This window comes from Bhargavaea beijingensis, assembly GCF_900101985.1.
Lineage (GTDB): Bacteria > Bacillota > Bacilli > Bacillales_A > Planococcaceae > Bhargavaea > Bhargavaea beijingensis.
Genome location: NZ_FNAR01000013.1, coordinates 1 through 57,671 on the forward strand (window position 1 = coordinate 1; position 57,671 = coordinate 57,671).

General features: G+C 53.2%; 54 protein-coding genes and 1 other RNA gene (1 of these 55 running past the window's edge). 10 read left to right on the plus strand and 45 right to left on the minus strand.

Features of this window, described 5'->3' with window-relative positions:
* Window positions 1-417 precede the first annotated feature (417 nt).
* Window positions 418-1,665, minus strand: a complete 1,248-nt coding sequence (locus BLT01_RS10210; RefSeq protein WP_176765119.1) for a cytochrome P450 — start codon at window positions 1,663-1,665, stop codon at window positions 418-420.
* Between the two features lie 159 nt (window positions 1,666-1,824).
* On the opposite strand from BLT01_RS10210, the gene pepF reads away from it, so the two are divergent.
* Window positions 1,825-3,639 carry an oligoendopeptidase F gene (pepF, locus tag BLT01_RS10215; RefSeq protein WP_092097590.1) on the plus strand — a complete coding sequence of 605 codons (1,815 nt, stop codon included), beginning with the start codon at window positions 1,825-1,827 and terminating at the stop codon, window positions 3,637-3,639.
* A gap of 139 nt (window positions 3,640-3,778) precedes the next feature.
* Window positions 3,779-5,062: an NCS2 family permease gene (locus BLT01_RS10220; RefSeq protein ID WP_092097591.1), complete on the plus strand. Its 1,284-nt coding sequence runs from the start codon at window positions 3,779-3,781 to the stop codon at window positions 5,060-5,062.
* A 45-nt stretch (window positions 5,063-5,107) separates the two neighbouring features.
* Here the strand turns inward: BLT01_RS10220 and BLT01_RS10225 are convergent, their stop codons facing one another.
* The 3 genes from BLT01_RS10225 to BLT01_RS10235 all read right to left on the minus strand — a co-directional run bounded on the left by BLT01_RS10225 (window position 5,108) and on the right by BLT01_RS10235 (window position 10,364).
* The gene (locus tag BLT01_RS10225; RefSeq protein ID WP_092097592.1) at window positions 5,108-6,628 is read right to left on the minus strand and encodes an APC family permease; all 1,521 of its coding nucleotides are present in this window, start codon (window positions 6,626-6,628) and stop codon (window positions 5,108-5,110) included.
* A 272-nt stretch (window positions 6,629-6,900) separates the two neighbouring features.
* Entirely contained in the window at window positions 6,901-7,650 is a 750-nt protein-coding gene (locus tag BLT01_RS10230) for a MerR family transcriptional regulator (protein ID WP_092097593.1), read from the minus strand.
* A 128-nt stretch (window positions 7,651-7,778) separates the two neighbouring features.
* Window positions 7,779-10,364, minus strand: coding sequence for a cation-translocating P-type ATPase (locus BLT01_RS10235; protein WP_092097594.1), 2,586 nt, complete (start codon window positions 10,362-10,364; stop codon window positions 7,779-7,781).
* A 170-nt stretch (window positions 10,365-10,534) separates the two neighbouring features.
* On the opposite strand from BLT01_RS10235, the gene BLT01_RS10240 reads away from it, so the two are divergent.
* Both BLT01_RS10240 and BLT01_RS10245 read left to right on the plus strand, forming a co-directional pair.
* Window positions 10,535-12,592, plus strand: a complete 2,058-nt coding sequence (locus BLT01_RS10240; protein WP_092097595.1) for a thioredoxin domain-containing protein — start codon at window positions 10,535-10,537, stop codon at window positions 12,590-12,592.
* Window positions 12,589-13,089, plus strand: a complete 501-nt coding sequence (locus BLT01_RS10245; protein WP_092097596.1) for a metallophosphoesterase family protein — start codon at window positions 12,589-12,591, stop codon at window positions 13,087-13,089. Before BLT01_RS10240 ends, BLT01_RS10245 begins: the two co-directional genes overlap by 4 nt.
* Window positions 13,090-13,127: 38 nt before the next feature.
* Here BLT01_RS10245 and BLT01_RS10250 read toward each other — a convergent pair whose 3' ends face one another.
* Entirely contained in the window at window positions 13,128-13,709 is a 582-nt protein-coding gene (locus BLT01_RS10250; RefSeq protein WP_092097597.1) for a histidine phosphatase family protein, read from the minus strand.
* 118 nt (window positions 13,710-13,827) lie between these two features.
* Entirely contained in the window at window positions 13,828-14,694 is an 867-nt protein-coding gene (locus tag BLT01_RS10255) for an endonuclease/exonuclease/phosphatase family protein (protein WP_092097598.1), read from the minus strand.
* 205 nt (window positions 14,695-14,899) lie between these two features.
* Here BLT01_RS10255 and BLT01_RS10260 point away from each other — a divergent pair, with 205 nt between their 5' ends.
* Window positions 14,900-15,202, plus strand: coding sequence for a DUF5658 family protein (locus BLT01_RS10260; RefSeq protein ID WP_092097599.1), 303 nt, complete (start codon window positions 14,900-14,902; stop codon window positions 15,200-15,202).
* Here the strand turns inward: BLT01_RS10260 and helD are convergent.
* From helD to BLT01_RS10295, 8 genes are all read right to left on the minus strand, one after another.
* The gene (helD, locus tag BLT01_RS10265; RefSeq protein WP_092097600.1) at window positions 15,170-17,431 is read right to left on the minus strand and encodes an RNA polymerase recycling motor HelD; all 2,262 of its coding nucleotides are present in this window, start codon (window positions 17,429-17,431) and stop codon (window positions 15,170-15,172) included. The two genes, BLT01_RS10260 and helD, sit on opposite strands and share 33 nt — an antisense overlap.
* A gap of 107 nt (window positions 17,432-17,538) precedes the next feature.
* Window positions 17,539-17,832 (minus strand): DUF2087 domain-containing protein, encoded by a 294-nt coding sequence (locus tag BLT01_RS10270; RefSeq protein WP_092097601.1) that lies wholly within the window; start codon window positions 17,830-17,832, stop codon window positions 17,539-17,541.
* Window positions 17,829-18,353, minus strand: coding sequence for a GNAT family N-acetyltransferase (locus BLT01_RS10275; RefSeq protein WP_092097602.1), 525 nt, complete (start codon window positions 18,351-18,353; stop codon window positions 17,829-17,831). The genes BLT01_RS10270 and BLT01_RS10275 overlap by 4 nt, the downstream gene beginning before the upstream one ends.
* A gap of 213 nt (window positions 18,354-18,566) precedes the next feature.
* Window positions 18,567-20,282, minus strand: coding sequence for a b(o/a)3-type cytochrome-c oxidase subunit 1 (locus BLT01_RS10280; protein WP_245696916.1), 1,716 nt, complete (start codon window positions 20,280-20,282; stop codon window positions 18,567-18,569).
* On the minus strand, window positions 20,279-20,752 hold the full coding sequence (locus tag BLT01_RS10285) for a cytochrome c oxidase subunit II (protein ID WP_092097603.1): 474 nt from the start codon (window positions 20,750-20,752) through the stop codon (window positions 20,279-20,281). The genes BLT01_RS10280 and BLT01_RS10285 overlap by 4 nt, the downstream gene beginning before the upstream one ends.
* Before the next feature lie 18 nt (window positions 20,753-20,770).
* Window positions 20,771-20,893 (minus strand): cytochrome C oxidase subunit II, encoded by a 123-nt coding sequence (locus tag BLT01_RS15325; RefSeq protein WP_218123198.1) that lies wholly within the window; start codon window positions 20,891-20,893, stop codon window positions 20,771-20,773.
* A gap of 230 nt (window positions 20,894-21,123) precedes the next feature.
* Entirely contained in the window at window positions 21,124-21,816 is a 693-nt protein-coding gene (locus BLT01_RS10290) for a Crp/Fnr family transcriptional regulator (protein ID WP_376739646.1), read from the minus strand.
* A gap of 212 nt (window positions 21,817-22,028) precedes the next feature.
* Complete coding sequence (locus BLT01_RS10295; RefSeq protein ID WP_092097604.1) at window positions 22,029-22,730, minus strand: hypothetical protein; 702 nt, start codon at window positions 22,728-22,730, stop codon at window positions 22,029-22,031.
* A gap of 100 nt (window positions 22,731-22,830) precedes the next feature.
* On the opposite strand from BLT01_RS10295, the gene ssrS reads away from it, so the two are divergent.
* Window positions 22,831-23,020: non-coding RNA, 6S RNA (gene ssrS, locus BLT01_RS10300), on the plus strand.
* A 71-nt stretch (window positions 23,021-23,091) separates the two neighbouring features.
* Window positions 23,092-23,655, plus strand: a complete 564-nt coding sequence (locus BLT01_RS10305; RefSeq protein ID WP_092097605.1) for an SLOG family protein — start codon at window positions 23,092-23,094, stop codon at window positions 23,653-23,655.
* Between the two features lie 108 nt (window positions 23,656-23,763).
* On the opposite strand, the gene BLT01_RS10310 is transcribed toward BLT01_RS10305, so the two are convergent.
* Entirely contained in the window at window positions 23,764-24,438 is a 675-nt protein-coding gene (locus BLT01_RS10310) for a hypothetical protein (protein WP_092097606.1), read from the minus strand.
* A 113-nt stretch (window positions 24,439-24,551) separates the two neighbouring features.
* On the minus strand, window positions 24,552-24,980 hold the full coding sequence (locus tag BLT01_RS10315) for a helix-turn-helix domain-containing protein (protein WP_092097607.1): 429 nt from the start codon (window positions 24,978-24,980) through the stop codon (window positions 24,552-24,554).
* Window positions 24,981-25,184: 204 nt separating this feature from the next.
* Here BLT01_RS10315 and thpR point away from each other — a divergent pair, with 204 nt between their 5' ends.
* Window positions 25,185-25,727 (plus strand): RNA 2',3'-cyclic phosphodiesterase, encoded by a 543-nt coding sequence (gene thpR / locus BLT01_RS10320; RefSeq protein ID WP_176765120.1) that lies wholly within the window; start codon window positions 25,185-25,187, stop codon window positions 25,725-25,727.
* Between the two features lie 83 nt (window positions 25,728-25,810).
* Here thpR and BLT01_RS10325 read toward each other — a convergent pair whose 3' ends face one another.
* Window positions 25,811-26,305, minus strand: coding sequence for a dUTP diphosphatase (locus BLT01_RS10325; RefSeq protein ID WP_092097609.1), 495 nt, complete (start codon window positions 26,303-26,305; stop codon window positions 25,811-25,813).
* Window positions 26,306-26,399: 94 nt separating this feature from the next.
* Between BLT01_RS10325 and BLT01_RS10330 the strand changes: the two genes are divergently transcribed.
* Window positions 26,400-26,792, plus strand: coding sequence for a sigma-w pathway protein ysdB (locus tag BLT01_RS10330; RefSeq protein ID WP_092097610.1), 393 nt, complete (start codon window positions 26,400-26,402; stop codon window positions 26,790-26,792).
* Between the two features lie 20 nt (window positions 26,793-26,812).
* On the opposite strand, the gene BLT01_RS10335 is transcribed toward BLT01_RS10330, so the two are convergent.
* From BLT01_RS10335 to citZ, 21 genes are all read right to left on the minus strand, one after another.
* Window positions 26,813-27,091 carry a DUF1294 domain-containing protein gene (locus BLT01_RS10335; RefSeq protein WP_092097611.1) on the minus strand — a complete coding sequence of 93 codons (279 nt, stop codon included), beginning with the start codon at window positions 27,089-27,091 and terminating at the stop codon, window positions 26,813-26,815.
* A 60-nt stretch (window positions 27,092-27,151) separates the two neighbouring features.
* Complete coding sequence (rplT, locus tag BLT01_RS10340) at window positions 27,152-27,511, minus strand: 50S ribosomal protein L20 (protein ID WP_092097612.1); 360 nt, start codon at window positions 27,509-27,511, stop codon at window positions 27,152-27,154.
* Window positions 27,512-27,552: 41 nt separating this feature from the next.
* Window positions 27,553-27,753, minus strand: a complete 201-nt coding sequence (gene rpmI / locus BLT01_RS10345; protein ID WP_092097613.1) for a 50S ribosomal protein L35 — start codon at window positions 27,751-27,753, stop codon at window positions 27,553-27,555.
* A 30-nt stretch (window positions 27,754-27,783) separates the two neighbouring features.
* Window positions 27,784-28,347 carry a translation initiation factor IF-3 gene (infC, locus tag BLT01_RS10350; RefSeq protein WP_092097614.1) on the minus strand — a complete coding sequence of 188 codons (564 nt, stop codon included), beginning with the start codon at window positions 28,345-28,347 and terminating at the stop codon, window positions 27,784-27,786.
* A 502-nt stretch (window positions 28,348-28,849) separates the two neighbouring features.
* Complete coding sequence (gene thrS / locus BLT01_RS10355; protein ID WP_092097615.1) at window positions 28,850-30,787, minus strand: threonine--tRNA ligase; 1,938 nt, start codon at window positions 30,785-30,787, stop codon at window positions 28,850-28,852.
* A gap of 368 nt (window positions 30,788-31,155) precedes the next feature.
* Window positions 31,156-32,103 (minus strand): primosomal protein DnaI, encoded by a 948-nt coding sequence (gene dnaI / locus BLT01_RS10360; RefSeq protein ID WP_092097616.1) that lies wholly within the window; start codon window positions 32,101-32,103, stop codon window positions 31,156-31,158.
* A gap of 1 nt (window position 32,104) precedes the next feature.
* Window positions 32,105-33,475 carry a replication initiation and membrane attachment family protein gene (locus BLT01_RS10365; protein WP_092097617.1) on the minus strand — a complete coding sequence of 457 codons (1,371 nt, stop codon included), beginning with the start codon at window positions 33,473-33,475 and terminating at the stop codon, window positions 32,105-32,107.
* A 28-nt stretch (window positions 33,476-33,503) separates the two neighbouring features.
* Window positions 33,504-33,965: a transcriptional regulator NrdR gene (gene nrdR / locus BLT01_RS10370; protein WP_092097658.1), complete on the minus strand. Its 462-nt coding sequence runs from the start codon at window positions 33,963-33,965 to the stop codon at window positions 33,504-33,506.
* 188 nt (window positions 33,966-34,153) lie between these two features.
* The gene (gene speD / locus BLT01_RS10375; protein ID WP_092097618.1) at window positions 34,154-34,537 is read right to left on the minus strand and encodes an adenosylmethionine decarboxylase; all 384 of its coding nucleotides are present in this window, start codon (window positions 34,535-34,537) and stop codon (window positions 34,154-34,156) included.
* Window positions 34,538-34,761: 224 nt separating this feature from the next.
* Window positions 34,762-35,784, minus strand: a complete 1,023-nt coding sequence (locus BLT01_RS10380; protein ID WP_092097619.1) for a glyceraldehyde-3-phosphate dehydrogenase — start codon at window positions 35,782-35,784, stop codon at window positions 34,762-34,764.
* A gap of 128 nt (window positions 35,785-35,912) precedes the next feature.
* Window positions 35,913-36,509, minus strand: a complete 597-nt coding sequence (gene coaE / locus BLT01_RS10385) for a dephospho-CoA kinase (RefSeq protein ID WP_092097620.1) — start codon at window positions 36,507-36,509, stop codon at window positions 35,913-35,915.
* A gap of 13 nt (window positions 36,510-36,522) precedes the next feature.
* A complete protein-coding gene (gene mutM / locus BLT01_RS10390; protein WP_092097621.1) occupies window positions 36,523-37,395 on the minus strand; it encodes a bifunctional DNA-formamidopyrimidine glycosylase/DNA-(apurinic or apyrimidinic site) lyase in 873 nt (290 codons plus the stop codon).
* A gap of 42 nt (window positions 37,396-37,437) precedes the next feature.
* On the minus strand, window positions 37,438-40,071 hold the full coding sequence (gene polA, locus BLT01_RS10395; protein WP_092097622.1) for a DNA polymerase I: 2,634 nt from the start codon (window positions 40,069-40,071) through the stop codon (window positions 37,438-37,440).
* Window positions 40,072-40,160: 89 nt separating this feature from the next.
* A complete protein-coding gene (gene hflC, locus BLT01_RS10400; protein ID WP_092097623.1) occupies window positions 40,161-41,207 on the minus strand; it encodes a protease modulator HflC in 1,047 nt (348 codons plus the stop codon).
* Window positions 41,197-42,180, minus strand: a complete 984-nt coding sequence (hflK, locus tag BLT01_RS10405; RefSeq protein ID WP_092097624.1) for an FtsH protease activity modulator HflK — start codon at window positions 42,178-42,180, stop codon at window positions 41,197-41,199. The genes hflC and hflK overlap by 11 nt, the downstream gene beginning before the upstream one ends.
* A gap of 146 nt (window positions 42,181-42,326) precedes the next feature.
* A complete protein-coding gene (gene pnpS / locus BLT01_RS10410) occupies window positions 42,327-43,844 on the minus strand; it encodes a two-component system histidine kinase PnpS (protein WP_092097625.1) in 1,518 nt (505 codons plus the stop codon).
* The gene (locus tag BLT01_RS10415) at window positions 43,841-44,560 is read right to left on the minus strand and encodes a response regulator transcription factor (protein WP_092097659.1); all 720 of its coding nucleotides are present in this window, start codon (window positions 44,558-44,560) and stop codon (window positions 43,841-43,843) included. Before BLT01_RS10415 ends, pnpS begins: the two co-directional genes overlap by 4 nt.
* On the minus strand, window positions 44,532-45,053 hold the full coding sequence (locus tag BLT01_RS10420; protein ID WP_176765121.1) for a MaoC/PaaZ C-terminal domain-containing protein: 522 nt from the start codon (window positions 45,051-45,053) through the stop codon (window positions 44,532-44,534). Before BLT01_RS10420 ends, BLT01_RS10415 begins: the two co-directional genes overlap by 29 nt.
* Before the next feature lie 210 nt (window positions 45,054-45,263).
* Complete coding sequence (gene mdh, locus BLT01_RS10425; RefSeq protein ID WP_092097627.1) at window positions 45,264-46,202, minus strand: malate dehydrogenase; 939 nt, start codon at window positions 46,200-46,202, stop codon at window positions 45,264-45,266.
* A gap of 122 nt (window positions 46,203-46,324) precedes the next feature.
* A complete protein-coding gene (icd, locus tag BLT01_RS10430) occupies window positions 46,325-47,593 on the minus strand; it encodes an NADP-dependent isocitrate dehydrogenase (protein ID WP_092097628.1) in 1,269 nt (422 codons plus the stop codon).
* 87 nt (window positions 47,594-47,680) lie between these two features.
* Window positions 47,681-48,796, minus strand: coding sequence for a citrate synthase (gene citZ, locus BLT01_RS10435; RefSeq protein ID WP_092097629.1), 1,116 nt, complete (start codon window positions 48,794-48,796; stop codon window positions 47,681-47,683).
* Window positions 48,797-49,020: 224 nt separating this feature from the next.
* Between citZ and BLT01_RS10440 the strand changes: the two genes are divergently transcribed.
* Window positions 49,021-49,983, plus strand: a complete 963-nt coding sequence (locus tag BLT01_RS10440) for an AI-2E family transporter (protein ID WP_092097630.1) — start codon at window positions 49,021-49,023, stop codon at window positions 49,981-49,983.
* On the opposite strand, the gene BLT01_RS10445 is transcribed toward BLT01_RS10440, so the two are convergent.
* The 7 genes from BLT01_RS10445 to BLT01_RS10475 all read right to left on the minus strand — a co-directional run.
* Window positions 49,973-50,359 (minus strand): FxsA family protein, encoded by a 387-nt coding sequence (locus tag BLT01_RS10445; protein ID WP_092097631.1) that lies wholly within the window; start codon window positions 50,357-50,359, stop codon window positions 49,973-49,975. The genes BLT01_RS10440 and BLT01_RS10445 overlap by 11 nt on opposite strands.
* A 65-nt stretch (window positions 50,360-50,424) precedes the next feature.
* Entirely contained in the window at window positions 50,425-52,185 is a 1,761-nt protein-coding gene (gene pyk / locus BLT01_RS10450) for a pyruvate kinase (protein ID WP_092097632.1), read from the minus strand.
* Window positions 52,186-52,203: 18 nt separating this feature from the next.
* On the minus strand, window positions 52,204-53,163 hold the full coding sequence (pfkA, locus tag BLT01_RS10455) for a 6-phosphofructokinase (protein ID WP_092097633.1): 960 nt from the start codon (window positions 53,161-53,163) through the stop codon (window positions 52,204-52,206).
* 23 nt (window positions 53,164-53,186) lie between these two features.
* A complete protein-coding gene (locus BLT01_RS10460) occupies window positions 53,187-54,149 on the minus strand; it encodes an acetyl-CoA carboxylase carboxyltransferase subunit alpha (RefSeq protein WP_092097634.1) in 963 nt (320 codons plus the stop codon).
* Between the two features lies 1 nt (window position 54,150).
* Window positions 54,151-55,011, minus strand: coding sequence for an acetyl-CoA carboxylase, carboxyltransferase subunit beta (gene accD / locus BLT01_RS10465; RefSeq protein ID WP_092097635.1), 861 nt, complete (start codon window positions 55,009-55,011; stop codon window positions 54,151-54,153).
* Window positions 54,977-55,663 carry a FadR/GntR family transcriptional regulator gene (locus tag BLT01_RS10470; RefSeq protein ID WP_092097636.1) on the minus strand — a complete coding sequence of 229 codons (687 nt, stop codon included), beginning with the start codon at window positions 55,661-55,663 and terminating at the stop codon, window positions 54,977-54,979. The genes accD and BLT01_RS10470 overlap by 35 nt, the downstream gene beginning before the upstream one ends.
* Before the next feature lie 370 nt (window positions 55,664-56,033).
* On the minus strand, window positions 56,034-57,671 hold the 3' portion of the coding sequence (locus BLT01_RS10475) for a DNA polymerase III subunit alpha (RefSeq protein WP_092097637.1). Its footprint extends 1,416 nt past the window's final position; 1,638 of the gene's 3,054 nt are visible here — the last part of the coding sequence; its start codon lies beyond the right edge, outside the window; its stop codon occupies window positions 56,034-56,036.

Sequence of the window (57,671 nt, forward strand, 5' to 3'; positions counted from 1 at the left end):
CAGATGGTCCTCCGGGACCATTTCATCAAGTGAGATCATTTCCAGTTGATCGCGATTGGTTCCATTCGATTTCGACAGCATATTCATCACCCGTTTTGTAGTCTGTTCATTCGATTATATAAACAGGTACGGTTTGCCTCAATAAGCCATATGGCGGATTGAAGCGGAGGGCCCGAGACACCTGCGGGAAAAGCGTTAGCCGAAGACCCCGCAGAGCGAAGCTCGAGGAGGCTAAGGCAACGCCCGCGGTAAGCGAGGGCCCGCAGCGGAAATCCGGAGGATTTTATGGAAAAGAAAAAAACTGCAGACAACGGAGTAATATACTCACTTTGTCTACAGTCTGAAACGGATCCGGAAAGAGTTTTCCGGATCCGTTTTTCACTTTCTGATGACGATGAAATTGCGGCTTGGGACGGCTTACCTTTCCGTCACTTTGATGTTGTCCAGGATAAAGCGGTCTTTCGGGAGGGTCGGCATGCGGACCATGTTGATGGTGAGGTCCTGCTCCGGCACATCATAGGATAAGTTTTCTGCAAGGTACCGCACGCTTTCTTCAATGATCATAACCGCGATCGGCTCACCCGGACACCGGTGTCCGGTTTCCGGATCTCCGCCGCCCTGCGGGATGAAGTTAAAGCGGTCATCGACGAAATCATGGAACCGGTCCGGGTTGAAGAGCTCAGGCTTCTCCCAGATGCGCGGATCCCGGTTGATGCCGTGTACATCCAGAATCACATGACGGCCCTCTTTAAACCGATAACCTTTCCATTCAAAATCTTCTTTGACAACAGCCGGAAGAAAAGGCGTGAATGGATAAAACCGCCGCACTTCATTGGCAAAGTTATTCAGTTCTTTCGTGGTGGATAGCTTGTTTTTCCATTCCGGGAAGTCATGCAGGGCAAGTGCTGCAAATGCGACAAACCGGGCCACAGCTACCGCAGGCCGGATAACGTTCAGAAGTTCGATGGCCGCCATATGGGCATCCAGCAGCTCCCCTTCTTCCTCATGGAAAGCGACCGTATGGACAGGCGTGCCTTCCTCGGCTTTCATCCTGCCGTCCCGTACCGCTTCGATCACTTCCTGAATCCAGCCTTCCGTTTTGATCCTTACCTTTTCTCCTTCACGGTATCTTTTCCCGATACCGCCTGCCGCATCGATCATGACGCCGACTTCATAGGCACGCCGCCACGATTCTGCGTCTGTAAGCGGAACACCCGTCCACCGGCACAAGGCTCTGAGAATCAGTTCCTCCGCCTCATCAAACAGCACAGCCCGTTTTTTCTGTTGCATTTCCAGTCCTTTGCGCTTCCACTCTTCCTGGAGAATGGTGCGGAGATGGGCCAGCCTCTCCTCTGTCATCATCGACATGAACATCGCTTTCCGGATTTTATGCTTCTGTCCATCTTTCGTATGGATGCCGTTTACGCCGAACAAGGTTTTCTGGATCCGCGCCGGCATTGCGCCTTCCCTTTTGATCTTGGATTCGTCGTAAAACAGTTCTGCTGCATCACGCCCGGTCATCACGATCATTTTCTTCCCCAGGATCCTCGCTTCAAAAACGTCGGTATCCATTTGGGACATGCGCTTTCCGACAAAGTTGTAACCTTCGGTGACTACGTTCACCGTGTTGTCGATCATCTTGATCTCCGGTATCTGTTTGGTCATCAGTACACCTCTTCTATCACATAGTTCTTTTTCTATTCCCTCATTAACTAACCGCATAACCTTTCTCCATTATGTCAGAAAGCTCAGAATCCACTTTCAATGGAAGCCCGGATGTTATACAATTAATTCGACTACCGTAAGACTAAGGGGGAACGACCATTGTCCGCAATTCCGCGTTCAGACGTGAAGCTTGAAGAAACATGGAACCTGAAAGATCTTTTTGCTTCGGAATCCGATTACGAAGCAAGGCTTGATGAGATTCGTAAAGCAGTTAGCGAGTTTTCCGAACAATTCCAGGGTAAAATCACAGATTCAGCTTCTGCTCTCGAAGCACTCAAAGAGTATGCCTCAATCTATGAATTGATCATTCCTGCCGGTACTTATGTGAGCCTTTTGCAGAGCGAAGACCAGGCAAACAGCGATCACCAGATGAGAGGAGCGGCTTTTAGCTCGCTCATGGCGAAAAGTTCGGCCGAGATGAGCTTTTTTGAGAGCGAGCTATCTCAGCTACCAGTTGAGGAACTGAAAAAAGCAATGGAACAGTCCGAGGACTTCCGCATCTACCTGAGAGATATTCTCCGGTTCAAGCCTCATAAACTTCATCCGGAAGTGGAAAAAGTGCTTGCCGCGTTTTCTTCCGTTTTTGATGCGCCTTATGAACTTTATAATGTGACAAAACTCGTCGATATGAACTTCCCTGCTTTTGAAGCAGGCGGAGAGCAGTTCCCGAACAGCTACAATCTGTTTGAAGGAACTTGGGAGACCGATCCGGACACGGAAAAACGCCGTGCTGCCTACAAGGCGTTTTATGACAAGCTGGCCGAATACCAGCACACGACCGCGAAGACCTATGACATCCATCTCCAGACAGAGAAGACAACCGCCGACCTTCGCGGGTTTGACACGGTCTTCGATTACCTGCTGTTCAACCAGGAAGTGGACCGGGAGCTGTACGATCGCCAGATCGACCTCATCATGAATGAATTGGCGCCGCACATGCGCAAGTATGCCAAGCTTCTGCAGGATGTTCACGGGATTGACAGGATGACATTCGCGGACTTGAAAGTGCCGCTTGACCCGTCGTACGAACCGAAAATTACGATCGAAGAATCCAAAAAGTATATCTTTGACGCCCTGTCGGTGATGGGCGATGACTATTCGGAAATGCTGAAGCGATCCTATGACGAACGGTGGACCGACTTCGCCCAGAACAAAGGAAAATCAACGGGCGCATTTTGTTCCAGCCCGTACGGCGTACACCCATATATCCTGATTTCCTGGTCTGGCAGCATGGAGGATGTATTTGTCCTCGCACATGAACTCGGCCATGCAGGCCATTTCTACAACGCCCACAAACATCAGGGAGTCTTTAATGCACGGCCGTCCCTTTACTTTATCGAGGCACCTTCGACGATGAATGAGATGCTGATGGCCAACCACCTGCTCAAGACCTCGGATGATCCGAGGTTCAAGCGCTGGGTCATTGCATCCATCGTGGCGCGGACGTATTACCACAATTTTGTCACCCACTTGCTGGAAGCCGCCTATCAGCGCAAAGTCTACGAGCGGATTGATGCCGGCCAGAGCGTCAATGCAGGCGTGCTGAATGAACTGAAGCGCGGCGTGCTCGAAAAGTTCTGGGGCAACGAGGTAACAATCGAAGAAGGCGCCGAACTCACTTGGATGCGCCAGCCGCATTACTACATGGGATTATACCCGTACACCTACAGTGCGGGGCTGACGATCTCCACGCAAGTATCCAAGCGGATTCTTGACGAAGGCGAGCCAGCTGTGAACGACTGGCTGGAAGTCCTGCGTGCTGGTGGCACAAAATCACCTGTTGAACTCGCAAAAATGGCGGGTGTCGATATCACGACGGATGCTCCGCTCCGTGACACCATCGCCTACATCGGAAGCCTGATCGACGAGCTGGAGCAACTGACCAAAGAAGTCGCTTCCAGCACCAAAGCTTGATCGGCCACTCCCTTCCCCTCCGCAATCGCGGAGGGCTTCTTTGATTTTTCTGGAATCCGCTGTATAATAAAGAATTGTGGCTTGCTCCTATGGAGTGAAGCGGGTAGGGAGAGGGATAATTGAATAGCAGGGTTTCACAATGAGAAAAGATTTTTTTGATTTGAAGGGACACGGGACAACGGTCCGGACGGAAGTGATGGCCGGGCTGGTCGGCTTCTTTACGATCGCCTATATCATAGCGGTCAACTCGTTCATCCTCGCCGAGTCCGGGATGCCGCTGGAGGGCGCCATGATCGCCACGATCCTGATTTCATTCGCCGGCTGCCTCCTCATGGGCTTCTGGGCCAACGCGCCGATTCTCCTTGTTCCCGGGATGGGCATCAACGTCATGTTCACTTATACGTTTGTCCATTCGATGGGACTGGATTACCGGACGGCATTGACCCTTGTGTTCATTTCCGGTGTCTTGTTCGTGGCGGTCGCCTTCTCGAAACTGGGGGCCATCCTGAATCGGGTGATTCCGCAGTCTCTCAAGGTGGCCATTACGGTCGGGATCGGGCTGTTCCTGATTTTCATCGGCCTGGAGAAAGGCGGCATCATCGACCGTGGCACCAGCTCCATGATTGCGCTGGGCGATCTCTCGGATCCGAAGCTGATCGCTACGGTCCTGACGCTTCTTATCGCGCTCGTCCTGTTCCTGAGGAATATCATGGGGCACTTTCTCTGGGCCATGATTGCAGGAACCGGCATAGCGGCACTGTTCGGCATTTTGCCTGACTCATCGGGGAACGAGAAAATTTCAATTGCTTCATACGGTGATGTGTTTGCTGCATGGTCGTTTGACAGTGTGCTGTCCATGGCGTTTATCGTCGGGACATTTTCCCTGACGATGGTGACCGTCTTTGAGAATATCGGCCTCGTACAGGCACATACCGCAGCCGCGGGCCGTCCGGAAAAGGCGGAGCGGGCTCTACAGGCGACTTCGCTGTCCGCGATGCTGTCGGGACTGCTCGGCTCGAGTACGCCGGTCGCAACCGCGGAAACGGGTGCTGTCATTGCAGCGGGCGGACGCACCGGGCTCAGCACGGTGACGGCAGGAATCTTGTTCCTGTTGTCGATTTTCTTTATTCCGGTCATCCAGTTTATTCCTGACAATGCCATTGCTCCGATTTTATTAATCATCGGAGGATTGATGGTCCAGAATATCACTGACCTGGAGACATCGGATCTGACTGAGGCGTTTCCCGCGATATTCCTGATCGCCATGATTCCGTTTACCCAGAGCATTGCCGATGGGGTAGCCGTAGGGTTCATCCTCTATCCGCTATTGAAGATGGCAAGCGGACGGGCCCGGGAAGTCGCCAAGCCGCTATACGTGATTGCAGTCCTCTTCATCTTGAATTTCGCAGTGTATCTGATTTGATAAAAAGGCTTTTCGGAGCGGTAAAACTCCGAAAAGCCTTTTTCTTTATACGGTTTTCCCGACAGGCCTTTTGACTCTGATCCTTTTCCTTACGGTTTCCTCTGCTGCGGCAGGCTCGCGGCCAAGCATGTAGTAATCCGTTTCTTCTTTTGATAACGATAAATATGTTTTTTTCATCAGGCTGTAGAAGATCAGGCCTGTCACCGCCCATCCGCCAAACAGCAGATAGGATGGCAAAGTCAGCGACCCGGGGGCGCCCGGGATCAGGAGGAGGGCAAGAAAGCCGAGGCTTGCCGCCATTCCCATCACTGACAGTGCCTGCTTAACCGGCTCCGCTCCGCGTCCTTCCCGTTTCTTTTTCGCCAGTACCTTGTACGCTGCGAGACATGCAAAGAAGTAACCGATCGAGACCCCTGTCGAAGACATGTCCACAATCCAGGACAACGCCGGCCGTCCAAACCACATCATCGGCAGCGTCAGCAAGGTGACAAACCAGATACCGGCAACCGGGATGCCGCTCTGTTTGGAGGTTTTCCGGAAAATCGCCGGCAGCGCCCGGGCCCGGGCCATTGAGAAGATCAGGCGGCTCGATGACATATAAAATCCGTTGAGTCCTGTGAAGATTCCCATGACGATGGCTACGGCCATCACGAATAGACCTGCCTTACCGAGGGCATTGGATACAATGCTGCCGGTCGCCCAGAGTTCTCCTCCGGTCCCCCCATTACCCGGGAAGGTCCAGGAAGTCACCCCGATCATGACCGCATAAATGGAGAATGAAGCCAGTAATGAAGCCACAATCAGGAACGTCGCCTTTTTCGGTGAAAAGTCAAATTCCTCCGCAGCCTGAGGAACATTGTCAAATCCGACATAAGCCCAGGGAGCAATCGCCAAAATGGTCAGTACCGCTGCAATCGGCGAAATCTCTCCGCTGAACATCCGTCCCATGTTGGCCAAAGGCTCGTCTGCGATTCCAAATGTCAGTGTCCCGAGAATAAACACCCCTGCGACGAGGAATAGGCTGAACCAGAACTGCAGACGACCCGATACATTTGTACCGGTCGAATTTACAAATGCAAACAGGATGAGCAAGATTGAAGAAATTGCAATTTCAGGTGCATAAATATCCCAGCCTGCTATTGAATAAAGATAACCCTGTTTCATGAATCCCGGCATCAGATACTTTAATAGCAAGGTAAACGCGGATGCGTTCAAAGCGACAATCGACAGGTAGCCAAGTGTCAGGAACCATCCGCATAAAAACGCCCATCTTTTCCCGGCTGCCAAGTATGCATATGTAAAGCCACCTCCGGATACCGGGTGTTCTTTGATCATGACCCCATAGCTCGAGGCTATCACCATCATGACCAGCGCTCCGATAAATAAGCCAATCATTGCCCCGGCCGGCCCTGCTTCCCTGATCCAGTCCCCGGGGAGGATAAACGCGCCCCATCCGACCGATGATCCGAGTGCGATGGCAAAAACCCATGACGGTTTTAGGGACTTTTCCAGCTTGCGCCTTCGGGGACGTTCCTTCTTGGAAGCTGTATTCTCTGTTTGTTGCATAGGATTCTCTCCCTTCAGATTTACCCCCCTTATTCCCTATCTCAAAATAGTAAAAACCAATAAGATCGTAAAACGGCGGAGCGGGGTACGCCCAAACGTATGGTGTACTTCCAGAGAAAGCCGAGAGTGATTGATAAGTTCATGATGCCGCCGGAACAAAAGTCTCAATGGCTTGATTTTAAAAGGCTTTCCGGAAAAAGTGTTCCGGAAAGCCTCATGGGCAGGTGTGCTGTTGAACTATGGATGAGCGGTTTTGCATACGGACCGAAGCCTCATGCCTGCAGCCGGTCGGCGCGGATTCCCATGGCAGCAGCCATGAACCGGGCAAATCCGTCGCCGAATTGGTCCATGTTCCGGGTAAACCGCTCATCTTGGACATACAATTGTCCAAGCCCCTTGAAGGCTTCCGGCGAATACGCATAACCCATACCGTTCAAGAATGCATGCCATTCACCGATGGCCCGCTGGACCTCTTCCGTTGCCGGGTCTTGATGCCTCATGGCAGCGAGTTTCCGGAACAGCGCCTCCATCTGTTCGCCAAGCCGCTTCTGCCCTTCCGGCAGCATGTTGGCCAATGCCTGATTGGAGCGGTCGACCGCCTCATTTCCCCAACGCTTGCGGGCTTCGTCCTCGTACGGATTGTTCGAGAAGTCAAACCCTTCGAACTTCTCCTTATCTGTCAATTCGATTTCTCCTTTCACATCTTGGATGGTGTTTTCAAGAGTCCGGATCATCCGGTCCAGTCTTGCCCGTTTCTCCAGCAGGGCTTCCCGTTGCAACTCCAGGGCTTCCAGCCTGTCGAAGTCCGGGCTTTCCAAAATTTCGCCGATGTGCTTTAGCCGGAAACCCAGTTCCCTGAAAAACAGGATCTGCTGAAGCCTTTCCAATTCCTGTTCGGAGTACTGCCGGTACCCTGCTTCCGTGACATGTTCCGGCGATAAAAGCCCGATCCGGTCATAATGATGCAGCGTCCGGACACTGACACCGGTCAGCTCTGCGACTTCACTTACTTTTCGAAGCATCCCGACCTCCTCCTTCAACTTATGAATCCAGTATAAAGTCTGACGCAGCGTCAGGGTCAACATTTTATTCCAACTAAAAATCTGAACTCGCATCCGTTGGGAGCGGAGCAAGTTCGGGGTGGTGGCTGTTACGATTTCACGAAAATCAATTTACCGGTCTGGATGATGACGAAAGGCACAAATGCCAGCCCATAGATTATAGACAACTGTTCCTTGTCCAGCGCAGCCGCATTAAACAGGCCGAACGTCAGCACAAGATTCAGCAAGATCACGCCGATCAGAAAAGCAATCCAGCAGGCAATATTGGAAAATAGGCCGATCCTGAATATAGACTCTTTTGAGCGGCAGTTGAAACCATGAAGCAGTCTTGCCAGGCACAGCGTTGCAAATGCCATCGTGGTGGCTACAGCGGGATTTTCCGCAGACAGCCCATACCGGAAAGCGATGATGGTGACAGAGGCAATCAGCAGGCCTTCCAAGGTGATTTGCCCGATATCCCGCTTGCTGAACAAGCCTTCATCCTTGTCTCTAGGTTTTTCTTTCATCACTTTTTTGCTGTGCGGTTCCAGTCCGATGGCAATGGCCGGCAAGCTGTCCGTCAAAAGGTTGATGAACAGCAGGTGAGCCGGCAGAAAAGGGACCGGAAGGGCGAGAAGGGAAGCATATATCACAACGAAAATCGCTCCCGCGTTACCGGATAATAAAAACTGAATGGCGTTTTTGATGTTGTGATACATGCTCCGCCCATTGGACACGGCTTTCACAATGGTTGAAAAATGATCATCAGTCAGAACCATGGATGAAGCATCCTTGGCCACTTCTGTGCCCGCCATCCCCATGGCAACCCCGATATCCGCCTGTTTCAGGGCCGGGGCGTCATTGACACCGTCGCCGGTCATGGCGACGACGTTTCCTTTTTCCTGCCAAGCCCGGACAATCCTGATTTTATGTTCGGGAGAGACCCGTGCATAAACGGAAAACTGTTCGATCCGATTCCTTAATTCTTCATCGGCCAGTTTCTCAATGTCTTTTCCTTCAACCGCCTCGGAAGGATCGGTCAAAATCCCGATTTGCCCGGCAATGGCAATGGCTGTGATTTTATGGTCGCCCGTAATCATGACAGGTCTGATGCCGGCACGGACACAATCGGCCACCGCCTGCTCCGTTTCTTCCCTCGGGGGATCCATCATGGCGATCAGCCCCAGGAATGTCAGTCCCTCTTCTTGCGCCATGCCCGGTATGGTTGGAACAATTTCTTTATAGGCAAGTGCAAGGACACGCAGGCCACCGTCCGCAAATGCATGGCCGGCCTGTCTGATGGATTCGATCTGCTGAAGGGTGAGGGTCCGGATGCCGCTTGCCGTCTCTATGCTGCTGATTCTTGGAATCAGCACGTCCATTGCGCCTTTGGTGATCATCACCTGCTTATGGCCGATGCGGTGGATCGTCGACATGAATTTCCTGCGCGAATCAAATGGAATCTCTCCAATACGCTGATTCCGCTCCCTCTCCGCAAGTTCGTCAAGCCCATATTGTTTTCCGATGTTGACGAGAGCAATTTCTGTCGGGTCTCCGATTTCCTGTCCGCCTGCCGTCATGGCATCGTTGCACAGAAGGCCCATGCGCAGCAGCTTTTCATGGTGTTGGTTGCCCGGCTGCAATTGATCATGGCCAAAAACCTTTCCATCTGCGTAGAACTTCTGAACCGTCATTTTATTCTGGGTGAGCGTTCCGGTTTTATCTGAACAAATGACAGAAATATTACCCAAGGTTTCTACCGCATGCAATTTCCGGATGATGGCATTTTCCTTTGCCATCTTCTGTGTCCCGAAAGCAAGGACGATTGTCACAATTGAGCCCAGTGCCTCAGGAATGGCGGCAACAGCGAGGGAAACGGCAAACATGAATGAATCTGTCAATTCGCGTCCGCGGACCACATCCAACCCGAAAACAATCAGGCAGATGACGGTGATTCCGATGGCCAGCACTTTCCCGAATTGATCCAGCCTTTCCTGAAGAGGCGTGCTTTTCTCCTTTGCGTGTTCAAGCAAATCTGCAATTTTTCCGATTTCGGTGTCCATGCCGATTGCCGTCACAACTGCTTTTCCCCTGCCTCCTGTGACAAAACTGCCCGAGAAGACCATGTCTTTCCTGTCACCCAGTGCGATATCGTCTGCTGATATGAACTTCTCGTTTTTTTCTGCCGGCAGTGATTCGCCGGTTAATGAGCTTTCATTCACTTGGAGGCTATGGCTCTCCAAAATGCGGGCGTCCGCACAGATATAGTCCCCGGCATTGATGACCAGGATATCCCCTGTAACGACTTCCCGTGATGGAATCTGGACGACTTGGCCATTCCTCCAAACAGTTGCAGTGGGAGCCGCCAGTGCCTTCAGACTGCTTAATGATTTTTCCGCTTTGACATGCTGGACCGTACCGAGCGCCGCGTTCAGCAACACCACGGTCAGAATGACAATCGAGCTTTCGACTTCCCCCAGAAACGCGGAGATGACCGCCGCAATATTCAGGATGATGACCAGGAAATCCTTGAACTGATCAATGAATACAGCGCCGGCACCTTTGCGCTTTTCCTCCTGCAATTCGTTGAATCCTTCTTTTTTCCGTCTGATCGTGACCTCTTCATCTGATAATCCCTGCCCGATCGCTTGAGGCTCGTCCAAGTTGGGCCTGACCGGTTTCAGCATGACATTCATGCAGTGATCCCTCCATCATTTATGCTATATCTCATGCGGCGGACAAGTTCTTCTACATGATGAAGGTATGCGGGACATGTCTGGTCCATGCGGTTTCTGCCTGCATTCCGGGGCATCGGTTTTTCCCGGGCCCATAAGAGGCTATACTTGTACCAGGAAGGAGTGGGAACATGAGCGACTATGAACATACAAACCGGTTAATCCACGAGAAATCCCCCTATCTTCTTCAGCATGCCCATAACCCGGTCGACTGGTATCCATGGGGGGAAGAAGCTTTCCGGAGAGCGAAGGAAGAAAACAAACCGGTCTTCGTTTCAATCGGCTATTCCACCTGCCATTGGTGCCATGTAATGGCCCATGAATCGTTCGAAGACGAGGAAGTCGCGGAACTGATCAACCGATACTTCATCCCTGTCAAAGTTGACCGTGAGGAAAGGCCGGACATCGACGCCATCTATATGGATGCCTGCATGAAGCTGACCGGCCAGGGCGGATGGCCGCTGAACGCCTTTCTCACCCCCGACCAGAAGCCTTTCTATGTCGGCACCTACTTCCCGAAAACGGGCAAGTACGGACGTCCGGGCATGATGGACGTCCTCCCGCAACTGCATGACGTTTATACGAATGATCCGCAGCGGATCAAAGAGATCGGTAACCGGATGAAGGAGGCGCTCGAAGTCAGGGCAGAACCCGGCAACGGGGAAATTCCGTCCTCTACCCTCCACCAGGCGTTCGGCCAGCTCGCGAGACTGTATGATGGTGTCTACGGAGGATTCGGCGGCGCTCCGAAATTCCCTTCGCCCCATCAGTTGCTTTACCTGTTCCGGTATTACAAATGGCATGGTGAGCCGCTGGCCTTCGAGATGGCGGACCGGACGCTGGATGCGATGGCTTCAGGCGGAATCTATGATCAGATCGGCTCGGGCTTTGCCCGTTATTCTGTCGATGAACACTGGCTCGTCCCCCATTTCGAGAAAATGCTGTACGATCAGGCGATGCTCATGCTGGCGTATACGGAAGCTTTCCAGATTTCCGGAGACGCCCGCTATTCCGGAATCGTAAAAGATTTGTTCCGGTTCATCAGACGTGAAATGACCCATCCGGAGGGAGGTTTCTACTCTGCGCTGGATGCTGACAGCGAGGGTGCGGAAGGCACCTATTACCTGTGGACGGAAGAGGAAGTTTACGCCGTATTGGATGAAAACGAAGCCGAAATCGTCTGTGCGGTATATGACATCACGCCGGGCGGTAATTTTGAGGGCAAAAGCATACCGAACATGGTCGGCCTTGATATAGACGCCGTCACCGGGGAATTCGGCATCTCTGAAGAAGAAATGGATCGCATCCTGGACGAAGCCCTTCCGAAGATGCTGGCTTACCGGGAAGCGAGGGTCTATCCGCATCTGGATGATAAAGTCCTCACTTCTTGGAACGGCCTGATGATCGCGGCCCTCGCCAAAGCAGGTGCTGCATTTTCCGATTCCGGCATGATCGAGACCGCAAAGCGGGCAGCCGATTTCATAACCGGAAACCTGGATGCCGGCGACCACCTTTTCGCCAGATGGCGCGAAGGGGAAGCCCGGTTCCATGCTTATCTGGATGACTATGCTTACCTGATCTGGGGGCAGCTTGAGCTGCACCAGGCAACAGGGGATGACCGGTTTGCGGAGGAAGCCGTGCGCCTTGCAGGCATTCTGGAAGACCGTTTTGCAGGCGGTCCGGGAGCATTCTTCTTTACCGACCGGGAAGGTGAATCCCTTCTTACTAGAAACAAAGATATACTAGACGGTGCATTGCCTTCAGGCAATGGCATTGCGGCCATGCAATTATGGAGGCTCGGCAAGCTGACGGCAGACGACCGATGGATCCGGCGGGCGGAAGAAATCATGGCGGAATTCGCGGGAGAAGCGGGCCAATATCCGAACGGCACGCTCAGCCTCCTGATGGCGCGAATGGCGTTCGAATCCGGCGGGCGTGAAATTGTTGTGACCGGAAGCCGGCCGGATGACCGCGCGGAACTGCTCTGTCAGTTCCGGGAAACTTTCCTGCCGTTTGATGTCTGGACAGAACCTTCGGATGGCCGCGGCCCGCTTTCCGGCCTGACATCAGGCAAAACGGACAACAGCCACCCGCTGACCGCTTTTGTCTGCGAAAATAACGTGTGCCATGCCCCTGTCCATGGTCCTGGAGAAATCAAGGTCGCACTGGGTCTGAACGCGGCTCCATGAAAAGTGTCATCTTGGGCGACACCCATATGCCTCGCATGGCCAAAGCCTTGCCTCCCATGCTCATCGCAGAGCTTAAGACCGCAGACAGGATCATCCATACCGGCGATTGGCAGACAATGGAGGTTTACAACGAACTAAAAAACTTTGCTCCTGTGGACGGCGTCTACGGAAATGCAGATTCCCAAGAAATCAGAGACCGGTTCGGCAGAGAGAAATGTTTTGATTTTGACGGCACTGCCGTCTCCCTCGTCCACGGTGACGGAAAGGGCAAGACGACACCCCTCCGTGCATTGGAGACGTTCAGGGACGAACAGCCGGATATTATTTTGTTCGGCCATTCCCATATCCCCTATCACGGAAAGCATGGTGAAATCGTCCTGTTCAATCCAGGCTCTCCGACAGACAAGCGGCGGCAGCCGGAATACTCCTTCGGCATCCTTGAGACAACGAAAAGCGGATTTTCCCTTCGGCATGTTTTTTACACCAGCAAAATGTAAAGCCCGGAAGACTCAACATCTTCCGGGCTTTACGTGTTTTAGGCATTCAGGTGCTTCGTGCAGTTATAGAGCGTGCACAGATTCCGGTCTTCATGCATTTCCACGACCGTCACTGATGTATTCAGGATTCGGTCCGACAGTTCCTGATCGGGAACGATCTCCTGAAGCAGCCGCCTGATAAACCCACCGTGCGAAACAAGTAACACATTGTTTTCAGGGCGCTGCCTGATTTCCTCAAGAAGCGCCACTCCGCGTTCCACCATGTCTTCATCGGGCTCTATTCCGAGCGAAGGCAGCAGAGACCGCCATTCAGCGCCCCATTTCTCGATGCGATTCTGTTCTGTCGTCCCTTCCAGCTGACCGCCGTACACTTCCATCAGTCGCTCATCAGCAACAAGCGGGATGCCGGGATTTGCTTCCCTGATGATTTCTGCTGTCCTGAGCGCGCGCTTCAGCGGACTGGCATAGATGATCTCCCAGTTTTCGCCCGCCAGTCGGACCGCCGCTTTTTCTGCTTCAGCAATGCCTTCCGGATCAAGCGGGATATCCGAATGCCCCTGCCATATCCGTTCTTTGTTCCACGCAGTCACACCGTGGCGGACAAATCCGATCCGTTTCATACAATCCCTCCCCCGCCCGCTCACGGGCCGTTCTCTATTTATGTTTCGACCGGAAGAAGCAGAATCCTTCCCGCGAAATAAAAAGACCGCATGATGCGGCCTTTGTTAAGGATACTCTTTAACCTATCATCTGCGCATGCAGCCTTTCCTGCGCTGTTGCGGGAATGACAAATTCCGCCTCAATCGGCATGTGATCGGATGCACTCGTTTCGATGACACGCGCATTGCGGATCTCCACCGCTCCCTTGGAGAAAAGGTAGTCTATCCTGGCTGCGGGCTCTGTGGTGCCGATCCCGTCCTCATCTCGATAACGGCTCGGAAAAGTAAGCGACTCCCGGGGGCCGACACCAGCGAATGCATCCAAAAACCGCGACCGGACTTTTTGAATCTCCGGATGATCCGGAACCGCATTAAAATCTCCTGCAATCACTGCCGGGAAAATCGTATTTTCCGCAATTTCAATCAGGTCCAGGATATTTGACCGAATACCTTCCTCATCCAACGACAGATGGGTATTGAACAAACTGAGATAAGTTCCGCCGATTTCAATGACCGTTTCCAGGACCCCTCTCGGTTCCGCATCGTCCGGAGGTTTCTCAATATCCCGGTAAGGATGGTTGATTGCATAGTTAATCGGAAAACGGCTGAGTACCGCATTGCCGAATTTCCTGGCCGGCTGTCGGGGGGTAAGCGGCGGCTTGACCAGATTCGGCCCGTAGCTGTAGGACATGTCCAGCATGGCGGCAAGGCGTGCGGCCTGGTCTTCATAGCCGCTCCGGCCGGAATAATGGCTGTCCACTTCCTGAAGGGCGATGATGTCGGCTCCGGCTGATTCAATCACCCTGGCGATCCGTTCCAGATCGACCTTGCCGTCCATGCCCCGGCCATGGGCTATATTGTAGGACATAATGCTCACCGCACTTACAGTACGCGCTTCTTTCACTGCCATCCGCTCACCCATCGACATTGCCGGTTTTCCTGTCATGAAATCTCTCCTTTGCGTGGTTTCTCTGACCGGGAAAATTGCTGGCTGTTCCCTACTTACTTTAGCCACACAACGTTATGAGAGTGTAAGAGCCGTGTTAAAGTTTGTAAAGTTGGTCTGGCCGTGTCCGGTCTTCCGGATGATCCGGGTGTGAAACAAACGCGCTGAGGGCAGGATGAACTTAAACGAAAAAGGTGGCCGGGCAATGAAAACCGATTCTCTCAAGCATCCATCCATTCTCCTGCTGCTTCTTTCCGCGGCTGACACTTATCTGACGCTCACCGGAATTGAAGGCGGATATATCCGGGAGGCCAATCCCATCATGAGCGCCATTTTGGAACGGGAGCCTGCCTATTTCTTTGCGGTGAAGCTGTCCCTTCCCGCAATCCTGGTCGCCCTGTCCCATGTGATCGGCGAATCGGGGCCAATCCGGGTTCTAATGAATGCGGCCCTCACCGTTTATGTCACCGTCTTCTTATTGCATGCAGCCTGGATCTTCCTGATCTGAGCAGCAGCCCAGAAACAAGCTGAAATCACCGATCAGATGCAGTTCATGCATCGGCCTGGTCATCGCCACGTACAGGAGCTTCCGATCCAATTCAAAATCTCTGAACGGATCATCGAATGCCGCAATCATCACCGCATCAAACTCGAGCCCCTTTGCGAGATGGACAGGAATCACAAGCAGCCGTCCGGACTCCGGTACGGATCCTTGATCTATCAGCATCGCGTCATGATCCAAACCAGAGAATCCGTCAACCATCTTCTCGGCCTCCCGCAATGTCTTCGTGATCAAAGCGACCGACCGGTGGCCTTTGGCCCGGATCGCCCCGTAAAGTTTATATACCTCACCGGGATTGAACCTTTCCGCCCGGTGTACTTCAGGGTCCGGTCCATGCCGGACAACCGGTTCGACGAGCGGAAGCTCATCAGCAAAACGTCCCAGCACGTTGTTTGCTGCTTCCATGATTTCCGCGGTCGTCCGGTAGCTTTTCTGGAGTGTCCGGAAGGCTGCCCGCGGAAACAGGTTCCGAACCCCATCCCAGTCACTGATCGACCGGTATGAATGGATTCCCTGGGCCAGATCCCCTACAATGGTGAACATGTCGGTATCCAGTGCATCGCGGAGAACAGCCAGCTGGAACGTGCTATAGTCCTGTGCTTCATCGATAAACACCGCGCGGAACTTCCATTGATCTGAAATTCCTATCAGTCGGGCTTGCAGATAAAGCAGTGCCGCAAGATCTTCGGTTTCCCACCTTTCTATCCCTGCCTTCCGTAAAAACGCCTGCTTTTCAGCTTCCGTCCAAGCAAAGGCGGTTTGCTGGATGAGCCCTTTATCCGTACACCAACTGCGGTACAGCTTTTTGATATTGTATGCAGGAAAGCGCATCATATAGGCTGCCGCCGTCTTCTTTCCCTCCCGCTCAATAGTGGGAAGCCGGATATCCCGTTCATCGATCAGACGGGTGGTCTGTTCACGCCGGCGCCGGTCATCCCGGATGCCGAATAACGCCTTGTCCAGCGCCTGCTCGTAGCGGGAAGTCAGCACGGACAGGATTTCTTTCCGCTTTCTTGCCGTCTCTGTCTTGAGAATGCCTGCTATCCGGTCCAGGCGTTTCTGCAGTGGCAGGTAGCTGAATTCCTTGAGGAAAAGCCGCCTGAGCCGCTCTTTTTTGATAATCCGAAACTTCTCGATATACACATCTTCAAACAGGCCGGCTGTTTCTTTCTCGATTTGGGCGACGTACCTGTCAAGGGCATCACGAAAGGCAAGTGACCCTTTCAGCCGCGAGAGAAGAAGGGTTGCCTCGTCCACTTCGCTTCCCGTTGCAAGCTGCTCCAGTCTCCTGTTCGAATCCTCCATTCTCAGCTTCAGGCCGGTCGCACCGAGTACGAATGCTTCAAAAGTGGTCTGCCTGATCTTATCGACGCCGAGCTCAGGCAGGACTTCCGAAATATAGCCGACGAACAATTCACTCGGCGCCAGGATCATCAGTTTCTCCGGAGCAAAGTTCCCGCCCATCGTATAAAGAAAATAGGAGATGCGGTGAAGCGCAATCGTCGTTTTTCCGCTGCCTGCCGCTCCCTGAACGATGATCGGCCGCTTCAGGTTGGCGCGGATGATTTCATTTTGCTCTTTCTGGATGGTTGAAACGATTTCCGTCAGCCGGACGTCCGCTTTTCCGGACAGTGCCTCTTGAAGAAGTTCGTCGTTTGTCGTCAGGTCGACATCCCGGATATCCATAAGCTGGCCGCCTTCGATCTTGTACTGGCGCTTGGCATACAGTCGGCCCCGGTTTTCTTCTCCGTTCACTTCGTAGTTGACCTCTCCGATGCGGCCGTCATAATAGACGTTCGCGACAGGCGAGCGCCAGTCCACGATGACCGGTTCCTGGGTTTCCCTATGGAACAGCGAGGTCTTTCCGATATAGAGCAGTTCAGCCCCTTCTCCGTCTTTTCTGAAATGAATTCTGGCAAAGTAAGGCTTTTGCAGAACGGTTTCCAGCTCTTCCTTTCTTCCTGCAGCCATCTCGAAGAAACGGGCATTTGTCAGGATATTGATGTAGCTGAGACTGGAGTCCAGGTGCTCCAGGTCTCCCATGGACTGCCTGATATTCTCCCTTGATTTTGCCGCTTCCCGCTCAGTTTCACCGAGCAGCCTTTGCATATATTCCTTGGTGTATTCCAGCCGTTCCAATTCCTCCGCATAATCCGGATGATTGTTTGCCCCCATGGCACTCCCCCTCACACCCTTTGTCTTTGCAGAAAACAGGACAGCATTGTACCACTCTGATCAGGCCGCTTCAAGTACAGCTTACACGGAACCGACGGGCCCCGGATTCACCGCTGTTCTGTCCTCTTGTACACCCTGCCATCGTCCGACCGCTCCATCAACCTATTATCAACAAAAAACCTGCGGATTGTCGCAAAGTCCGGATGCGCACGTTTCAGGATTTCATTCACTTCCTGTTCACTGTAGGTTTTTCCTATTTCAAAGCGGTTTGCCAGGTGCTCGGCCACGATGAATTTCCTCTTCTCTTTCGAAGGAAATACATCCAGCGGTCCGTCCGGCCCCTGCCTGAACAAGTTTTTCAATGCCTGTTCACGTTCTTTATCTGAAACGTTAAAAGTCATTTTTCTCCTCCCTCATCATCAAGAACATTCAGATCAGGCCATCCATAGACCCATTCCTCAAGCAGGTCACCGCCAATTTCTATACGCTCTGTTCCGATCCGGATGCCGCCCAAAGCTTCATAAAAATAGCGTGATGGATTATTCCGGAGTACGCGAACGAGCATTGCTCCGAATCCCATATGATTCAGGGCAATGGCAACCTGCCTGACGAGCTCATGGCCGGCCCCCTGCCCCTGGCATTCCTTTAGAAGGTAAATGGCATACAGTTCCCCGTCATATCCCGGATAGTTGCCGGACCGTTCCCGTCCGCCATTGGCAAAACCGACAATGCCCCGCTCCTTTTCAGCAACAAATGCCTTGGTGTGAAAAATCCCTTTCTTCCAGCTCTCCTCCCGCTCCTCTATCTTCAGCGATTCCAGGTATTTATCAGAAACAATCCCCCGATAGGTGGTCTTCCAGCTTTCCACATGAACTGCAGCCATTCCCCTCTCATCGCCTGCTTCAGCTCGTCTGACAATCATCCCGTCACTCCCTTTTGCGGTTCCATTTTGATCTTCCTGGTTCCATGTTGTCAGTTTACCGCCCGTGCCGCAACATGAAAAATGCCTGCCCGGAATACCGGGCAGGCTGCAACTCACATTTCTTTCTCAGAACCAATCTCCGTCGCGATCACCATGACGATAATCATGACGATCATAAACGATACAATCATGAGCAGCATTTAACTCATCTCCTTACCAGTTGATAAATCCCTTGGATCCCGGAGGGGCATCCTGGATCATGTGGGTGATCGGGAATGTGTAGGCAAGCAGGATCAGGGCCACTGCGATGCCAAGCCAGATCCACCAGTTTTCAAGCCACCTCGGCGTTGCCGATGCATCGCTTTCCGCTATCGGAAACTCTGCGTACAGGTCCCCCTCTTCGGAACGCGGTTCGATCAGCCAAAGCCGGAATACGATGACAATAAGCAGCATTGCAGAGAAGAACAGGATGATTCCGCCGATGGCGAGTGTCGCCGTATTCGAGAAGAATCCGTCAAACCAGCCCAATACAGTGGGATGATCACTGTAATTGGAGTGCTGCGTGCGCCTCGGGGCACCGAGCAGGCCAAGTACGTGCTGTGCGGTGGACATGAGGAGCATACCGACGGACCAGGAAATAATCTGGATAAACGCGAGCTTTTTTGTCGTTTTCGTCAGTGTCCGGCCCGTCAGATAAGGGATCAGCCAAAACGATATTCCCATGAATGTCATGGCGACCGGCGTTCCGACCGTGATGTGGAAGTGGCCGACCACCCAAAGTGTGTTATGGACCAATTCATTCAGCTGGAAACTGGTATTGATGATTCCCCCTGCACCCCCGGGGATAAAGAACACCATCGCGATAAACAGCGAGGTAAAGCGAATGTCGTTCCAAGGCAGCTTACCTACCCATCCGAACCATCCTTTGGCCCCTTTTTGGCGGCCGGAGATCTCAAAAGTCGCAAACAGCGAGAATGCGGTCATCAGCGTTGGGATGACGACCATGAAGGTAAGGGTCACCTGAAGGAATTTCCAGAAATCAGCGACGCCCGGCTCGGTCAGCTGATGGTGAAGGCCGACCGGAATGGAAAATAGGATAAAGAGCAGGAATGACAGGCGTGCCAGGGAATCACTGAATACTTTTGTGCCGAGAAGTTTCGGGACGACCAGATACCAGGCCATATAAGCAGGAAGCAACCAGAAATAGACCAGCGGATGGCCGAAAAACCAAAACAGTGTCCGGCTCAGTTCGACGTTGATCGTATCCACCCATCCGAACGCCCATGGAATGAACATGAAAACAACAGCGGCGACGACACCGAGGCAGGCGATGATCCACATGGCCAGGGTCGAAATGGTCATGAATGCGAATAGCGGGCTCATGACGCCCGGGTTTGCCTTGCGCCACTTTACATAGTGGGCGATCAGCGCGAAACTGATGATCCAGGTGCCGATGATCAAGAGGGCAAGAGAGACGTAGAACCAGCCGCTCGCCTTAAGCGGTGCATAAAACGTGTAGAGGACACTTGCTCTGCCCGACAGGATTTCGATTGTCGCCCACACCGTACCGGCAGCTGCCACGAAAAATCCGATCCACGACCAGCGGGCCACTTTCGGGCCGAAACTGCCGAGCGCCTTGCTCATTCCTGTGATCAGGAAGGCATAGATGAAAAACGTCGTATAGACCAGTGCAAGCGTCACCCCGTGTACGGTCAGAACTTGGTAATAATCCAGCCAGGCCGGCAGTTGGATCATTTCGTTGCGCATGAACACTTGAATCAGTCCGCAAAATGTTCCGATGAGGAACGCCGTGTAGGCGAAACCGATATTCCAGAGTGCAAGTTTCCGTTCGGAAGATGCTACCGTACCTGCAACAGCTGATGATGTTCGCCGACCCGCGAGAGGTCCGCGTTCAGAGTGTAGAATCATTCCTCAACCACCTCGATTTCAGTATGCATGAAGTGATGGCCCGTACCGCAATATTCATTACAGAGAATCAGATAAGTTCCCGGCTCCTTGAAAGTATAGCTTTTCTCGTTGATCTGTCCCGGGACGATCATCATGTTCACTTTCGTGTTGGGAATCGTGAAGCTGTGGATCACATCCTTGCTGGTCACTTTGAAGATGATTTCTTTACCGGCCGGAACTTCGATTTCCGAAGGTTCATATCCGTAAGCCATCGCCTTGATCACCACTTCATACGTATCATCATTGAGCTGATGGACGCCCGGATTGTCGAACGGAGCCGTCACATCCACTTTTTCAGGGTCGATTTTTTTCAAGCCCCCTGCAGGTGTCTGACCCTGTGTAAAAGCCTGGACACCGACGATGCCGAGGAATACGGCCAGCATGGCGATTCCGAAGATCAGCCAAATTTTTTCGAACTTGTGCAGATGCATGTTGTTCCTCTCCTTTTTTTAAAGTGCCACATACATGGCGTAGACGACCGCCCACATGACGGCTATGAGAACCCCGACTGCCAGCACGCTGATCAGCGTGCCCCGCAAATCCGCTTCGTGCGGATTCTTGTTGTTTTTCATCTCCGACCATCCTCCCGATCAGTTTCTATAGTCCTATTTTAAAATCCGCCATCCTCTGAAACTGTGATAAACATCACACGATTCAGGTTTATTTCAGGGCTGCTGTAATAAAATAGACAAAAAGACCCCGGCCTTTCGCAATGCAAAAGTCATTGCAAAAGGCCGGGGCCATGTGAAAAGCCCGCCTGGAATTCCCACAGGCGGGCTTGTTGCAGATATGATGGCCTCGATCACTCGATACTGCAGATTTCAACGGGGCAATTTTCGCAATGCATGGCATCCCGGAGAAATCCGATATCGGTCAATACAATCTTGCCGTTATCCATCCGAAGTTTATTGTTGCGTCTCAGCTCGGACAGCATACGATTGGCCACTTCCCGGGTCATGCCACAGAAATTGGCCAGTTCCTGATTGGTCAAATCCAGATCGATCAGGATGCCGCCGCCGTCTGCAGGAATGCCGTAGCTGTTCGACATCCGGATGAGCGTCGAATACAGCGCACCCTTTTTGCCGTGCAGAATGAGGTCCCGGAACTTGGATTGTGTCCGCTGCTGGAGGATGCCCATCCATTTCATGTAAGCAATCGAGAGTTCATGTTCCAGGTAAAGAAGTTCCTCCAGGCGATCCTTCGGGATAACCGCAACCCTCGTATCCTCCGACGCCTTCGCTTCAACGGTATAAGGGGCCGTAGGACAGAATGGCATAATCTCTCCAATAAAGTCCCCTTCTCCGCAAATGCGGAAGGTGATTTCACGGCCATCCGGCGTCACTTTCCCGATTCGGACTTTTCCCGTTTCCACGCAGTAAAGCGTTTGTGCCGGCTCTCCCTCCCTGAACAGATACTCTCCTTTATCGATGGCCACGCTGCAGGCTGCTGCTTTCAGAATGCCCATCATTCCATCGATGGCTGATAACTCTTCCAATTACGCCACTTCCTTTGTCCGTGAATCCGGTCAGGCTTTCCTATAAGCACGGCGCTCGGCATACTCTGCGCAAGCCGGGCACACCCTGATGACTTGTTTGCGATTCCTGCGATAAGTTCGCAGAAGAGAAGTTTTGCGTTTGCAGATTCCGCATTTTTTCTTGAACAGTCCCAACAATCTTTTTTCACTCCCAGTTCCTGTTGACCTCTGCCTTATTCTCCGCAAGTGCTGTGGCTGATGGTTCCTTCGTCATCCAGCAGAAATTCCGTCCCGTTTGTCAAAACCGCGCCCAGCGGATGAATTTCAGCAGCTTTTTTCGAAAAATACCATCTGCGGCCTTGGGGGACAAGAACAAAGTACGAGTCACCACTGCCGATAAAGTTCAGATCATCGGGCTCCAGATCCGTTCCCCGAAGAGGGAGTCCAGCATCAAACAGTTTCTGTCCCGCCTGGCTGACGTCCCTCGTCACAAGACCGACTTCGCTGATATTCAGGAATGATGAACGGGAGATGTCACCGTAGACGTCTTTTTTCCTCCTGCCGATGAGTTCGACGATGTTGCCTGCCGGGTCCTCGAAATACATCGAGTCCGCATCAAATGCACGGAAATACACCTCATCCACGCCGTCCTCCCAATTCAACGGAACCCGGTCCTGGATCCAATACTTCAGCATGGAAAACTGATTGCCCGGGATGCTGATTGCAAAATGGTAATACGCCGGGCGTTGTACGGCTACAAATGTGACGTCAGTCGTTCCGAACCTGACGGTAAACCGGTCTTCCGCTCTTTCCGTAATTTCGAGTTCAAGAATATTGCCGTAAAACCGCCGCATTGCGGCAAGCTGATCCGTGTAAAATGTCACTGACTTGAACAAAGGGTCCACCCCGCTTTCATACTGTTTCCAGTATAACACGGCTGACATTTCCTCACTGCACCATCAGACAGCCGGAAATTGTTTTTTCCCGGCCAGACATTTCCATTGCATCGTCGGGTGTTTTACCCTATACTCTAAATACAAGCTGCATTGACCGTATTGATTATAAAGTTAAACCTTTGAGCTGAAATAGGGAGTTTAAAAACGAGATCGGAATGATAGGCTCCGGAACTTTTCCGGAGACGTGCAGGAACATCTCTGAGGACACCCACTTTGTGGAGTGATGGTTTTTAACTTTCTAATTTTCCTACGGCAAAGGCGGCTTCTTATTTTGACTCCAACCGGTCAGTCCGTTCCTCGGACTGGCCTTTTTCATTTATATCCGGAGAGGATGACGCTGATGCTGAAACGGCTGTTGGTGAGCGGCTACAAACCGCATGAACTTGGAATATTCAATGACAAACACCCGGGAATTGCAGTGATCCGCCGGGCCATCACCTCCAGGTTACGCGGTCTATTGGAAGAAGAGGGCCTGGAGTGGGTGATTGTGAGCGGACAGCCCGGCGTCGAGACCTGGGCGGCCGAAGCGGCATTTGAATTGCGCCAGGAATACCCCGATTTGAAAGTGGCGGTCATCACGCCGTTCCTCGAGCAGGAGAAGAACTGGAATGATTCCAAAAAGATGGCGTACGAATCCATTTTGGAGCAGGCGGATTTTACGACTGTTCTGATGAACCGTCCTTATGAAGGCCCTTGGCAGTTTTCCGAACGCGACAAGTTTCTGCTCCGCAATTCGGATGGCCTGATGCTTGTTTACGACGAGGAGAACGAGGGCTCACCCAGATGGCTTCGCCGGCTCGCCCTTTCCTCCGCGGAACATGGCCCTTATGAATTCTTCACCATCTCGGCAGAAGACCTTAATTTTGCGGCAGAAGAAATGCGCATGGAAGAAGAGGGATGGTGAAACAGCAGAGGTTCCGTCCTATTTGGTTCTCCTGAAATGCCGAAAGCCATCACTCCACAATGAAGTGATGGCTTCCATAATTATAACGACGTCAAAAGCGGTGCCGGATCAGAGAACAAATTCTGTATTGACGTAAACGAGCGTCCAGTGATCAGCGTCAAGTAGGTCTTCGATCTTCAGCTTCTCGCCGTGGCCGAGCCAGACATCATCTCCTACCACTGCTACGACCATAGAGCGCCCTCCGTCGTGAAGGTTGAGGTAAATGTCTCCGATATTCGGCTGGATCTCCTGGGTCCTGGAAAGCCTTGCAGCAAGCCTGGCATCTTCATTGATCTGCTCTTCGGAGACAATGGAGGTGTCCTGATAAGCAATGTTCCGGCTTTCCGGCTCACGCCCTTCCCTGAGGACCACAAACTCTTTGCGCTTGATCGGATTCTGGCGCTTCGTAACCACTGTCCGTCCTTCAATTTGCTCCACCTTCTCGAATTCGTTGAGACCATAATGGCTCATCGGTTCCGGATCAGGCTTTGTGACCAGGATATGCCCGCCGACTTCCGGTTCGAGATCTTCACGAATCGTATACCATTGCCCTCTGAACATAAAAGCATCCATATGGCTTGGCCTGTGAAGCGTGATATCTTCTGCCTTGGTTGTCACCTGTTCCATGTCTTTGATGCGGTACATGTGTACAGATTTCTTTGCTAGCGGGTTAATGGTGTAAACTTTATGCAGTTCATTTTTGTAATAAACGAACTGTCCTTTCCGTACCTGAAATAATTTCATTTCGTGTACCTCCTTCCAACAGTGACTCTCTTTCCATCTTAAGGGATGAAGGGACGGGTGTCCATGAACATGCAAAATTTTTCATATTCAGACCAGGCTGTACCGCCAAATTTTTAGACATTTCGGCTTTTCAGCACAATAATCATCAGAAGTTCCCTTAGGTCCCGTTCATCCATCCTGAATAGCCGTTCAGTGATTTCTTTCATCATCTTTTCCCGTCCGTCCCGCTCCCCATACCTCTGATTACCTGCCCGGATAAAAGAATCAGCTATCTCATCCAAACCGGCTGCCTCTGCCATGGCTGACAGAGGCTCAGAGGAAACGGACGCCGTCTCACCGGTCAGCAGACTCTCCGCAGATACGCCGAACCGCTCGCAGATGGTGACGATCCAACTGGCCGAGGGAGCACTCTTGCCTTCCTCCCAATGCTTGATGCGGCTAGCGGACGTACCGATCTCTTTTCCGAAAGCCAGCATCGACAGCCCCTTCTGCTCCCGGAGCGCCTTCAGCCTCATGCCGAACGCCGCCTGATTCCAAGCCATGGGGGTCCCTCCTTCTCTATCCCCCATCATAGCACAGCTTAATTTATTCAGAAATCACGTTTTGTCTTTTATTTTTCCATCATGCAAGACCGGCTCCTTTTCTTTTTCACTGCAGGAGGCAGATTAAACATGTTTCAAATGTCCGGATGTTTTCAGCAGCTGGTGGTACAATAAAAGCAACATGACGGAATGGGGGCGATTTGCTTGCAGCAACATTATTTCCTCGGTATCCGCATCCCTCCGGATATACAGCCGCTTGCCGAAAAGTACTTGGATCGCCACCGGCTTGCTGACCGGTACAAGGTGATTTCACACCCCGAAGACCTGCACATCACCCTTTTTTACCTGGGTGCCTGCGACGATCAGATGCTGGCGGAACTTTCTTCCCGGCTTCGTTCCATTGCCGGACAGCATCCCGCCTTTTCTGTTCAGATTGACGGGTTCGATTTTTTCGGACCTTCCTCGGGTCCGCGTGTGACCTATCTTTCCGTGACAAAAAACCTGTTTCTTGAACGCCTCCAAAAAGACATATCAGTTGCCGTGACAGCGGTCACCGGTCTCCCATCAAAAGACCGCTTTGTCCCGCACATGACACTTGCCAAAAAGCGAAAAACCGATGAACGGCTATCCCTTTCGCCTGATTCTTTTGATCCGCACCCTATCCATGTCAACCAGTTCCACCTGTTTAAAATTCGACCGCAACATACTCCGAAATATGAATCAGCTGAAGACTTCCAGCTAGGCTGACCGGTGCAACAGAAAAACACAAAATACGCGACTCTCACAAACAGAATGGAGCCGGTCCGGATACTTTCCGGACTGGCTCCATTTCAATACCCCCGCTGCTGCCTGGCGTAGTTTTCCTCATTCTTCTCACGATAAGCCGTGACCACATCTTCTGCTGTGAACCCCAGGGCTTCGGCAATGGCCCGGTAATGGACCCAGACGGCTTTATACGAAGCTCTGTCCTGGCGATCACCAAAGTTGAGGATCTCCCGCTGTGTCTGGATAAACAAGCCGGTCAGGTCTCCCGCTTCCTCCGCTTCCTCCCCTTCCGGCCATTCATGCAGATCCTCCATGCCCTTCAGAATCCCGAGTGAGAGCAGGAAATGGATGGAGTCGACATATTCCTCAATCAGCACCGGCTTAGGGGACGGCCCTTTCCGGCTCCAGAATTTAAAGCACCGTGTCTCATTCGCCAGTTCAGCCAGTTCCACGGTGAGGGCAAGCAGTTTCTCTCTGAAGACGTCTCGTTCGACACGGTTGTTTTCTTCAATATACTTGTCCAATCGTTTTTGCATTTCAAACAGATCTATCAGTTCCAATTGTGCCCCTCCGAACAGAAAAAATCATTTTTATGAAACCTTATCGCGTTTCAATCGTATAGGAGGATACCAGTATGCGCAAGGGGGCAATGCCGTGGCCTTGATTATCCGCGTGATCGTAATCGCCGTCATCGTCTATCTGTTCTACCGGGGCATCCGCTACCTCACCGATCCCAGAAGGAAACTGGATGAAGCGTATGAACAGGAACGGTACTACTTTTATGACGATGTGAAAAACATCCGGAAAAACTTTTTCATCACCTATAAAGGCGCCCTCTTTGAAGGTGAAAAATACATGGGGACAACCGACAGCTCATTTGAGGTCGTTTCCATTTTTGTATGGGTCAAGGACGAAGCTTCCCTTCAGGGTTTCACACGGGATGATTTTATCTTCCTGGAAAAAGAAATCCGGATGAGCTATCCGGATGCCGATGTCAATTGGAAAAATCCGATTGAACAGCTGATGAAAAAAGGCGGAACCGCTTAATGCGGTCCGCTTTTTTCCGTTTAGCCAAGCTGCAGATTTCCCGCCAGATACACAATCGCCGCGAGATCCGCAATCGCCAGTACCAGAAAACCGACACGGAAAGCGGTATGCTTCGTCTTATGCCGGAATGTCTGCATGCCGGCATAGGCACCCGGGCCGCCTCCGAGAATGGCAATCATCCAAAGCGTCCGTTCGGGAACGCGCCAGCCGCCGTTTTTTGCCTGCCGCTTGTCATAGCCCATCATGATAAATCCGTATGCTGACAAAATCAGAATCCAACCGATCAGCACGCTTTCCATGCCGAAACCTCCGATCCACTCAAAAAGACCGGCGAACGGTTCGCCGGTCTGTGCACAGAATTAGTTATTGACTGCTTTTTTCGCTGCATCCGCGAGTTGCGCGAATGCTTTCTCGTCAGAGATTGCGAGGTCAGCGAGCATCTTGCGGTTCACATCGATGCCTGCAACTTTGAGGCCGTGCATGAGCTTGCTGTAAGACAGGCCGTTCATGCGTGCAGCTGCGTTGATCCGTGCAATCCACAGTTTGCGGAAGTCACGTTTTTTCTGACGACGGTCACGGTATGCATATTGCAGGGACTTCATGACCTGTTGGTTAGCTGTTTTGTAGAGTGTGTGCTTCGAGCCGTAGTAGCCCTTGGCAAGTTTGAGAACACGATTACGACGCTTGCGCGTTACTGTACCGCCTTTTACGCGTGGCATTGGATTTCCCTCCTGATGTTGATTCGTTTTCTATGATCGGATTATTTCATGTAAGTGAGCATTTGCTTGATGCGCTTGAAGTCGCCTTTGGAAACGAGAGCAGCTTTGCGGAGATGACGCTTCTGCTTTGTGGATTTGTTGGCGAACAAGTGACTTGTGTAAGCACGGCCGCGCTTGAGTTTGCCGGAACCGGTGCGCTTGAAGCGCTTTGCGGAACCTTTGTGTGTTTTCATTTTAGGCATGGTCGGTATCCTCCTAATCCTTTGCGTAGATTATTTCTTTTCTTCGATCGGGGCCATCATGAGGAACATGCTACGGCCTTCCATCTTCGGTTTTTGTTCGACTGTGCCGACTTCCTTGCAGGCTTCGGCAAAACGTTCGAGGACGCGCTGGCCGATCTCCTTATGGGTGATCGCACGGCCGCGGAACCGGATGGATGCTTTCACTTTGTCCCCTTTTTCAAGGAACTTGATTGCGTTCCGGAGCTTAGTCTGGAAGTCATGCTCGTCGATGGACGGGCTCAGGCGGACTTCCTTGATGTTGATGACTTTCTGGTTTTTGCGCGCTTCCCGTTCTTTCTTCTGTTGTTCGAACTTGAACTTCCCATAGTCCATGATCCGGGCTACAGGCGGTTTTGCGTTCGGTGCGACAAGAACGAGATCCAAGTTTGCACGCGCAGCGATGTCCATCGCTTCGTTCCGCGTTTTGACGCCCAGCTGATCACCGTTTTGGTCGATGATGCGGAGCTCCCGGGCGCGGATGCCCTCATTGACAAATTTGTCTCGATTATCTCTGCTAATCGTAAGCCACCTCCGTGTAGTAATTCGCGAATACATGGTTTGGGCAGGCTCGCGGGGATGGTCCCCGTGGCCAATCCGAAAGAAAAACGGGTGGACCTGGGTCCACCCGCCGCATATGTGACCGCGCCAACAAGCACGGGACGTCACAATGGTGCATACCTGCCAACAGCCGAAGCGTCGATCAGGTGAGAAGCGGGCAGCTCCTTCTTCTACCACAAACTGTATTCCTTAACCTAATCAATAATAACCTATGCAACAGAGCTTGTCAATGATTTTGTTGGAGATTCATCTTTCAACAAGAGCTTGGCTGATTTTCGCATCACGAAGCACGGCGCCTGTGCTCAAAAGCGTTAGCGTTGAGCAACAAAGCTTTTCCTGTGCTCAAAAGCGTTAGCGTTGAGCAACAAAGCTTTTCCTGCGACCAAAATGCAGTTTCGGTAAGCAAGGGCCCGGAGCGGAAATACGGAGGATTTTCAGTAAAAGAAAACTGCAGACAAAAGAGAAACACCCTTTTTGTCTGCAGTAAGTTAAATAATAATTACTTCTTCCCGTCCACTTCTTCGCGGAGTTTGGCGATGAAGTCATTGAGCGGGATCGATTCGGATTTTTGTTCGCCGTATTTCCGGACGTTGACTTCGCCGGATTCGGCCTCTTTATCACCGAGGACGAGCATGTACGGGATTTTCTGTGTCTGGGCTTCGCGGATCTTGTAGCCGAGTTTTTCGTCGCGGCTGTCGACATCGACGCGGAAGCCCTGTGCCTGGAGCGCTTCACGGACTTTCTCCGCATAGTCGTGGTGGACTTCCGGAGAGACCGGGATGATTTCCACCTGGACCGGTGCAAGCCATGTCGGGAATGCGCCTTTGTATTCCTCGATGAGGAATGCGACAAATCGTTCCATCGTGGAAACGACACCGCGGTGGATGACGACCGGGCGGTGCTGCTTACCGTCGCTGCCGATGTAGTTCAGGTCGAAGCGCTCAGGCAGGAGGAAGTCCAACTGGACAGTGGACAGGGTCTCTTCCTTGCCGATGGCCGTCTTGACCTGCACATCGAGCTTCGGACCGTAGAACGCCGCTTCCCCTTCCGCTTCGTAATACTCGAGGCCGAGGTCGTCCATCGCTTCCTTCAGCATGCTCTGTGCCTTTTCCCACATCTCGTCATCATCAAAGTACTTTTCCGTATCTTCCGGGTCGCGGTAGGACAGGCGGAACGAATAGTCGTTCAGGTTAAAGTCTTTGTAGACGTCCATGACCAGTTCGACCACGCGCTTGAACTCTTCCTTGATCTGGTCCGGCCGGACGAAGATATGGGCATCATTCAGCGTCATGCCGCGGACCCGCTGCAGACCGGACAGGGCTCCCGACATTTCATAGCGGTGCATCAGCCCGAGTTCAGCGATGCGGATCGGCAAGTCGCGGTATGAGTGGATGCCGTTTTTGTAAATCATCATGTGGTGAGGGCAGTTCATCGGGCGCAGCACAAGTTCCTCGTTGTCCGCCTGCATCGGCGGGAACATGTCATCCTGGTAGTGCTGCCAGTGGCCGGACGTCTTGTACAGTTCTACGTTCGCCATGACCGGTGTGTAGACGTGATCGTACCCGAGTTTCTCTTCCTTGTCGACGATATAGCGTTCGACAAGCCGGCGGATGGTGGCGCCTTTCGGGAGCCACATCGGCAGCCCCTGCCCGATAAGTTGGTTCGTCATGAACAGATCCAGTTCTTTGCCGATTTTGCGGTGATCCCGCTCTCTTGCCTCTTCAAGCAGGCGGAGGTGTTCTTCCAGGTCCTCTTTCTTGAAGAACGCCGTACCGTAAATTCGCTGAAGCATCTTGTTGTCGGAGTCGCCGCGCCAGTATGCGCCCGCCGTGCTGAGAAGTTTGAATTCTTTCAGTTTCCCTGTGGACGGTACGTGCACGCCCCTGCACAGGTCGAAGAATTCACCCTGATCATAGATGGTGACTTTTTCGCCTTCCGGAATCGCATCAAGCAGCTCCAGCTTGTATTCATCGCCGATTTCCTCATAGGTCTTCCGCGCTTCTTCGCGTGTGACTTCCTTCCGGACGATTTCAAGGTTTTCATTGATGATTTTTTTCATTTCCTTCTCGATCGCAGGAAAATCTTCAGCACGGATCGGTTCAGGTGAGTCGAAATCATAGTAAAAGCCGTTTTCAATCACCGGGCCGATACCGAGTTTGACGTTTTTGAACAGGCGCTTGACTGCCTGTGCGAGCACATGGGCTGTGCTGTGGCGCAGGATTTCCAGTGCCTCCGGAGAATCGGGAGTGATGATCTCAATTTCGCCATCTTTCGTAATCGGCGTGCGGAAATCAATCAGTTGTCCGCTGATTTTGCCTGCCAATGCCTTTTTGCGCAGTCCGGGGCTGATCGATTGGGCCACATCCTCCGTTGTCGTACCTGATTCGAATTCCTTTACCGCGCCGTCGGGAAATGTCAATTCAATCTGTTCTGCCATGCCAAATGGGCTCCTTTCCATCTTTCCAAATTTACGCAAAAAAGCCCCGTCCCAAAAAGGGACGAGGCCTGCTCGCGGTTCCACCCTTCTTCCTGCCGGCAATGAACGACCATGCCGGAGAAGCTCTGCATCGGATAACGGACCGGAGGCCGGCTCAGGTTCATCCCGAATCAAAACGGGAGTTCGCCTTGGCTGCTCTGGGGTGGTCGATCCGATGCCGCGCCATCGGGGGCTCTCAGCCTAAGGCCCCGTTCTCTGTCTGGCCGGACAACCGCTCGTTGTCCCCGTCATTGCATTTGGAAGAAGTATTGAACTCATCATACGAAAAACCTGAGTAATTTGCAACCGCGTGTTTTCACAGCATTGTTTCAGCTGAGTTCTCGCCGGTTTTCCCCGTTAAGCCGGACCGGCACGGTCATCGCACGGATCCGCTCCATGATGCGTCCCGCTTTGACGACTTCCTTATCCCCGCGCTGGGTGTACGACAGGTGAGTCTCCATCTCCTTGTAGTCAAAGTTCGACGTAAAGAAGGTCGGGAGTTTTTCCGCCATCCGGTGATGGAGAATGGTCGCCAGCACTTCATCGCGCGTCCATGCGGTCAGAGTCTCCGCCCCGAGATCATCAAGCATAAGGACCGGTGCCCGCTTGACGAAATCGATTTTCTCATTTAGCGATTGATCCTGGATCGACTGCTTCAACTCGCGGAGAAACTCCGGCACGAACACGAGGACGGACGGCACATGGCGCTTCGCCAGTTCGCCCGCGACCGCACCGAGCAGATAGGACTTGCCTGTGCCAAACGGACCGTGAATGTAAAGTCCCTGTGCGGGCAGTTCGCCCGTCCTGTCGTATTTATCGAGGAATTCAAGGACGAGCTCCACTGCGGCCAGCCGGCTTTCTCCCTTGGTAATATCGAAATCCCTGATTTCCAGGTTGAGCATGTCCTTCGGCATATGCATGCTCCGGATCATGGAAGATACACGCCGGCGTTCCATATCTGCCGTCTTTCTCTTGCACATTACATAGTCGACGCCGATCGTGCCACGCTCGATCACCAGCTTGGGCTCATAGCCCTTCATCATATTGATGCACGCTTCCAGGCTCCCGCACTTGCCGCAATCATGGGACTGGGAAGTGTATTCGTAAAGCTTCCCCAGACCGCGGTCGACCATTGCCTTATCCACTTCTCCGGCATGTTCTTCAAGAAAAGCCTGTACGCCGGGATGATTCAGGATCTCCGACCGCATTTCCGAATATCGCTCGGCGAATGTCGGTGCATTCACAATTCGCTTTAGTGTGTCCCGGATCGGTTCCATCTTAGTTGACACCGCCTTTCATCATGCCGAATTTCTCCATGAGGCGGATCCTCCTTGCTTCGACGTCCGGATCCTTCTCCTCTGGCCGCGGCTCTTTTTCAGCCTCGGGTTTTTGGTCTTTCTTGTAGAACCAGTCAGGGACGGCTTCGGTTTTGGAGCCCGTCTTGCGGGATCGCTGGCTTCCGCCGCCTTCCTGCTTCCATTTCATATACTTGTCGTGTTCCGTCCTTGCCAGCTCAAGGGCATCCTTCACATTGCCGACTTTTTTCGCCATCCAATGGGAAGCAATCCGCTCGACATAGTTATTCGTGAGCTTGCCGTCATTCCTGAGCCAGACATACTGAAGCAGCACGTTGACCACACCCGCAGGAAGATTGTGCTCCAGCACAAGTTTTTGTGCGAGCTTCACATCAACCTGCATTGGTTCGCGCCCTCCGTTGATGTCTTTCAGCATTTCAACCGGCGAACAGGTTTCAAGATAAAGGATCAGCTCATCTTCCTTGGTCTTCGGTTCTTCAGAAGGGGAGGTTTTTTCCGGGGCAGTCAGGATTTTTTCTATTTTCGGAGCTGTGTTTGACCTGGACAGCTTGTAATAGTCTGCGGCGGCACGTTTAAGGCGGTCGTCCGTCAGATTGCCATCGGCATCGATCGCCAGCAGGACGACCTGCTGCATATCAACAGGAGACAAGCCATACAGAAAAGCGATTCGTACAATCATTTCTTTTACCGCCGGAGTAAACGACTTTCTCGGCACAAGCTGCGCGGACAGCCCTTCCATCATAAGAGGGAAATCAAACGGGTAGCCGTTAAAAGCAAGCTTCGGTGCCCGCTGATCCGATTCGTATGTATCCGTGTCTTCTTCCATGGCCCCTGCCTTGACGGACTTGTACACTTCGGGGAATGACCTGGACACCTCTTCATATCCATCCGGCACCGGAGGGTTCAGAAAGCGTCCGCGGAGCCGCTTGTACGTCTGCGCCCCCACCTTGCCGAACAGGAACATCGACAAGATCGGGTCATGGAAAAACGTGTCCGGGTCGAGAGGCGGCCTGAGCTCATAAAGGAAGCAGCGCGCCTCCCCCTCATTTTTCCGGTAAGACTTAAGCAGCCCGATACCTTCAAGTGACAGCCTGGCCTCGAACAGTGTGCCGATCGGCATATCAAGAAGGTTGAGGAGGTGATAGTGGGTGGACTCAACGGTTCCTTCCCGTTCAGCCTCCCCCCAAAGGGCAAAGAAGACCGCCATCGCCCCGTGCCCGATAAGCGGCTGGTAGAGTGCGGTCAGAATCTGTCGGTCAAAATCGGAAAATGGATAAGGAAGACGGACGCAATACGCATCCGACGGTTGCAGTTCTTTGTAGAGCGGATTCATATTCCCATCCTTTCTTTCCGCGGATCAATCAGTCATCTTCTTTTTTAAGAAGGTCTTTGAGTTCCTCGATAAAAACATTGATGTCCTTAAACTGGCGGTAAACGGAGGCAAAGCGCACATAGGCGACGTCATCGATTTCAACGAGCCTTTCCATCACCATTTCCCCGACATCTTCGGACTTTACTTCCGCGTTGCCCTGTCTCCGCAGTTCCTTCTCAATCGAGAAAACGATTTCTTCAAGAACGTCAAGCGGAACCGGCCGTTTTTCGCAGGCACGGATCAGTCCCCGCAATACTTTCTCACGGCTGAACTCTTCCCGTGAGCCATCTTTTTTCACGACGACCAGCGGCATTTCCTCGACTTTTTCAAATGTAGTAAACCGGTATCCGCATTTCTCACATTCCCTGCGTCGCCGGATCGCTTTGCTTTCGTCCACCGGCCGGGAATCGACGACTCGCGTCCCGTTGTGCTGACAAGCCGGGCACTTCATCGGCATCCCCGCTTTCTGATAAGTTCATTCTCTCCGTTCGGCTGCTTGGACGAAGAGAGTCTATTCATTCCATTATAGCAGAGTTCCGCGAATCGCTAAACGGGATTCTGGCAACACGGAAACTGCTTGAAAATATAAAAAAGCAGAAGCTTCCGCCTCTGCTTTTGATGTCCAACTCATAAACGGTCTCAAGCCGTGACGGTGACGGCTGTTTTGCCGGCAGCGACAGGGCCCATGCCCCGGGGCAGTTCGGTCATCTGGCGGTTCTTGGCTCCGAGTGCATCAGCGATAAAGCCTGCTGCAATGGTCGGATCAAGATCTCCGCAAGTGTACACGTCAATGCTGGCATAGCCGTGCTCAGGGAAACTGTGGATCGTGAGGTGCGATTCCGAAATAATAACGACCCCGCTGACCCCCTGCGGCGCGAATTTGTGGAACGCGACTTCCCGTACTTCCGCGCCTGATCGCAATGCAGCTTCGACAAATGTCTGCTCGATATACGGCATGTCGTTCAGCTTGTCGAATTCGCATTCCCAAAGTTCAGCGATTACATGACGACCCATTGTTTCCATGGTTCGTCCCCCCTCCTAAAGTAAGTGATTGCCGGTTGTCGGCAAACGGGCAACCACGGGGGAAAGTTAGTCCGATGAGGTCCTAACCCTTTAAGCTGCCCAGCGTGAACTTTGAGGTTCACGGAATTATTATATGATGGCAAGTAGTTGAGCGCAACTATAAATCCCGGATGAGAGAATCAAAAAACACAAAACCCGGGCAGGGCCCGGGTTCGAAAATTAGATTATGCATTGACTTTCGCGCCGATGGCGGCAGCGACTTTTTTCGTGAGGTCCACAACGCGTGCAGAATAGCCCCATTCATTGTCATACCATGCGAGCACTTTGACTTTGCGGTCTCCCATGATCATCGTTGTAAGTCCGTCGACAATAGCGGAACGGGAATCTGTTTTGAAATCGCTCGAAACAAGCGGTTCGGTCGTGTAGCCGAGAATTCCCTTCAGCGGACCTTCTGCCGCGCGGATGAACGCATCGTTGACTTCTTCAACAGACACATCTCGATTCAGGTCAACCACCAGGTCGACGAGCGAGACGTTAGGAGTCGGTACGCGGAGCGCCATGCCGTGAAGCTTGCCTTTCAGCTCCGGCAACACGAGGGACAGTGCTTTGGCCGCTCCGGTTGTAGTCGGAATGATCGATTCTGCTGCGGCACGCGCACGGCGGAGGTCCTTGTGCGGGTTGTCGATGTTGTTCTGGTCATTCGTGTAGGCATGAACAGTGGTCATCAGGCCGCTGTCGATGCCAAATTCGTCATTCAGGACTTTTGCGACCGGTGCCAGGCAGTTGGTCGTGCAGCTTGCGTTCGAAATGACATCATGCCGGTCAAGGTCAAGCTTATCGTCATTCACACCCATGACAATCGTGACGTCTTCATTCTTTCCAGGTGCCGTCAGGATAACTTTCTTCGCGCCGGCTTCAAGGTGAAGGGCCGCTTTATCCCGGGAGTTGAACTTGCCTGTCGCTTCGATGACGATATCGACACCGAGTTCTTCCCAAGGGAGTTTCGCCGGGTCGCGTTCAGCAATCAGCTGGATACGCTTTCCATTGACGACGAGCGCGTCTTCCTCAGTCAGGACATCTCCTTCGAACTTACCGTGGATGGTGTCATACTTCAAAAGATGTGCAAGGGTTTCCGGGGGGTAACTCGCGTTAACCGCGACAATGTTCAACCCATCTTCAAGGATTGCCTGGCGGAAAACCATGCGGCCGATCCGGCCAAAACCGTTAATAGCGATGGAAGGATTCATGAGGGGGCCTCCTGTAACTGTGTTATACTCATTTTTCTTTTGCTTGTAATTAGTATATCACAATTACCGAAAAATGCACCCTCGTTTATCCTGCTGGCAGAAGTTCCATTTTTCAGAAGGTTTTTCTGTCAGGGGATCGCATTCCAGGACTCAAGAATCCGGTCAAGCTGTTTTTCCGACTCTTCGATGGTTCCGTTGTTATAGATGACGGCATCCGCTCCGCGTTCTTTTTCGGAGATCGGCAACTGTGAGGCGATTCTCGCCCTCGCCTCTTTCTCACTGAAACCATCCCTCTGCATCAGCCGCTTCAACTGGGTTTCCTCCGTCACCGATACGACAAGGACCTTGTCTGCATAATGTTGGAGCCTGCTTTCGAACAGGAGCGGAATATCCATCACCACGGTCTTTGCCCCTCTTTCAAAGTGCCTGTCCCGCTGGCGCAGCATTTCCTTCCGGATAGCGGGATGCATGATGTCATTCAGCTTCTTCCGGTCAGCAGGATTATTGAAGATCCGTTCTCCGACCGCCGCCCGGTCCATCGACCCGTCTTCCAGTATCACATCGTCGCCGAACGCCTGCCGGATAGCTTCAAGCGCAGGCTGTCCGGGCTCGACGACGATCCTAGCGATCCGGTCCGCATCCACGATCGGAAATCCTCTTTCCTCAAGCAACCTTGAAACGGTACTTTTCCCGCTCGCTATACTTCCCGTCAATCCGATAATCATCGTGACACCTCTTTCAATGCTGGCATTTCGGGCAATAGACCGAAGTCCGCCCGGCAATCGTCATCCGTTTGGTTGCTGTCCCGCATGCCGGGCAGTATTGCCGCCCATACATCCTCAATCGGTCCTGCATGCCGCCTGCTTCCCCGTTTATATTCCGGTAATCCGATATCGAACTGCCGCCCGCTTCGATCGCTTCCCCCAGCACCTGGCGGATTTCTGCAAACAGCAACCCAAGACGCTTCAGGCTGATTCTGCCGGTTTTCCTGCCCGGGTGGATGCCGGTGCGGAAAAGCGCTTCCGTCGCATAAATGTTCCCGCAGCCGGAAATGACTTTTCCGTCCATGATGGTTTCCTTGATCGGCTTCCCGGCATATTTCGATGTTTTACAGAGGTCCAGAAAATGTCCCGCCGCAGAATCATCAAACGGCTCCGGCGCCATCGCGAGCAGCGGAGGATGGTCACTCTCTGCTCCGATCAGCCGGAGCTCACCGAAGCGGCGGATGTCCGCGTAAGCGAGCAGGCCCCCGTCCTCCATCCCGAAAATGACATGGATATGCCGGCGGAATTTCTCCTCTTTCACCTCATCCATCTCATTGACCGCAAACCACGCACCCGACATGCCGAGATGGCTGACGAGCAGATGGGTGTCTCCGTCTTTCCGGAGGTGAAAATAGATATATTTGCTCCGGCGGGTGACGTCTGTGATTGTCATTCCGCGCATCCGGCCGGCAAACTCTTCCGGTGAAATGTTTTTCAGGATAGCTTCTTTTGCCTCGGATTTTGACTTGATGATGGTATCCGAAACAGCGATGTCCCGGATGGTCCGTCCGGACGCTGCCGGGGCGAGCGACCGCACGACCCCTTCTACCTCCGGCAATTCAGGCATGTTGTTCAACTTCTTTCTTTGATGAAGTGTTTCTGCGATTTGTTATTTCGTATCGTACCAGGACGGGCCGGAAGCCGATTCCACCAGGAGCGGAACATCCAGCACCAGTGCGGCTTCCATCACCTCCGGCACGATTTCCGAAAGCTTTCCAAGTTCTTCTTCGGGGCATTCGAAAATCAGTTCGTCATGCACTTGCAATAGCATGCGTGCCTGCAGGCCTTCCGCCTCGAGCCGCCTGTCCATCTCCACCATCGCCTTCTTGATGATATCCGCCGCAGTTCCCTGGATCGGAGTGTTCATCGCGGTCCGTTCGGCAAAACTTCTCAGGTTGAAATTCCGGCTGTTGATGTCCGGAAGATACCGCCGGCGATTCATGAGTGTCGTGACGAAGCCTTGTTGCTTTGCTTCGGCGATCGAGCTCTCCATGTATTGCTTGACGCCGGGGAAGCTGGCCAAGTAACGTTCGATGAATTCTGCAGCCTCTTTCCGTGTGATGTTCAGGTTTTGTGAAAGGCCATAATCGCTGATCCCGTAGACAATCCCGAAATTGACAGCTTTCGCCGCCCGCCTCATGTCAGGTGTCACATCCTGCGCTTCCACGTGGAACACGTCCCCGGCGGTACGGGTGTGTATGTCCTCCCCTTCACGGAATGCGGCAAGCAGCCGTTCATCCCCCGACATGTGAGCAAGGACGCGGAGCTCGATCTGTGAATAGTCCGCCGAAAACATGACCCAGCCCGGCTCCGACGGGATGAACGCCTTGCGGATTTTTCGGCCTTCCTCGATCCGGACCGGGATGTTTTGGAGATTCGGGTTGGTGGAGCTGAGCCTTCCGGTCTGGGTGAGCGCCTGCTGATAGTACGTATGGATTTTGCCGTCCTCGTGAATCTCTTTCAGCAGCCCCTCGATGTAAGTGGACTGGAGCTTCCCGAGCTGGCGGTATTCGAGAATCAGGTCGATGATTTCATGCCGGCCGCTAAGCTTTTCAAGCACGTCTGCAGCAGTTGAGTAGCCGGTTTTGGTTTTCTTGATGACCGGAAGTCCCATTTCCTCGAACAGGATGACGCCAAGCTGCTTGGTCGAGTTGATATTGAACTTCTGTCCGGCCAGGGAGTAGATCTGCTGCTCAATGGCTTCAAGTTTGCCGGCCAGGTCTTTTCCGATTTCCTCCAAGATTCCTCGCTCGGTTCTGACACCGGTGGCCTCCATGCGGCCAAGGATCGTCGCAAGCGGAATCTCGAGTTCCCGGTACAATTCAAATTGTTTGTTTTCCTTGAGGCGCTCTTCCACGGTTGCACGGAGCCTGTGGACTGCAAGTGCTTTGCGGCATGCATGTTCCGCAACCGTCTCCTGTCCGGGAACCGCACGTTTTGCGCCTTTCCCGTAGATGATCTGGTCTTCCGGAACTCCGGAATACCCGAATTCCCTTGCCGCGGATGAAGCATCGGTCAGCGTCACGGACGGATTGGCGATATAGGCGGCAAGCAGGAGGTCGAAAATGATGCCGTCCGCTTCCAATCCCGTCCGCGCAAGCGCAGCAAGAGATGCCTTCGCATCAACGGTGAGCTTTTCAATCGATTCATCTTCCAGCCATTCCGCGAACTGAACGTCCCCATTAAGGGATTCCGCCGGAATAAAGGCGGTTTCCTCCCCATCGGACAACGACACCCCAAGAATGTCAGCCGTATGATAAAGTTCATCGGACAGTTCTACATGGAACGCGGTACCGCTCTTTAATAGAGTTTCGGGTGCTTTTTCGGTGATGGTGAAACGGATGTCTTCCGATTTCTCGGGTACGGATGCCGATTGTAGCCCGTCCGCCTTCTCGATGAGTGTCCGGAAATTCAGTTCGCGGAATACCGGGATGACCTGCTCCATGTCCGGTCCGGGGTAGCTGATATCGCCTAGCCCGATTTCAATCGGGGACTCGGTGTTGATCGTGGCGAGAGTCTTGCTCATTTTGGCCAGTTCCTCGTTCTCGGCCAGCTTTTCCTTCAGCTTCTTCCCGCTTACCTCATCAATGCCTTTATAGACGCCCTCGACTGTACCGAACTGTTTCAGCAGTTTGATTGCGGTCTTTTCCCCCACCCCAGGCACCCCGGGTATGTTATCGGAAGCATCGCCCATAAGGCCCTTCATGTCGATAATCTGTTCAGGCGCCAGACCGTACTTCTCCATCACATGATCCGGCGTATAGGCCTCGATATCAGTCATGCCCTTCCGGGTGATAAAGACTGTGACGGCTTCATCCGCAAGCTGTGTCAGGTCTTTGTCCCCAGTGATTACGACGGTTTCCACGCCGCTTGCCGCCGCTTTGCGGCTCAATGTGCCGATAATATCGTCAGCCTCGAAGGACTCCAGTTCATACTGCTTGATGTTATACGCATCGAGCATCTTACGGAGGTACGGGAACTGTTCGGACAATTCCGGGGGCGTCTTCTGCCTGCCGCCTTTGTACTCCTTGTAAGTGCTGTGGCGGAACGTCGTCTTTCCGGCGTCCCAGGCAACCAGCATATGGGTCGGTTTTTCTTCTTTCAGGATCTTCTCCAGCATCATCGCAAAGCCGTACACCGCGTTGGTATGCACGCCCTGATCATTGGTCAGCAACGGCAAAGCGAAAAACGCACGGTAGGCCAGGCTGTTCCCGTCCAGGAGCAGCACTTTCTGCTTAGTCATTCCGGTCAACCTCCATCCGCAAATAAAAAACGTCGTCTCCCTCCATCTTACCATAGGGGCAGGATGGAGAAGAAACGACGTGATGGCACTTATTCCGTGAAACCGGAAAGGATTTTCGCATAAGGGGAATCGGACGGAATGACAATCATCGTTTCATCGCCGATCGTCTTCTTATACGACTCCAATGTGCGGTAGAGTTCATAGAATTCAGGGTCTTTCGAGAAGGATTGATTGTAGATGCGGGCCGCTTCCGCTTCACCTTCCGCTCGGATCACTTCCGCCTGTTTTTTCGTCTCGGCCAAAAGCTCCTGAACTTCCCGGTCGGTTTCCGCCTCGATCCGGCGCTTTTCCGCGTCTCCTTCCGACAGATAAGTCTGGGCGGTCGATTCCCGTTCAGAAATCATCCGGGTATAGATGGATTGTTCGTTCTCCGGGGGCAGGTCGATCCGCTTCATCCGGACGTCGGTCACCGCAATTCCGAAATTACCCGCTTCCAGCAGTTCATTCACCCGCTCGGTCACTTTGTCATTCAGGTTGCCTCGGGACGAATCCTCGTCGTTCACGATACTTGTGTAGTCAAGCTGCCCGAGTTCCGAGCGGACGACGGAATAAATATATTCTTCCATCCGCGCTTCGGCATTAACGATATTCCGTGCGTTGTTGATCATCAGTTTCGGGTCGGTGATGCGCCAGACAGCGTAGTTGTCGATAATCATGCGCTTTTTGTCCTTAGTCGTGATCTCCGCTTCGGATACGTTGTAGGCCATCTGGTTTTTAGGGAGCATCGTCACACTTTGAAGAAACGGCACCTTCATCTTGACTCCCGGGTCTGAATCGATGCGGACAATTTCACCGAACTGGCGGACAACCCGGTACTCGTTTTCCTTGACGACATACACATTCGTCAGAAGGATGAGGAGAACAGCGAAAACAACTGTGAACACGATGGCCGGTTTGATGAATTTCCTTAGATCTGCCGGCGGCCTCGGTTCTGCCGGCCCTTTCGGGTCCTTTGGCCGTTTTTTCCCGAATGGCCTGATCTTGCTGACCGGCTTTTTGCGCGCCTGTTCCTGGCGCTGGCGTTCAAGAAACTTCTCTTCGATGCTCTTGAACGGATTGTTGTCGTTATTGGCCATTGTTCTCGCCCCCTTCCTCCTGGCCGTCCTGGGCAGGTGCCTGTGGTGCGGCCTGTTGCGGCGGTTGGATCGGCAAGTACTTTACGGTGCCTTCGCCGTCATTCATGATGTAGATTTTCGCACCAGGGAGCACCTGTTCAAGGGTTTCGAGGATCAGCCGCTCCCGTGTGATGTCCTGATTATTGCGGTACTCTTCATAGAGCTTGTTGAACACGGCCACGTCACCATGCGCCTGCTCGATCCGTGAAGTTTTGTCTCCCTGTGCCCCGGAAAGGATCGCGTCACGCTCACCCGTGGCTTCATTCTTCTTCTGATTCTCATATTTCTTGGCCTGGTTGATTTTCGTGCTTTTTGTCTCACGGGCATCCGTAACTGCCGTAAAGGCGGAACGGACTTCCTCATTTGGAAGTTCCACGTCCTGGAGTTTCACCCCCTGGACGGATATCCCGATGTCGTAAGTATCGATAAGCGTACCGAGGAGATCCCTTGTCTCCGCCTCGATCTCTGCCTTGCCGTCGGTCAATGCATCGTCGATCGGCGAGGAACCGATGATCGACCGGATTGAGGCTGCCGTGGCGTCATGCAGCAATTCCCTCGGATCCTCTGCATTGAACAGGTATTTCACAGGCTCGGTGATTTTCCATTGAACGACGAGATCGGCCACTACGATATATTCGTCACCTGTGATCATCTTGGTTTCCTTATCATAGGAAATCAGGTTGCCGTCTTCATCCTGGTTATAGCCGAACCTTGTACTGAAGGTTTCCTTGGACAATTTCTCCACTTTCTGGACCGGCCATGGTAACTTGAACTTCAATCCCGACTCGGTGACCGTTTCATCCGCTTTGCCGAATGTGATGATGACGACCTGTTCTCCTTCATCCACGGTGTACCAGGTCGTGAATGCGAGGACGATGAGAACAAGACCGGAAACGGCCATTCCGGCGATCGTCAATATGCGCTTAACGCTCATGTCGGACTCCCCTTTGTATGAATTTATGTATAGTTCATGTACGGGCTTCAGCGCACTTCGGTTTCATCAAATTCGAAATTCGGACAACAGCAGACACAAAAATACCCCGCCTGCTTCTTTTTTGCTTGAAGCAGTTCGGGGACGACTCAGCTGTGGCTCAGTGGAATGTTCACCGTGAAGGTCGAGCCTTTGCCCGGCTCGCTCTCCACAAAGATCGTACCGCCGTGAAGATCCACAAGGTGCTTCACGATGGACAGACCAAGCCCGGTGCCTCCTGAATCGCGGCTCCTGGCCCGGTCGACCCTGTAAAAACGCTCGAAAAGCCTGGGCAGATCCGCAGTTGGTATGCCAATGCCCTTGTCGGCGACAGCGATGGATGCCATCCCGCCCGACACGCTCGCCACGACCCGGATGGGTGTGCCCGGCTTTGAATAACTGACGGCATTTGCCAGGAGATTGACCAATATCTGGACCAGCCGCTCAGGGTCTCCCTTGACTGTCAGCCCGGCCGGACAATGGGACTCGATGGTCATCTCCCGGTTTTTAATCCTGCCGGAAACGGAACGGATGGAACGTTCGATCACATCCTGCACGCTGACAGACTGCAACCTGAGTGTATAGCCCTCTTTCTCGATCTTTGACAGGTCCAGAAGATCTTCGATCAGCGTCTCCAGCCTGACGCTTTCGCCGTGGATGATCTCCAAAAACTGCATGGCTGCCTCTTCATCGTGGATGGCCCCATCCATCAGGGTCTCGGAAAAGCCCCGGATCGATGTGATTGGAGTCCTGAGCTCATGAGAAACATTGGCGACAAAGTCTTTCCTGACCCGCTCCAGTCGGATCAGTTCGGAAATATCATGCATGACGACGACTATGCCAAGCCATCCCCCATGTTTATCAATGACAGGCGCAGAGTAAACTGCCATCGTGCGGTTGCCAGAGTCCGTCCTGATATCGATCTGTTCGGTAACCGGCTTTTCCTTGACGGAAACCGTATCGATCAGGGTGACAAGCGCTTCAGGAAGCCAGGCAGCTTTGTAAGGGCTGCCGATCAGCCCTTCTTCTGTCTGTCCGACCTGATCGAGGAAAAATGAATTGGCCATGGAAATCTCCGAATTCCTGCCGATCATCAGCAAGCCGCTGCCCATGTTTGCGATCAGCGTCTCCAGCCTTTCCGCTTCCGTCTCCCGCATGGATTCCATCTCCTGCAGATTCCGTGCCAGGGCATTGACGGCGGTGACCAGGCCGATCTGGATGCCCGGTGCCGCCCATCCGGCCCTGGCAGTATAGTTGCCCTTCGCAAGCTCCATGGTGGTATCCGTTACCAGATCGATCGGACGGATATAGCGTTCCGTCAAACGGTGGAAAACGATGACGGTGACGATGAACGCAACCGCAAAGACGATAACAATCAGCCGCATGAAGCGCGCCGGCGCCACACCCGACCCGTCTTCGGCCATTTTTCTGCTGAGTTCTTCTAGGGCTGTACTGTCCATCTCGATACCCATCTCGTCCAGATGCCGGGCAACCGCCTCCGACTCGGCCTTTCTTTCCTGGTCCTGCAGGACGGGAAAGGTCTGGCCGAGAACGCTGGCCAGACCGGCCAGCGTGATGCCCATAATGAGAATGAACGCCAGGAACAGCCGCCTTTGGAGCGATTTCATCCTTCCGGCGGTCCCTCGAATTTATAGCCGGTTCCGCGGATTGTCTTGATGAAAACCGGACGCCGCGTGTTTTCTTCGATCTTATCGCGGAGGTGGCTGATATGTACATCCACAATCCTGGTGTCACCGGCAAAATCATAGTTCCAGACCGCACTGAGCAGCTGGTCCCGCGACATCACCCGGTTCCGGTTGGAAATCATGTGGACAAGAAGTTCGAATTCTTTCGGTGTGAATTCCAGCGAAACGCCATCTTTATAGGCTTCAAAGCGTTCCGGATACACCTTAAGAGGTCCGGATTCATACACCGCTTCCTTGCGCTCGCCTTCTTCCGGTTGTCCGGAAGCGGATGATTCCGACCTTCTGAGCACCGCCTTGACTCGAGCGACGACCTCCCTCGGACTAAAAGGCTTCGTCATATAATCGTCGGCCCCAAGTTCCAATCCGAGGATTTTCTCCAATTCATCTGACTTCGCCGTCAGCATGATGATCGGGGTGTTCACACCCTTTTGGCGCAGCGTGCGGCAAACATCCATGCCATCCAATTTGGGCAGCATCAGGTCCAGGACGATCAGATCCGGAATTTCCGACTCCGCCTTTTGCAGGCCTTCCTCCCCGTCCGCTGCGGTAATCACCTCGTATCCCGCCTGTTTCAGATTGTATTCAAGCAATGTCAAAATCGGACGTTCATCATCCACGACCAAAATTCGTTTCACGATCATCCATGCCTCCATCAGGCGCACCTAGCGCAGAAATTTCAGTGTTGCCATCGACAGCGGGTGCAATCCCGGCCACCAGTTCGCCGGCCATCACAGTCCGGCCTTCCTCATCTGTCGCATCCACCCGGATCAGGACAGTACGGGAAAGCAGATCCACTTTTCCGACTGTAAGGTCAAAGGTTACCGTTGAGCCGTGCCAGGCCGCATCCGGAAAGCGGAACCGCTGTTCCAGCATCCGGGAGCCGGGTCCGGGCAGATGTTTGGATACAGCTGCACTGACGATGCCTGTCAGCATCACAACGGGAACGACCGGTCTTTCATAGCCGGCTGCCGCCGTGAAGTCGTGCTGGATATAAAGCGGGTTGCTGTCATTGGTCAGCCCGAGGTACAGGAACAAGTCCCGGTCATCCATTTTCTCGACAATCTTCAGGGACTCCCCTTCATTCAGCTCTTCTGCCGGACGGATCCGTACACGGCGCCGGTTGAATAGCAAATCAATCTCCCCTTTGGCGGTGTGGTCTGCAGAGGACTGTTCTGATCCGCCGCTCTGCTTACTTCCAATATTCTTATTATAGCATGCACGGCAAACACACGGGCCATCCGGACAAGAAAGGAGGGGCATGGCAAAAAGACAGGATATACTGCCCTCTGCAATGCCCCCAAGCAACTACCTTCGGACCACTTCTTTTTTGGTGAGAAACGCTTATTCCAGGACGTTCATCACATTCCTGACGGACTCGGCGGATTTTTTAAAGCTTTCTTCCTCATCCGGTGTGAGTTCAAGCTCAATGATCTTCTCGATGCCGTTCGCTCCGAGCACTGTGGGCACGCCAAGATAGATGCCATCCAGCCCGTATTCGCCTTCCAGATAAGCAATTGACGGGATTACACGCTTCTGGTCTTTCAGAATCGCTTCCGCCATTTCGGCCAATGATGCGGCAGGCGCATAGTAGGCAGAGCCGTTGCCGAGCAGATTGACGATCTCCGCGCCGCCTTTTCGTGTCCGGTCAACGATTGCTTCAAGCCGTTCCGGCGACAGTAGTGTTTCAAGCGGAATGCCGCCCGCATAGGAATATCGGACAAGCGGAACCATGTCGTCGCCATGACCGCCGAGGACGAACCCGGTGATGTCTTTGACCGAAAGATTCAGCTCTTCCGCGACGAATGTACGGAAACGGGCCGTATCCAGTACACCGGATTGACCGATGACGCGCTCCTTCGGAAAGCCGCTTTCCCGGAACACTGTGTAGGTCATGGCATCCACAGGATTCGTCAGGACCAGGAAGGTGGTATCCGGTGAATATTTGACCACCTCGGTCGTTACGGCTTTCATGATTTTCTGGTTGGTCTGGACCAGCTCGTCACGGCTCATGCCCGGTTTCCGGGCCATTCCCGCCGTGATGATCACCATATCGGAATTCGCCGTTTCCCGATAATCGGACGTGCCGGTGACTTTCGCATCAAACCCCAGTACCGGGGCTGCTTCGGCCATATCGAGTGCTTTTCCTTTGGTGGGATTCTCCATATCCGGAATATCGACCAGGACCACATCACCAAGTTCTTTCTGGGCAATCAGGAATGCCGTGGTAGCTCCTGTGAAACCAGAGCCGATCACTGAAATTTTCTTACGCTTGACGGACATGAACACTCACTCCTTCAAAATAAGTCATCCTTTGCTCACTTAACGTTTCGGATGTAAAAAAGGGAGGAGCCTGGGCTCCTCCCTTTCATATTCCCGTTATTCGGCAAAAAACGCCTCACCGATTACAGGTTCTTGATCAGTTCGTCGGCGAACTCGGAAGTCTTGACTTCTGTCGCGCCGTCCATCAGACGGGCAAAATCGTAAGTGACGACTTTGGATGCAATCGTCTTCTCGATGGATTCCGTGATGAGGGCAGCTGCTTCGTTCCAGCCGAGATGTTCAAGCATCATCACGCCGGAAAGGAGTACCGAGGACGGGTTGACTTTGTCGAGACCTGCGTACTTCGGTGCCGTACCGTGTGTCGCTTCGAAGATCGCGTGGCCGGTCACATAGTTGATGTTCGCGCCAGGCGCGATTCCGATGCCACCGACTTGCGCAGCAAGCGCATCGGAGATGTAGTCGCCGTTCAGGTTCATCGTCGCAACGACGTCGAATTCTTTCGGGCGTGTCAGGATCTGCTGGAGGAAGATGTCTGCAATCGCATCTTTGATGATCAGCTTGCCGGCCGCTTCAGCATCGGATTGTGCTTTGTTTGCAGCATCCGCGCCCTGCTCTTCCTTGATCTTGTCGTATTCGTTCCAAGTGAAGACCTTGTCGCCGAACTCTTGCTCAGCCACTTCGTAGCCCCAGTTCTTGAACGCGCCTTCTGTGAACTTCATGATGTTGCCTTTGTGGACGAGTGTAACCGACTTGCGGCCTTCCTTGAGTGCGTACTCGATTGCGGAGCGGACGAGGCGCTTCGTGCCTTCTTCGGATACCGGCTTGATGCCGATGCCGGAAGTCTCAGGGAAGCGGATGTTTTTGACACCCATTTCGTTCTGGAGGAAGTCGATCAGTTTGTTTACTTCATCGGTGCCCTTCTGGTATTCGATACCCGCATAGATATCTTCTGTATTTTCACGGAAGATGACCATATCGGTGTGTTCAGGGTGCTTGACCGGCGAAGGCACGCCTTCGAAATAACGGACAGGACGCACGCAAGCGAATAGGTCGAGTTCCTGGCGGAGTGCAACGTTCAGGGAGCGGAAGCCGCCGCCGATCGGAGTCGTCAGGGGACCTTTGATCGCGATGAGGTACTCATCGATTGTCTTTAGTGTTTCTTCAGGAAGCCAGTTTCCTGTTTCGTTGAACGCCTTCTCGCCTGCAAGAACTTCCTTCCAGACGATTTGCTTTTTGCCGTCATATGCTTTCTCAACCGCTGCTTCAAGGACGCGGGAAGCTGCATTCCAGATATCAGGACCTGTACCGTCACCGATGATAAAAGGAATGACGGGAGCGTCTGGTACATTCAGTTTGCCATTGGATACTGTGATCTTTTCGCCGTTTGCCATTTGTTGGATTCCTCCTGATTCTATCTTTGTTCACAAGTAGGGGACGGCATTTGCCGTCCCTAACATTGTACACTATTTCACATACAATTATCGTTCGTTTACAGGAACGTAGGATTGCATGCCCGGACCCACATATTCAGCGCGCGGGCGGATCAGGCGGTTATTCGCATATTGTTCAAGGATGTGTGCGATCCAGCCGGACATGCGGGACACCGCGAAAATCGGCGTGAAGAGGTCATGGTCGATGCCGAGCGCGTGGTAGACCGATGCCGAGTAGAAGTCGACGTTCGGAGGCAGGTTCTTTTGCCCGGTGACAATCTCTTCGATCTGTGTCGACATCTTGTAGAGGTCTTCCTGCCCGGTCAGGGCTGTGAGTTTCTCGGACATTTCACGCAGGTGTTTTGCACGCGGGTCGCCCTTGCGGTAGACACGGTGGCCGAAGCCCATGATCTTCTCCTTGTTATCCAGCTTTTCCTGAATATAGGACTCGACCTTGTCCGGCGTGCCGATTTCAGTCAGCATTTTCATGACCTGCTCGTTTGCACCGCCGTGGAGAGGGCCTTTGAGCGCACCGATTGCCGCAGTTACACCGGAGTAGATGTCGGAAAGAGTCGCGACACAAACCCGCGCGGTAAATGTGGATGCATTCAGCTCATGATCCGCGTGGAGAACGAGCGCCTTGTTGAACGCTTCTTCTTCGATCGCTTCAGGCTCCTTGCCGTTCAGCATGTAGAGGAAGTTCGCAGCATAGCTGAGTTCCTTCTTCGGCGCAATCGGCTCCTCACCTTTACGGATGCGGGAAAATGCCGTCACAACAGTCGCAACTTTTGCCTGGAGCTTGATGGCTTTTTCATAGTTGGCTTCGTCGGACATGTCTTCCGCCTTCTCATCATACAATCCCAAGAGTGAAACTGCCGTGCGCAGCGCAGCCATCGGGTGAACGTTTCCGATCGGGTAAGTCTTGAAGTGGTCAAGCACTTCCTGCGGCACAGCCATGTTGTCGGCCAACTGCTGCTTCAGTTCCGACAGCTCATCCGCATTCGGAAGGCGTTTGTGCCACAGAAGGTAGACGACTTCTTCAAAACTTGCGTGGTTTGCAAGGTCATCAATGTTATAACCGACGTATGTAAGTGTATCGTCGATAATGGAGCTGATGGAAGACTCGGTAGCGACTACCCCTTCAAGTCCGCGTGTTGCACTCATATCAATCTCTCCTTTTTCCCTGTAATGCCTTTGCCCGGGCATAAAAAAACCGGGTTTCGGCCCTATGAAGCTTGTACAAATCTGTTAAACGCTTACAAGAACATTATAATCATTTCTTACATTTTTGTGAATGGAAATGCATGATTTTCTTTTCCGCTTGGGCAGAACAAGCAAAAAGACGGGCGAAGCATCAAAAAAACGGCTGAAAACAGGAGTGTGAAAAAGTGAAGACCGGCCATCAATTCAAAAAAGGTGCCAGAACTTACGGTCCGATCATTGCCGGAGCAGCCCTTTGCTTCTTCCTGCCTCAACTGTCACTTGCCATCCTTGCGGGTTATATCGCCTCCCCTGCCGTTTTCTTCATGAAGCATCGGCTCCGCATTCCGCTTCCCGCCGCCGCTTTATTGGCCGAACTTCTGATTCTGGCATCTGCCGTTTTTGTGCTGCTGTTCGCACTTCAGCAGATTATCTTGGCTCTGCCAGCCATTCGTGCCGCTCTTTCCGTCATGCACTTTGATCATCCACTCGCTTCCGAATGGCTGACATATGCAGAAACGGCCGTTTCCGCTGCGGGTGACAGACTGATCGATTCATCAGCCGGCATGCTCCAGGCAGCTTTCGGACAAGTGTTCTCTTTTATTCTTTTCCTGCTTGCTTTTTATTTCGCCCTCTATGAATCTGCAAGGGATCGCTTTTGGTTCCTTGCCGCTCTTCCGGCAGATGCAAGAGAAAAAGCAAAAGGAATGTTCCGTGAGGGCGGTAACCTCTTTGGAACATTCCTGTTCGTTGAGCTCAGGCTGATTTTTCTGACGTTCGCCATCCTGAGCATCGGACTGGCAGTACTCGGATTCGGTTCTCCTGTTGGCCGGGCGTTTCTGATCGCACTGGCGGACAGCCTGCCGTTTCTCGGCATCGGAATCTTCCTGATCCCTATGGCTGTCTATTATCTGCTCAGCGGCTACCCTCTTTTGGGTGTTGCGCTGATCGTACTCTACATTTTCGTCATGCTGACCCGGCAAATCGCCGAATCCAGGATGTGGGCGGCTACCTTTCAGCTCAGGCCCTCACAAACCTTCTTTATAACGGCGGCATCGATTCTGCTTTTCGGATTGGCAGGGATCGTGCTGAGCCCGATTCTGCTGTTTATGGCGGCGCGCGTCAAGAAAATGCCCTCCTTCAGCGGATGATGACCATGCTGCCGTTTTTCATCTTTTTCCGGATCTGCCGATAAAGGATTGGTTTCAGCTTTTTCCTTACTGCAGGAATCAGTAAAAACAGGCCGATTGCGTCCGTAATGAAACCCGGGAACAGGAGCATGAGCCCGCCTGCCAAAATAAACAGTCCATCCAATGCGGCATCGCCCGGCGGATATCCTTCGGCCGCTTGTTTCCGGATATCCTGCCACGCACGCAACCCTTCACGCTTAGCCAGGTAAGATCCTGCAGCCGCCGTCAGCAGAATCAGAAGGATGGTTTCAAACACCCCCAGATGGCTTCCGGCGTATAGGAGGACGGCCAATTCGGTCGTCGGGACAACGATAAACAAAAGGAACAGCCATTTCAAATTGCAAAATCCTTTCGAAAGACGCCCTGCCGTTCCGGCCAGGGCGTCTTGGGTTCTTGATTCGATTATAGCACGGATGCATGGCCGTTGTAGACTACGCCGGCTTCGGCATCGATTGTCAGGTCCTGGCCGTCTTCAATTTCGGTCATTGCATTTTTCACTCCGATGATGACCGGAATGCCCACATTCAGGCCGACGACCGCCGCATGGCTGGTCAAGCCGCCTTCCTGCACGACCATGCCGGCGCACTGCTCGATCGCCGGCATCATCTCACGGTCCGTCCCGTAGGTGACCAGAATTTTGCCCTTCGTGTCGCTCGCGAGCGCTTCTTCGGCATTGCGGACGACTACGGCCTGTCCAAAAGCGACCGCCTTTCCGATGCCCTGGCCTTTTGCGAGGAGATCTCCGATCACGTGGATTTTCATCAGGTTGGTCGTTCCCGCTTCCCCGACCGGGACGCCTGCCGTGATGATCACGACATCTCCATGGGTGACGTACTTATGCTTGATGCTTTCCTCAACCGATGTCTCCAGGATGGCATCGATTGACTTGACACGCTCCCCGACAATCGGATAAACGCCCCAGACAAGCGTCAGCCTGCGCGAGCATTCGTCAGATGCCGTCACTGCGACGATCGGACAGCCCGGACGATACTTCGCGATCATCTTTGCTGTCTGACCGCTTTCCGTTGGCGCGATGACGGCTCTGACGTTCAGGTTGACTGCCGTGTAGGCTGCGGCCTGTCCGATGGCGTCCGTCATGTTGCCTTCCTTTTCGCGTCGGCGCGTTGAAATGACGGAACGGTAATCGACGGCAGCTTCCGCAGTTTTTGCAATCCTGTCCATCGTCCGGACCGACTCTGCCGGATACTGGCCGGCAGCTGTCTCACCGGATAGCATGATGGCATCAGATCCGTCCAGGATGGCGTTTGCCACATCGCTCGCCTCGGCCCGTGTCGGGCGGGGGTTTCGCTGCATCGAGTCAAGCATCTGAGTAGCGGTGATCACCGGCTTGCCGGCCTGATTGCACTTTTCAATCATCTGCTTTTGGACAATCGGCACTTCCTCTGCCGGAATCTCTACGCCGAGGTCGCCCCGTGCGACCATCAGTCCGTCGGACACCTCGAGAATGGCATCCAGGTTGTCGACACCTTCGCGGTTCTCGATCTTTGGAATGATCTGCACGTGGCCTGCGCCGTTTTCTTCAAGCAGTTTCCGTATCTCCATGACGTCGGATGCACGGCGGACAAATGACGCTGCGATAAAGTCCACTCCGCTTTTGATGCCGAAGAGGATGTCAGAGGCATCTTTCTCCGTGATTCCCGGAAGCTGGACGGACACGCCCGGTACATTGACGCCCTTTTTGTCCTTGAGCGTTCCCGCATTCCGGACGACCGTCCGGATTCTTCCGTCTTCGGGATCGGACTCGCGGACCTCAAGTTCGATCAGGCCGTCATCCAGCAGGATAACGGAACCTGCATGCACATCTTCGGCAAGCCTGTCGTAAGTGACTGAGAAACGTTCGGAATTGCCGAGCACCTCGGTCATCATGATATCGATCTGCTGCCCGTTCTCCAGCTCTATCGCTCCGCCTTCCATCTTGTGGGTGCGGATTTCCGGGCCCTTCGTGTCCAGAAGGATGCCGACAACCTGGTTCATCCTGCTGGCAACCTCGCGGATATTGCGGATTCTCGCCAGATGCTCTTCATGGTCACCGTGGGAGAAGTTGAGCCTTGCCACGTTCATTCCCGCGCTGATCAGCTGCTCCAGCATCTCAGGCGATTCACTCGCCGGCCCGATTGTACATACGATTTTCGTTTTCCTCACATCGCTCGCCCCAATCCTTTAAATCGATAGTTCTTTCGAAAGTTCATACAGGCCGTCTTCCATGCCTTCCCTTCTGCTGAATACTTCCGTTAAAGGATAGTCTATCACTGCGTGGTTTCGCATGCCAACGGCGACACCCGCCCGGCCTTCCAGCAGGAGCTCGACAGCTCTTGCGCCGAACTTCGAGGCGAGTACGCGGTCACGGCCGGTCGGGCTGCCGCCCCTCTGAATGTGTCCGAGCACGGATACCCGTGTCTCGATATCCGCGGCATCCTTTAACTTTGCCGCCAGATCTTGCCCGGACATAACGCCTTCCGCAACAATCAGGATACTGTGTTTTTTGCCGCGGCCGGTTCCCTGCCGGAGCCTTGTGATGATTTCCCCGATATCATGGAGTCTCTCGGGAATCAGGATCGACTCTGCACCACCGGCGACCCCGGCCCATAGTGCCAGGTCTCCTGCATCCCGGCCCATCACTTCAATGATGAACGTCCGCTCATGCGACGTGGCCGTATCCCGGATCTTGTCGATTGCATCAATCACGGTATTGAGCGCGGTGTCGAAGCCGAGCGTGTAGTCGGTGCCATTAATGTCATTGTCGATCGTTCCCGGCACACCGACACAGGGGAATCCTTCTTTCGACAAGGCCTGTGCCCCCCGGTAGGAACCGTCTCCTCCGATGACGATCAGCCCCTCGATCCCCCGTTCACTCAGCTGCCGGACACCTTCAGCCCTGCCTTCCGGTGTCTTGAATTCCGGGCAGCGCGACGAGTGCAGCATAGTGCCGCCCTTCTGGATGATATCTCCGACAGAGCCGGCATCAAGCCGCTCGATCTTCCCTTCAATCAGGCCCTGATAGCCATTAAAGACGCCAAAGACATCAAGGCCTTCGAAAATCCCTTTCCGGACCACCGCACGGATGGCGGCGTTCATGCCCGGGGCATCCCCGCCGCTTGTCAGAACCGCAATCTTCTTCATTCGGGCAACCTCCAGGTCAATCTTTAGTCTTTGCCTTCCTTGTATACCCCGATATCCCGGAATTTACGGTACCGGTCTTCTATAATGCGGTCCGCATCCATCGGACAAAGCGAGTCCATTGAAGATCGGATCACTTCCCGGATCGCCTCTGCCTGTCCGGCCGCATCACGGTGTGCTCCCCCGGTCACCTCTGGTACGACTTCATCAATGATCGCCATCTCCTTCAGATCCGGAGCCGTTATTTTCATGGCTTCGGCGGCCTGCTGAGCCAAGGCGGCGTCTTTCCAGAGGATAGAGGCAGCACCTTCCGGCGAGATGACGGAGTAAGTCGAATTCTCAAGCATATGGATGCGATTCGCCACCCCGAGTCCGAGTGCCCCGCCGCTTCCGCCTTCTCCGATCACGATGCTGATCACCGGAACACGGAGCCCGGCCATTTCGACCAGGTTGCGTGCAATCGCCTCACTTTGGCCGCGCTCTTCTGCAGCCTTGCCAGGATAGGCACCTTTCGTGTCGATAAAGCAGATGATCGGACGCCCGAATTTCTCAGCCTGCTTCATCAGGCGCAACGCCTTCCGGTAACCTTCCGGGTGCGGCATTCCGAAGTTTCTCCGGATATTCTCTTTCGTGTCCTTGCCGCGCTGGTGTCCGATGACGGTTACCGGCGTTCCTCCAAATGATGCAATACCGCCAACGATGGCAGCATCATCACCGAATGCGCGGTCCCCATGCAGCTCTATGAAGTCCTCAAACAGATAACCGATATAGTCCAGGGTCGTCGGGCGCTCGGGATGACGTGCCACCTGGACCCGGTCCCATGCCGTCATATTGCCGTAGACATCCGCCTCCAGCTTCTGCAGGCGCTCCTCCAAGCCGCGGATTTCATCGGCCATATCGACATGGGCATCGTCCGTAATATTTTTCAGTTCTTCGATCTTTTCTTTCAGCCGGATCACCGGCTCCTCAAAAGGCAGCGGCTTCACCATATCAGCGTGCCTCCTTCGTATGGAATCGGATGAGTGTGGAGAGGGTCTTTTTCATCTCCGAGCGGTGGACAACTGCGTCCAGCTGACCATGCTCCATAAGGAACTCTGCGGTCTGGAAATCTTCCGGCAGCTTCTCACGCACAGTCTGTTCGATAACACGGCGGCCCGCAAATCCGATGAGCGCTTTTGGCTCGGCCAGATTGATGTCACCTACCGAGGCGAAACTTGCCGAGACTCCCCCTGTCGTCGGGTGTGTCATGACAGAGATGAACAGGAGGCCGCGGTCGGCATGACGGGAAAGCGCAACGCTCGTCTTTGCCATTTGCATCAGCGACAAGACACCTTCCTGCATCCTGGCTCCGCCGCTCGCCGTGAAGATGACGAATGGTATTTCTTCATCTGTTGCCTTTTCAATCGCGCGGGTGATTTTCTCGCCGACAACCGAACCCATGGAACCCATCCGGAAATGGGAGTCCATGATCGCCACTGCCGTGCGCTGGCCGTCAATTTCCCCGATGCCGGTGAGCACCGCTTCGTTCAGGCCGGTCTTTTCCGCATCCGCATTCACTTTTTCTTCATACGAAGGGAAGCCGAGCGGATTGACGGTTTTCATGCCTTCATCCATCGGAATGAATGTCTCATCATCAAACAGGCAGTCCACCCGTTCGTATGCAGTCATTTTATAATGATGCCCGCAGTCCGGGCAGACTTTATCACATTTCATCAGGTCCTTTGTCAGGACGATGGATTTGCATTCCGGACATTTTGTCATGAGTCCTTCGGGTACGTCTTTTGATGCCTCTGAAGGAATGGTCATGTATCGTTTTTTATTTTTCTTGAACATCTCTCGGATGATCGCCATCGGTATTCCCCCTTTGAGCGTGTACAATTTCGGTCCATCTGTCATAGGCCGCCACCGCTTTTTCAGTCTCGCCGCTCCGGATCATCCTGATCATGCCGGCGATTTCGGATCGTTCCCCGGCTTCCGCTTCTCCTGTGTAAGGCTTCCCGGCGTACTGATAAAGCAAGTGCCAGATTTTGAGGGACAGCCGGTTGCCGGACGCAATCAGCACTTCCCGCACAATGTCTTCCCGCAGGTAAGGCGCATCTGATTCCATTTCTGCGATAAGGCTGTCCCAAAGCGGCAGTGCGCGGATTTCAGCATGGCCGGATGAGACTCGGACCGCTTCCTTTTCATGGATCCGCATCGTTGCGCTTACGTCTTCAAGTGACTTCGGTTCCTGCATGATGAATGCCGCGAGCACTTCGACAAGCTGATGTTTTCGGAAGTCGGACAGAAACGTTCCTTCTCCTTGCCTCGACTCGATCAGCCCGAGCAGTTCAAGGCTCCGCAGGGCTTCCCGGATGGTTGACCTGCCGGTGCCGAGCCGCTCGGCAAGCACCCGTTCGGAAGGAAGCTTATCTCCTGCCCGGATGTTTTCATTCCCGATGAGCGAGCGCAATTCCTGCACCACTTCAAGAAACATCTTGCGGGACGGTTTGGTTTCGGTCATGTCGCGCTCCTTGTAATGCCATTTAATTGAAAGTGGTCTGACCACTCGTACCCATACAGCATAACGGAATCGGAAAATCGAGTAAAGAAAAAACTGCACAGAATTTCTGTACAGTCCAGTTTGCAGACAACGAAAGCAAAATGCTTTTTCGGGATTTGCGCTTCGGGCCCTAGCTTACCAAAACTGTGTTTTGGCAGGAATGAGGTGCGCATTCTTTCCGAGGATGTTTGGGAGACCCGGATCCTGTGCAGTGCACGCTTTCCGTTGCATGCAAATATCCAGGCGGCAGGACTCCTGCTAAAAATAAATAACCAGCCCCGGATGTTTATGTCCATACCTGGTTATTTGATACCTGCTATCTGCACTAGGGTTACCCTTCAATATTCTTCACGACCAACTGCAGGCGGCCGTTGCGCAGTTCCGGCTGGCCGGCCAGGCGGATTGCGGATTCTTCCAAGAGAAGGCGATTGAAGGCTGCATATTCTTTCGGGAACAGGGTGCAGCCGACTTCTCCCGTGTCGTCCTGGAGGCTGAAAAACGCCATGGCTTCGCCTTTTTTCGTCCGGATGCGCTTGATGTCGGTGATGATGCCTGCGACACGCACCCTGCCGCTTCCGGCACCGAGTGCGGCGAGATCTGCAAACGAGCCGTTTGGGTCGGCCTTCAGTCTTGCAGCGGGATGTTCAGAAATATAAAAGCCGAGCGTGTCACGTTCGTATTGCAATTTCAGCGCTTCTGGAAGCGCTCCGGCGTCGGAATATTTCTGGCGGCCGAATGATGCGGTATCTCCACCGAATAAATCATCTTCTTCGGTCGGCCGGACGAGGTTCGCATACGTTTCGGCTGCCGGAATCGAGGCAAGGAGAACGGCCCGGTCCGGGTGGAAGTCATCCAGTGCTCCTGAACGGGCAAGCGGCTCGGCTGCCCCCCGCGTGAAATGCGCACCGGAAAGGGCGGCCGCCATGTCGAACAGATCCTCCCACGGCTCGGATTGTTTTCTGGCATCCAGCAGTTTTTTGATGAACGGTGCAGGGACCCCTTTGATACCGGAAAGTCCATAGCGGATTCCACCATCCTCCACTCTGCATGCATAGCCGCTTTTCATGACGGAAGGGGGCAGGATCCGAATGCCCTTCATGCGGATTTCGCTGACCAGTTTTGAAACCCGGTCCGCATCACCCGCAGCCTGTGAAAGCAGAGCGGCATAGAAGTATGCAGGTTCATGCGCTTTCAGATATGCCAGCCGGAATGAAATCAACGAATAGGCGACGGCGTGGCTTTTCGGGAAGCCGTAATCCGCGAACCTCACGATATAGTCGTAAACCCTGACGGCGGACCCGCGGTCATATCCGCGGGACTCTGCTCCACGGACAAAGTGCTCCCGCTCCCATTCAAGGACTTCCCGCTTTTTCTTGCTGACGGCACGGCGGAGAATGTCCGCCTCTCCCATCGTGAATCCGGCCATCTGAACGGCAATCTGCATGATCTGTTCCTGGTAGACAATGATGCCGTACGTCTCCTCAAGGATCGGGTCGATGTCCGGATGGATTGACGGAACACGCTCCCTGCCGTGCATCCTGCGTTCGAACACCGGGATATTGTCCATCGGGCCCGGCCTGTACAGTGCATTGATGGCATAGATGTCCCGGAACCGTTCCGGCTTCAGCTTCCTGAGCGTATCCCGCATGCCGGGCGACTCGAATTGGAAGACTCCGGTCATGTCCCCTGCCTGGAACAGCCGGATTGTTGCGGAGTCATTTAGCGGAATCTTCCCGAAGTCCAGATAAACATTCCGGTCATACCGGATCATGGAGCGGATCCGGTCAAGAAGCGTCAGGTTCCTCAGTCCGAGAAAGTCCATTTTGAGAAGACCGCATTCCTCCACTTCCTTCATCGGCCACTGGGTCAGGTAGATCCCTTCCGAACCGCTCGTGAGCGGTACCACATCCACGAGCGGCACCGGCGAAAGGACGACCCCAGCCGCATGGGTGGATGCATTTCTCGGGAT

Excerpts from the sequence above, each read along its gene's own strand:
- BLT01_RS10210 (WP_176765119.1), bottom strand. The coding sequence starts at position 1,665 with ATGACCAAACAGATACCGGAGATCAAGATGATCGACAACACGGTGAAC.
- BLT01_RS10220 (WP_092097591.1), top strand. The coding sequence starts at position 3,779 with ATGAGAAAAGATTTTTTTGATTTGAAGGGACACGGGACAACGGTCCGG.
- BLT01_RS10225 (WP_092097592.1), bottom strand. The coding sequence starts at position 6,628 with ATGCAACAAACAGAGAATACAGCTTCCAAGAAGGAACGTCCCCGAAGG.
- BLT01_RS10230 (WP_092097593.1), bottom strand. The coding sequence starts at position 7,650 with ATGCTTCGAAAAGTAAGTGAAGTCGCAGAGCTGACCGGTGTCAGTGTC.
- BLT01_RS10235 (WP_092097594.1), bottom strand. The coding sequence starts at position 10,364 with ATGAATGTCATGCTGAAACCGGTCAGGCCCAACTTGGACGAGCCTCAA.
- BLT01_RS10240 (WP_092097595.1), top strand. The coding sequence starts at position 10,535 with ATGAGCGACTATGAACATACAAACCGGTTAATCCACGAGAAATCCCCC.
- BLT01_RS10245 (WP_092097596.1), top strand. The coding sequence starts at position 12,589 with ATGAAAAGTGTCATCTTGGGCGACACCCATATGCCTCGCATGGCCAAA.
- BLT01_RS10250 (WP_092097597.1), bottom strand. The coding sequence starts at position 13,709 with ATGAAACGGATCGGATTTGTCCGCCACGGTGTGACTGCGTGGAACAAA.
- BLT01_RS10255 (WP_092097598.1), bottom strand. The coding sequence starts at position 14,694 with ATGACAGGAAAACCGGCAATGTCGATGGGTGAGCGGATGGCAGTGAAA.
- BLT01_RS10260 (WP_092097599.1), top strand. The coding sequence starts at position 14,900 with ATGAAAACCGATTCTCTCAAGCATCCATCCATTCTCCTGCTGCTTCTT.
- helD (WP_092097600.1), bottom strand. The coding sequence starts at position 17,431 with ATGGGGGCAAACAATCATCCGGATTATGCGGAGGAATTGGAACGGCTG.
- BLT01_RS10270 (WP_092097601.1), bottom strand. The coding sequence starts at position 17,832 with ATGACTTTTAACGTTTCAGATAAAGAACGTGAACAGGCATTGAAAAAC.
- BLT01_RS10275 (WP_092097602.1), bottom strand. The coding sequence starts at position 18,353 with ATGATTGTCAGACGAGCTGAAGCAGGCGATGAGAGGGGAATGGCTGCA.
- BLT01_RS10280 (WP_245696916.1), bottom strand. The coding sequence starts at position 20,282 with ATGATTCTACACTCTGAACGCGGACCTCTCGCGGGTCGGCGAACATCA.
- BLT01_RS10285 (WP_092097603.1), bottom strand. The coding sequence starts at position 20,752 with ATGCATCTGCACAAGTTCGAAAAAATTTGGCTGATCTTCGGAATCGCC.
- BLT01_RS15325 (WP_218123198.1), bottom strand. The coding sequence starts at position 20,893 with ATGAAAAACAACAAGAATCCGCACGAAGCGGATTTGCGGGGCACGCTG.
- BLT01_RS10305 (WP_092097605.1), top strand. The coding sequence starts at position 23,092 with ATGCTGAAACGGCTGTTGGTGAGCGGCTACAAACCGCATGAACTTGGA.
- BLT01_RS10310 (WP_092097606.1), bottom strand. The coding sequence starts at position 24,438 with ATGAAATTATTTCAGGTACGGAAAGGACAGTTCGTTTATTACAAAAAT.
- BLT01_RS10315 (WP_092097607.1), bottom strand. The coding sequence starts at position 24,980 with ATGGCTTGGAATCAGGCGGCGTTCGGCATGAGGCTGAAGGCGCTCCGG.
- BLT01_RS10335 (WP_092097611.1), bottom strand. The coding sequence starts at position 27,091 with ATGGAAAGCGTGCTGATCGGTTGGATTCTGATTTTGTCAGCATACGGA.
- rplT (WP_092097612.1), bottom strand. The coding sequence starts at position 27,511 with ATGCCACGCGTAAAAGGCGGTACAGTAACGCGCAAGCGTCGTAATCGT.
- rpmI (WP_092097613.1), bottom strand. The coding sequence starts at position 27,753 with ATGCCTAAAATGAAAACACACAAAGGTTCCGCAAAGCGCTTCAAGCGC.
- infC (WP_092097614.1), bottom strand. The coding sequence starts at position 28,347 with ATGTATTCGCGAATTACTACACGGAGGTGGCTTACGATTAGCAGAGAT.
- thrS (WP_092097615.1), bottom strand. The coding sequence starts at position 30,787 with ATGGCAGAACAGATTGAATTGACATTTCCCGACGGCGCGGTAAAGGAA.
- dnaI (WP_092097616.1), bottom strand. The coding sequence starts at position 32,103 with ATGGAACCGATCCGGGACACACTAAAGCGAATTGTGAATGCACCGACA.
- BLT01_RS10365 (WP_092097617.1), bottom strand. The coding sequence starts at position 33,475 with ATGAATCCGCTCTACAAAGAACTGCAACCGTCGGATGCGTATTGCGTC.
- nrdR (WP_092097658.1), bottom strand. The coding sequence starts at position 33,965 with ATGAAGTGCCCGGCTTGTCAGCACAACGGGACGCGAGTCGTCGATTCC.
- speD (WP_092097618.1), bottom strand. The coding sequence starts at position 34,537 with ATGGAAACAATGGGTCGTCATGTAATCGCTGAACTTTGGGAATGCGAA.
- BLT01_RS10380 (WP_092097619.1), bottom strand. The coding sequence starts at position 35,784 with ATGAATCCTTCCATCGCTATTAACGGTTTTGGCCGGATCGGCCGCATG.
- coaE (WP_092097620.1), bottom strand. The coding sequence starts at position 36,509 with ATGATTATCGGATTGACGGGAAGTATAGCGAGCGGGAAAAGTACCGTT.
- mutM (WP_092097621.1), bottom strand. The coding sequence starts at position 37,395 with ATGCCTGAATTGCCGGAGGTAGAAGGGGTCGTGCGGTCGCTCGCCCCG.
- polA (WP_092097622.1), bottom strand. The coding sequence starts at position 40,071 with ATGACTAAGCAGAAAGTGCTGCTCCTGGACGGGAACAGCCTGGCCTAC.
- hflC (WP_092097623.1), bottom strand. The coding sequence starts at position 41,207 with ATGGCCAATAACGACAACAATCCGTTCAAGAGCATCGAAGAGAAGTTT.
- hflK (WP_092097624.1), bottom strand. The coding sequence starts at position 42,180 with ATGAGCGTTAAGCGCATATTGACGATCGCCGGAATGGCCGTTTCCGGT.
- pnpS (WP_092097625.1), bottom strand. The coding sequence starts at position 43,844 with ATGAAATCGCTCCAAAGGCGGCTGTTCCTGGCGTTCATTCTCATTATG.
- mdh (WP_092097627.1), bottom strand. The coding sequence starts at position 46,202 with ATGTCCGTCAAGCGTAAGAAAATTTCAGTGATCGGCTCTGGTTTCACA.
- icd (WP_092097628.1), bottom strand. The coding sequence starts at position 47,593 with ATGGCAAACGGCGAAAAGATCACAGTATCCAATGGCAAACTGAATGTA.
- citZ (WP_092097629.1), bottom strand. The coding sequence starts at position 48,796 with ATGAGTGCAACACGCGGACTTGAAGGGGTAGTCGCTACCGAGTCTTCC.
- pfkA (WP_092097633.1), bottom strand. The coding sequence starts at position 53,163 with ATGAAGAAGATTGCGGTTCTGACAAGCGGCGGGGATGCCCCGGGCATG.
- BLT01_RS10460 (WP_092097634.1), bottom strand. The coding sequence starts at position 54,149 with ATGGTGAAGCCGCTGCCTTTTGAGGAGCCGGTGATCCGGCTGAAAGAA.
- accD (WP_092097635.1), bottom strand. The coding sequence starts at position 55,011 with ATGGCGATCATCCGAGAGATGTTCAAGAAAAATAAAAAACGATACATG.
- BLT01_RS10470 (WP_092097636.1), bottom strand. The coding sequence starts at position 55,663 with ATGACCGAAACCAAACCGTCCCGCAAGATGTTTCTTGAAGTGGTGCAG.